Origin of the sequence: Acinetobacter sp. V89_4 (assembly GCF_029967875.1) — a bacterium.
Classification (GTDB): domain Bacteria; phylum Pseudomonadota; class Gammaproteobacteria; order Pseudomonadales; family Moraxellaceae; genus Acinetobacter; species Acinetobacter oleivorans.
Genome location: NZ_JASCAI010000028.1, coordinates 288358 through 346028, shown reverse-complemented (window position 1 = coordinate 346028; position 57671 = coordinate 288358). Strand labels below are relative to the sequence as shown.

General features: G+C 35.9%; 56 protein-coding genes and 1 pseudogene (2 of these 57 only partly in view). 19 read left to right on the top strand and 38 right to left on the bottom strand.

All coding sequences use genetic code 11. The features are described 5' to 3' along the window. The 10 genes and pseudogenes from QLG01_RS13330 to QLG01_RS13285 all read right to left on the bottom strand — a co-directional run. A protein-coding gene (locus tag QLG01_RS13330; protein ID WP_023274231.1) for a hypothetical protein crosses the window boundary here: on the bottom strand, nucleotides 1-520 show its 5' portion. The gene continues 32 nt to the left of window position 1, outside the view; 520 of the gene's 552 nt are visible here — the first part of the coding sequence; its start codon is at nucleotides 518-520; its stop codon lies beyond the left edge, outside the window. Nucleotides 521-696: 176 nt separating this feature from the next. Beyond that, nucleotides 697-846, bottom strand: a pseudogene (locus QLG01_RS13325) (helix-turn-helix domain-containing protein); the annotation flags it as partial. A 54-nt stretch (nucleotides 847-900) separates the two neighbouring features. Then, nucleotides 901-1023 (bottom strand): hypothetical protein, encoded by a 123-nt coding sequence (locus tag QLG01_RS13320; protein ID WP_013197824.1) that lies wholly within the window; start codon nucleotides 1021-1023, stop codon nucleotides 901-903. A 167-nt stretch (nucleotides 1024-1190) separates the two neighbouring features. Further along, nucleotides 1191-2585 (bottom strand): methylenetetrahydrofolate reductase C-terminal domain-containing protein, encoded by a 1395-nt coding sequence (locus QLG01_RS13315; protein ID WP_282496667.1) that lies wholly within the window; start codon nucleotides 2583-2585, stop codon nucleotides 1191-1193. A gap of 72 nt (nucleotides 2586-2657) precedes the next feature. After that, the gene (locus QLG01_RS13310) at nucleotides 2658-3425 is read right to left on the bottom strand and encodes an NUDIX domain-containing protein (RefSeq protein WP_282496666.1); all 768 of its coding nucleotides are present in this window, start codon (nucleotides 3423-3425) and stop codon (nucleotides 2658-2660) included. 60 nt (nucleotides 3426-3485) lie between these two features. Further along, nucleotides 3486-4979 (bottom strand): nicotinate phosphoribosyltransferase, encoded by a 1494-nt coding sequence (locus tag QLG01_RS13305; protein ID WP_282496665.1) that lies wholly within the window; start codon nucleotides 4977-4979, stop codon nucleotides 3486-3488. A gap of 11 nt (nucleotides 4980-4990) precedes the next feature. Next, a complete protein-coding gene (locus QLG01_RS13300) occupies nucleotides 4991-5875 on the bottom strand; it encodes a phosphoribosyltransferase family protein (RefSeq protein ID WP_282496664.1) in 885 nt (294 codons plus the stop codon). A 257-nt stretch (nucleotides 5876-6132) separates the two neighbouring features. Further along, nucleotides 6133-7008, bottom strand: a complete 876-nt coding sequence (locus QLG01_RS13295; protein WP_282496663.1) for a LysR family transcriptional regulator — start codon at nucleotides 7006-7008, stop codon at nucleotides 6133-6135. A 104-nt stretch (nucleotides 7009-7112) separates the two neighbouring features. Beyond that, nucleotides 7113-8363 carry a cation:dicarboxylase symporter family transporter gene (locus QLG01_RS13290; RefSeq protein WP_005040497.1) on the bottom strand — a complete coding sequence of 417 codons (1251 nt, stop codon included), beginning with the start codon at nucleotides 8361-8363 and terminating at the stop codon, nucleotides 7113-7115. Nucleotides 8364-8429: 66 nt separating this feature from the next. Continuing rightward, complete coding sequence (locus tag QLG01_RS13285; RefSeq protein ID WP_003650523.1) at nucleotides 8430-8855, bottom strand: VOC family protein; 426 nt, start codon at nucleotides 8853-8855, stop codon at nucleotides 8430-8432. 402 nt (nucleotides 8856-9257) lie between these two features. Here QLG01_RS13285 and QLG01_RS13280 point away from each other — a divergent pair, with 402 nt between their 5' ends. Continuing rightward, the gene (locus tag QLG01_RS13280) at nucleotides 9258-9881 is read left to right on the top strand and encodes a LysE family translocator (protein ID WP_045431886.1); all 624 of its coding nucleotides are present in this window, start codon (nucleotides 9258-9260) and stop codon (nucleotides 9879-9881) included. A gap of 60 nt (nucleotides 9882-9941) precedes the next feature. Here QLG01_RS13280 and QLG01_RS13275 read toward each other — a convergent pair whose 3' ends face one another. From QLG01_RS13275 to QLG01_RS13250, 6 genes are all read right to left on the bottom strand, one after another. Beyond that, complete coding sequence (locus tag QLG01_RS13275; protein ID WP_282496662.1) at nucleotides 9942-10517, bottom strand: flavin reductase family protein; 576 nt, start codon at nucleotides 10515-10517, stop codon at nucleotides 9942-9944. Between the two features lie 14 nt (nucleotides 10518-10531). Next, nucleotides 10532-11677 carry an NADH-dependent flavin oxidoreductase gene (locus QLG01_RS13270; RefSeq protein WP_005040493.1) on the bottom strand — a complete coding sequence of 382 codons (1146 nt, stop codon included), beginning with the start codon at nucleotides 11675-11677 and terminating at the stop codon, nucleotides 10532-10534. A 72-nt stretch (nucleotides 11678-11749) separates the two neighbouring features. Then, nucleotides 11750-12397 (bottom strand): NAD(P)H-binding protein, encoded by a 648-nt coding sequence (locus tag QLG01_RS13265; protein WP_282496661.1) that lies wholly within the window; start codon nucleotides 12395-12397, stop codon nucleotides 11750-11752. 119 nt (nucleotides 12398-12516) lie between these two features. Beyond that, a complete protein-coding gene (locus QLG01_RS13260; protein ID WP_151767785.1) occupies nucleotides 12517-13260 on the bottom strand; it encodes an SDR family oxidoreductase in 744 nt (247 codons plus the stop codon). Between the two features lie 15 nt (nucleotides 13261-13275). Next, the gene (locus tag QLG01_RS13255) at nucleotides 13276-13659 is read right to left on the bottom strand and encodes a nuclear transport factor 2 family protein (RefSeq protein ID WP_151767786.1); all 384 of its coding nucleotides are present in this window, start codon (nucleotides 13657-13659) and stop codon (nucleotides 13276-13278) included. A 183-nt stretch (nucleotides 13660-13842) separates the two neighbouring features. Continuing rightward, complete coding sequence (locus tag QLG01_RS13250; protein ID WP_282496660.1) at nucleotides 13843-14859, bottom strand: aldo/keto reductase; 1017 nt, start codon at nucleotides 14857-14859, stop codon at nucleotides 13843-13845. Nucleotides 14860-14946: 87 nt separating this feature from the next. On the opposite strand from QLG01_RS13250, the gene QLG01_RS13245 reads away from it, so the two are divergent. Next, nucleotides 14947-15846: a LysR family transcriptional regulator gene (locus QLG01_RS13245; RefSeq protein WP_282496659.1), complete on the top strand. Its 900-nt coding sequence runs from the start codon at nucleotides 14947-14949 to the stop codon at nucleotides 15844-15846. 296 nt (nucleotides 15847-16142) lie between these two features. Here the strand turns inward: QLG01_RS13245 and QLG01_RS13240 are convergent, their stop codons facing one another. The 7 genes from QLG01_RS13240 to QLG01_RS13210 all read right to left on the bottom strand — a co-directional run bounded on the left by QLG01_RS13240 (nucleotide 16143) and on the right by QLG01_RS13210 (nucleotide 23407). Then, on the bottom strand, nucleotides 16143-16808 hold the full coding sequence (locus QLG01_RS13240) for a hypothetical protein (RefSeq protein ID WP_282496658.1): 666 nt from the start codon (nucleotides 16806-16808) through the stop codon (nucleotides 16143-16145). Next, entirely contained in the window at nucleotides 16805-17266 is a 462-nt protein-coding gene (locus tag QLG01_RS13235) for a hypothetical protein (RefSeq protein WP_282496657.1), read from the bottom strand. Before QLG01_RS13235 ends, QLG01_RS13240 begins: the two co-directional genes overlap by 4 nt. 117 nt (nucleotides 17267-17383) lie before the next feature. Next, nucleotides 17384-17845, bottom strand: coding sequence for a Mov34/MPN/PAD-1 family protein (locus QLG01_RS13230; protein ID WP_282496656.1), 462 nt, complete (start codon nucleotides 17843-17845; stop codon nucleotides 17384-17386). After that, nucleotides 17835-19601 (bottom strand): E2/UBC family protein, encoded by a 1767-nt coding sequence (locus QLG01_RS13225; RefSeq protein WP_282496655.1) that lies wholly within the window; start codon nucleotides 19599-19601, stop codon nucleotides 17835-17837. Before QLG01_RS13225 ends, QLG01_RS13230 begins: the two co-directional genes overlap by 11 nt. Nucleotides 19602-19605: 4 nt before the next feature. Continuing rightward, the gene (locus QLG01_RS13220; protein ID WP_282496654.1) at nucleotides 19606-20904 is read right to left on the bottom strand and encodes a CBASS cGAMP synthase; all 1299 of its coding nucleotides are present in this window, start codon (nucleotides 20902-20904) and stop codon (nucleotides 19606-19608) included. A 5-nt stretch (nucleotides 20905-20909) separates the two neighbouring features. Then, nucleotides 20910-21977 (bottom strand): CBASS cGAMP-activated phospholipase, encoded by a 1068-nt coding sequence (locus tag QLG01_RS13215; protein WP_282496653.1) that lies wholly within the window; start codon nucleotides 21975-21977, stop codon nucleotides 20910-20912. Nucleotides 21978-22522: 545 nt separating this feature from the next. Beyond that, the gene (locus QLG01_RS13210; protein ID WP_282496652.1) at nucleotides 22523-23407 is read right to left on the bottom strand and encodes a hypothetical protein; all 885 of its coding nucleotides are present in this window, start codon (nucleotides 23405-23407) and stop codon (nucleotides 22523-22525) included. A 330-nt stretch (nucleotides 23408-23737) separates the two neighbouring features. Here QLG01_RS13210 and QLG01_RS13205 point away from each other — a divergent pair, with 330 nt between their 5' ends. Next, a complete protein-coding gene (locus QLG01_RS13205) occupies nucleotides 23738-23989 on the top strand; it encodes a hypothetical protein (RefSeq protein WP_282496914.1) in 252 nt (83 codons plus the stop codon). A 133-nt stretch (nucleotides 23990-24122) separates the two neighbouring features. On the opposite strand, the gene QLG01_RS13200 is transcribed toward QLG01_RS13205, so the two are convergent. Further along, nucleotides 24123-24335 (bottom strand): helix-turn-helix transcriptional regulator, encoded by a 213-nt coding sequence (locus tag QLG01_RS13200; protein WP_282496650.1) that lies wholly within the window; start codon nucleotides 24333-24335, stop codon nucleotides 24123-24125. A gap of 224 nt (nucleotides 24336-24559) precedes the next feature. On the opposite strand from QLG01_RS13200, the gene QLG01_RS13195 reads away from it, so the two are divergent. The 8 genes from QLG01_RS13195 to QLG01_RS13160 all read left to right on the top strand — a co-directional run bounded on the left by QLG01_RS13195 (nucleotide 24560) and on the right by QLG01_RS13160 (nucleotide 32686). Next, nucleotides 24560-25042, top strand: a complete 483-nt coding sequence (locus QLG01_RS13195; RefSeq protein ID WP_282496649.1) for a hypothetical protein — start codon at nucleotides 24560-24562, stop codon at nucleotides 25040-25042. 129 nt (nucleotides 25043-25171) lie between these two features. Continuing rightward, entirely contained in the window at nucleotides 25172-25363 is a 192-nt protein-coding gene (locus tag QLG01_RS13190) for a DNA-binding protein (RefSeq protein WP_282496648.1), read from the top strand. A 172-nt stretch (nucleotides 25364-25535) separates the two neighbouring features. Next, the gene (locus QLG01_RS13185) at nucleotides 25536-26210 is read left to right on the top strand and encodes a hypothetical protein (RefSeq protein ID WP_282496647.1); all 675 of its coding nucleotides are present in this window, start codon (nucleotides 25536-25538) and stop codon (nucleotides 26208-26210) included. A gap of 2 nt (nucleotides 26211-26212) precedes the next feature. Then, a complete protein-coding gene (locus QLG01_RS13180) occupies nucleotides 26213-28102 on the top strand; it encodes a DDE-type integrase/transposase/recombinase (RefSeq protein WP_282496646.1) in 1890 nt (629 codons plus the stop codon). Next, nucleotides 28095-29033 (top strand): TniB family NTP-binding protein, encoded by a 939-nt coding sequence (locus QLG01_RS13175; RefSeq protein WP_282496645.1) that lies wholly within the window; start codon nucleotides 28095-28097, stop codon nucleotides 29031-29033. The genes QLG01_RS13180 and QLG01_RS13175 overlap by 8 nt, the downstream gene beginning before the upstream one ends. A 3-nt stretch (nucleotides 29034-29036) precedes the next feature. Next, nucleotides 29037-31043, top strand: a complete 2007-nt coding sequence (locus tag QLG01_RS13170) for a TniQ family protein (protein WP_282496644.1) — start codon at nucleotides 29037-29039, stop codon at nucleotides 31041-31043. Nucleotides 31044-31115: 72 nt separating this feature from the next. Next, nucleotides 31116-32024 (top strand): DUF6685 family protein, encoded by a 909-nt coding sequence (locus QLG01_RS13165; protein WP_282496643.1) that lies wholly within the window; start codon nucleotides 31116-31118, stop codon nucleotides 32022-32024. 2 nt (nucleotides 32025-32026) lie between these two features. Next, on the top strand, nucleotides 32027-32686 hold the full coding sequence (locus tag QLG01_RS13160) for a hypothetical protein (RefSeq protein WP_282496642.1): 660 nt from the start codon (nucleotides 32027-32029) through the stop codon (nucleotides 32684-32686). A 259-nt stretch (nucleotides 32687-32945) separates the two neighbouring features. On the opposite strand, the gene QLG01_RS13155 is transcribed toward QLG01_RS13160, so the two are convergent. Continuing rightward, a complete protein-coding gene (locus QLG01_RS13155) occupies nucleotides 32946-33755 on the bottom strand; it encodes a sulfite exporter TauE/SafE family protein (protein ID WP_282496641.1) in 810 nt (269 codons plus the stop codon). A 98-nt stretch (nucleotides 33756-33853) separates the two neighbouring features. Between QLG01_RS13155 and QLG01_RS13150 the strand changes: the two genes are divergently transcribed. Beyond that, complete coding sequence (locus tag QLG01_RS13150; RefSeq protein WP_182918024.1) at nucleotides 33854-34642, top strand: helix-turn-helix transcriptional regulator; 789 nt, start codon at nucleotides 33854-33856, stop codon at nucleotides 34640-34642. Here the strand turns inward: QLG01_RS13150 and QLG01_RS13145 are convergent. Genes QLG01_RS13145 through QLG01_RS13130 form a run of 4 tightly spaced genes read right to left on the bottom strand, consistent with a single transcriptional unit; the run spans nucleotide 34637 to nucleotide 37921 of the window. After that, complete coding sequence (locus tag QLG01_RS13145; RefSeq protein WP_081399308.1) at nucleotides 34637-35131, bottom strand: GNAT family N-acetyltransferase; 495 nt, start codon at nucleotides 35129-35131, stop codon at nucleotides 34637-34639. The genes QLG01_RS13150 and QLG01_RS13145 overlap by 6 nt on opposite strands. Continuing rightward, a complete protein-coding gene (locus tag QLG01_RS13140) occupies nucleotides 35128-35892 on the bottom strand; it encodes an ABC transporter ATP-binding protein (RefSeq protein WP_151822842.1) in 765 nt (254 codons plus the stop codon). The genes QLG01_RS13145 and QLG01_RS13140 overlap by 4 nt, the downstream gene beginning before the upstream one ends. Beyond that, nucleotides 35889-36899: an iron ABC transporter permease gene (locus QLG01_RS13135; RefSeq protein ID WP_282496640.1), complete on the bottom strand. Its 1011-nt coding sequence runs from the start codon at nucleotides 36897-36899 to the stop codon at nucleotides 35889-35891. Before QLG01_RS13135 ends, QLG01_RS13140 begins: the two co-directional genes overlap by 4 nt. 2 nt (nucleotides 36900-36901) lie before the next feature. Next, on the bottom strand, nucleotides 36902-37921 hold the full coding sequence (locus QLG01_RS13130) for an ABC transporter substrate-binding protein (protein WP_282496639.1): 1020 nt from the start codon (nucleotides 37919-37921) through the stop codon (nucleotides 36902-36904). A gap of 649 nt (nucleotides 37922-38570) precedes the next feature. Between QLG01_RS13130 and QLG01_RS13125 the strand changes: the two genes are divergently transcribed. From QLG01_RS13125 to QLG01_RS13115, 3 genes are all read left to right on the top strand, one after another. After that, on the top strand, nucleotides 38571-40118 hold the full coding sequence (locus QLG01_RS13125; RefSeq protein WP_151828139.1) for a tyrosinase family protein: 1548 nt from the start codon (nucleotides 38571-38573) through the stop codon (nucleotides 40116-40118). Nucleotides 40119-40160: 42 nt separating this feature from the next. Next, nucleotides 40161-42125: a multicopper oxidase family protein gene (locus tag QLG01_RS13120; protein ID WP_282496638.1), complete on the top strand. Its 1965-nt coding sequence runs from the start codon at nucleotides 40161-40163 to the stop codon at nucleotides 42123-42125. Nucleotides 42126-42479: 354 nt separating this feature from the next. Further along, entirely contained in the window at nucleotides 42480-43823 is a 1344-nt protein-coding gene (locus QLG01_RS13115) for a PepSY-associated TM helix domain-containing protein (protein WP_282496637.1), read from the top strand. Between the two features lie 73 nt (nucleotides 43824-43896). Here the strand turns inward: QLG01_RS13115 and QLG01_RS13110 are convergent, their stop codons facing one another. Beyond that, complete coding sequence (locus QLG01_RS13110) at nucleotides 43897-44949, bottom strand: NAD(P)-dependent alcohol dehydrogenase (RefSeq protein WP_282496636.1); 1053 nt, start codon at nucleotides 44947-44949, stop codon at nucleotides 43897-43899. Between the two features lie 289 nt (nucleotides 44950-45238). On the opposite strand from QLG01_RS13110, the gene QLG01_RS13105 reads away from it, so the two are divergent. Next, the gene (locus QLG01_RS13105; protein WP_282496635.1) at nucleotides 45239-46129 is read left to right on the top strand and encodes an AraC family transcriptional regulator; all 891 of its coding nucleotides are present in this window, start codon (nucleotides 45239-45241) and stop codon (nucleotides 46127-46129) included. Nucleotides 46130-46222: 93 nt separating this feature from the next. On the opposite strand, the gene QLG01_RS13100 is transcribed toward QLG01_RS13105, so the two are convergent. Then, on the bottom strand, nucleotides 46223-46846 hold the full coding sequence (locus tag QLG01_RS13100) for a TetR/AcrR family transcriptional regulator (protein WP_282496634.1): 624 nt from the start codon (nucleotides 46844-46846) through the stop codon (nucleotides 46223-46225). A gap of 166 nt (nucleotides 46847-47012) precedes the next feature. On the opposite strand from QLG01_RS13100, the gene QLG01_RS13095 reads away from it, so the two are divergent. Both QLG01_RS13095 and QLG01_RS13090 read left to right on the top strand, forming a co-directional pair. Next, a complete protein-coding gene (locus QLG01_RS13095) occupies nucleotides 47013-48590 on the top strand; it encodes an MFS transporter (protein WP_282496633.1) in 1578 nt (525 codons plus the stop codon). After that, complete coding sequence (locus tag QLG01_RS13090; protein WP_282496632.1) at nucleotides 48587-49672, top strand: HlyD family secretion protein; 1086 nt, start codon at nucleotides 48587-48589, stop codon at nucleotides 49670-49672. Before QLG01_RS13095 ends, QLG01_RS13090 begins: the two co-directional genes overlap by 4 nt. Nucleotides 49673-49750: 78 nt before the next feature. On the opposite strand, the gene QLG01_RS13085 is transcribed toward QLG01_RS13090, so the two are convergent. From QLG01_RS13085 to QLG01_RS13060, 6 genes are all read right to left on the bottom strand, one after another. Then, entirely contained in the window at nucleotides 49751-51007 is a 1257-nt protein-coding gene (locus tag QLG01_RS13085; protein WP_282496631.1) for an OprD family outer membrane porin, read from the bottom strand. Nucleotides 51008-51085: 78 nt separating this feature from the next. After that, the gene (locus tag QLG01_RS13080; protein ID WP_282496630.1) at nucleotides 51086-52429 is read right to left on the bottom strand and encodes an aromatic acid/H+ symport family MFS transporter; all 1344 of its coding nucleotides are present in this window, start codon (nucleotides 52427-52429) and stop codon (nucleotides 51086-51088) included. 111 nt (nucleotides 52430-52540) lie between these two features. Further along, a complete protein-coding gene (locus tag QLG01_RS13075; RefSeq protein WP_167563540.1) occupies nucleotides 52541-53242 on the bottom strand; it encodes a fumarylacetoacetate hydrolase family protein in 702 nt (233 codons plus the stop codon). 31 nt (nucleotides 53243-53273) lie between these two features. Beyond that, complete coding sequence (maiA, locus tag QLG01_RS13070) at nucleotides 53274-53912, bottom strand: maleylacetoacetate isomerase (protein ID WP_013197796.1); 639 nt, start codon at nucleotides 53910-53912, stop codon at nucleotides 53274-53276. Further along, complete coding sequence (locus tag QLG01_RS13065) at nucleotides 53909-55129, bottom strand: 3-hydroxybenzoate 6-monooxygenase (RefSeq protein ID WP_282496629.1); 1221 nt, start codon at nucleotides 55127-55129, stop codon at nucleotides 53909-53911. Before QLG01_RS13065 ends, maiA begins: the two co-directional genes overlap by 4 nt. Before the next feature lie 27 nt (nucleotides 55130-55156). Further along, entirely contained in the window at nucleotides 55157-56194 is a 1038-nt protein-coding gene (locus QLG01_RS13060; protein WP_282496628.1) for a cupin domain-containing protein, read from the bottom strand. A 154-nt stretch (nucleotides 56195-56348) separates the two neighbouring features. On the opposite strand from QLG01_RS13060, the gene QLG01_RS13055 reads away from it, so the two are divergent. Further along, nucleotides 56349-57242: a LysR family transcriptional regulator gene (locus tag QLG01_RS13055; protein WP_192835590.1), complete on the top strand. Its 894-nt coding sequence runs from the start codon at nucleotides 56349-56351 to the stop codon at nucleotides 57240-57242. 102 nt (nucleotides 57243-57344) lie between these two features. Here QLG01_RS13055 and QLG01_RS13050 read toward each other — a convergent pair whose 3' ends face one another. Beyond that, nucleotides 57345-57671 carry the final stretch of an amino acid permease gene (locus tag QLG01_RS13050; RefSeq protein WP_005305585.1) on the bottom strand. 1065 nt of this gene lie beyond the right edge of the window, so 327 of the gene's 1392 nt are visible here — the last part of the coding sequence; its start codon lies off the right edge, out of view; the stop codon is at nucleotides 57345-57347.

Below are 57671 nucleotides of genomic sequence, written 5' to 3'. Positions count from 1 at the left end.
TATTAAGGCAATAATGTCCACCTCTAGGCCCAACACAATATGTACCAGAAGTACAATAACAAGAATTATTAGTAGTTTGACTATAGGTTCTTGAAGTATGAGTAGTAGAGGTACTTCTAGTTTTAGTATTGCTATACCTTTTAGGCTCACGTTGTTGAATTGAGTAAATAGATTCCCTGTTATTAAAACTACTTTTAGCGTTTCTAAAAATAATTGGAGGAGTATAACAACCAGAAAAACTACATAAATACTTAGTATCAATCCACTGTTGTGTATGAGAATTTGGATTTATTAATGCCCATTCGTCTTGATATCTGAACACATAAACTTCGCTCCCCCCTTTCAACTTAAAGATTTCATTACCATTAGGTATATCTTTAACTGAAGCAGAATCTACACTAATCCAATTCTTAACTGGATTAAACCGTTCAACTTTTTGCTGTGAATAGTCGATGTTTGGTAATGCCACACATCCAGTTAAACCTAAAGCAGTAACTAACCCTATTAAATAATTTTTCATTTTATTAACTTCTAAGAAAGAATATTTTCCTAATGAAGTAAACAATAAGCTAGCTTATAAATACAATATATACTTTCAGCTAATTCAAATAAATAAACAAGGAGTTAAAAACCTGTTTCTAAAAGCTGCCCCCCGCAATAAGCCTTTGAATCCAAATTACTTGGATATGGTTCCCGTTATTTGACCTGAGCTGGATTGCTAAGTTTTACAGCTATACATGCTGCGAGTTGATCGTAACTTTCACCTTTGACTGCAAACTGGCTTGCTAAATCAGGATGTTGTGAGAGTTTTTGTGCGAAGGTATGAATCTGTTTGTCACTCAAATGGTGCAGTGCGCTTTTTAAAAACTAAAACCCACTCATTGAGTGGGCTTTTTATTACTAACCGTTTTGCCTGAGGTGGTCTTGGAACTCTTGGTCGTGTATTTTGTCGTAATTAACAGGGTCGTAAACGCATCCAGTTAAAACAACAATTACAGCAAGTACAGCAACCAACTTTTTCATTGAGACAACTTTCCTTTTAACGCAAAAGATTTGCTTTAAGTATACTCCTCAGTAATCATCTTGATTGGACATAATTAAGCCAAACAATTGTTATTTTTAAATTATCGCCGTGCTTTAGCCTATCATTTGATTTTTTAACAAATTCAAATCACAGGTTAGTACAAAACTTAAGCCTCAGTCGCTAAATACCAATTTTTCCAAGAACTGGTTCCTCTGGTTTCAATTGGTACAGTTGGAATCAGTTTTTCTTTTAATATTTCAGTTTGTTCAACAGCTTTAGCAAGTCTTGCTTTGACTGAATGAATGCATTCACGGTCACCAAATTCGCAGCGATCTAAAGTTGTACCGCCACAAGGCCCGTTGGCTAAACCTTTTGGACACGTTTCAGGACAAATATATAAAGTATCGCTTAGGCGACACTGACCACAGCTTTCACAACCGACTAGGCTATGTTTACTCAGCACTTCTGTTTTAATTAATACTTTGGCGACTAAAGAGTTTTCCCAAAATGACGCTTTAAAAATAAACCGTCCAACGCCTTTAGCAATTTTTGATCCAAACATTGCTTCATGCATAACATGCAGTTGGCGATATTTAATCATTTGTTTAGACGTTGGCTGACGCGAAAACCGAGCAATTTCAGGTGAAAACTCTTTGCCTGTCGTAACTTGCCAAAGTGAATTCCAAAGCTCTTCTAAGGCTTTAAGCTCCAAATGTCTGTATTGCTCAATGTAGCTTTCAAGCAACATTTGCTCTTCTGGCTTATGGCACGCAGATAAGTGGATTCCTGCAAACCCTAATTGTTTACATATCAAAATCTGTAAAGCACAGCGTAAATAAACGCGGTCTGTATGCCCTGCTTGTTTTTCATCTGCCAAGACTTTTAACATGTGCGGAGTAATCACAATACCCGCGACTTTATGCTTCACCATAAAATTGGCACGGCCTAAAGTCAGTGGCATGACACAAGCCAGTATTTGCTGCGAATAAACATGCTTTGTTAAAAATGATTTGGCTTGCTTTAAGGCTTCAATGTCATAACCTAATTGGGTAATGATAAAGTCGGCGCCTGCTTTAATCTTCTTATGCAGTTTTAAGTACTGGGCATCACGCTCAGCTTCAACATATTTAAATGGGTTAAAAGCAATTCCAATACGAAACCCACCGTGTTGCTTGGCAGCCATTACGGCGTTTACCGACTCTAAGTAGCGACTACGAGGCTGCCCATCTCGACCATTATGGTGTTCTTTGAGTTTATCGCCTGTAAGCAATAACAAGTTGTGAATATTGGCTGCTTGAGCTTGTTCTAAAAAGCGCTCAAAGTCTTGTATGTCTCGGGCCTTACCTGAAAAGTGTAAAACTTTATCGATTGAGTCAGGGTAACTTTTGCTGGCTTCAAGCGGCGCGATATCATGATCTGAATGTACGCGATCTGCCAATGTCATTGCAGCCGGATATCCTGCAAACTCATGTTTCACAGGATAAATTTCATGCAGTGAAGTGAGATATTCCACCAACACAAAAAACTGGTTTTGCTGGAAGCAGGGAGAAACGTGTGACATAGGCAAAGTGCTGATCAAAACATGACATCAATCATAAGCGCGGCATTATAAATCAAAGTGCATCAAGATGCGCTAGTCAGAAAGCTCATTGTTTTGCTTATCTTCACCCTCTTTGTTTCTAGGTAATTCGAGTGAGCGAGGAAATATAAAATCGAAAGAATCGAGTGCATAGCGGTAAAGCTGAGCTGGTCGTTTGCCTACAATTTTACTTTGATTGGTTTCTTCAACTACACCAGCTTCTATCATGCGGCGTCTAAAGGCTTTTTTTTCTAAGGATTGCCCAAGAATAATTTCATAAATGCTTTGTAGCTCGGTCAGCGTAAACAACTCAGGCATGAGACTAGCTGGCAAAGCGGTATAGCGAGTTTTACTGGTTAAACGCTCTAAAGCTAAACTGAGCAATTCATTATGATCAAACGCCAATGCTAAATCTTTTGCTTTTGCTACAGGCACCCATTCGCTGTACTCAGCCAACGCTTGGTGTTGATAGGCATTAAAATCGATTAATGCAAAATACAAAATGGTTACTGCCCAGCCACGTGGGTCACGTTTAGCATTACCGACAGAGGCGACTTGTTCCAAGTAAGGTGAAGCAATCCCTGTTTTTTCGACCAGCTTACGATAGGCTGTGGCCATCAGGTCTTGATCATGCTTTAAATCGGCAAAACCACCCGGTAAAGCCCATTGGTCTTTAGCTGGAAAGTTTGGTCGCTTAATGAGTAATACCTGCAACTGACCATTAAAAACCGAGAAAATAGCCATATCGACCGTGAGTAAAGGTGCGTCATAATCTCGGCGATCATAACTGGCAAGGAATTCTTCTTCAGTTTGAATAGTCACGTTCAGCCTCTCAATAAAAATGATGAGCCGATACCCACGTAACGACTCATCTAAACTCAGTTATGCGATGGATAAACGCTCACGAATTTGATCCAAAGTACACTCATATTGAAGTTTACCATTTTCAAAGACGGTTTTTAGTGCTCCGCCTTGTTCTTGTTCGGCTGTTTGCTCATCAAACAAGGTAAAGCCATTTTCACTTTCTTCAATGCGTAATAGACCTTTCGCCGATTTTTTTACACCTGAGTCAGTAATTGGGTCTTTGAACAACTCACGCCCTACACCATTCACCTGCCCCCAAGTTGCTTTCACAGCAAACCCAAAGGTATCGCGAGTTAAGTAGTTATAGGTAAAACTGCCAATCCCAAACACCAAATTGTTTGAAGCAAAACCTTTGGCTTCTAGCCCTTCTAAAATACGCTGTGCACGGTCTAGAGTAATCGAGTCACCATAAATTAAACCAACACGTTCATTGAGTACTTTATAGCCTTGGTCAGTCGTTGTACCGCCAAACACTTCCCATAAACATTCTACCGCGCCTTTATATGCTGGGCTTCCAGCTCCTGCATCTGGGTCGCCGCAAATAATTTTAACAGGGTCGCCGGAGTCTGGACGGAAAACCAATTTGGCCAAACCTAAAGCATTGGGTTGTCTTGCCAAAATTTCAGGTTTTAAAGCCACTGTAAACTCGGTAATCACTCGCCAAAAGTCCCAAGTGTCAGATACAACACTAACCACACCAGACGGATAAAGCTCACAGATTAAACGCTTAAAGGTTTCTAGCTCACTGTTTTCTGTACCCATACACATCACACTGTGTTCGGTTGCTGGCACAGAAACCCCAATCACACCTGTGGCATTGTAATATTCTTCTGCGTAGTCGATTGAAGCGACCGAGTCTGTTCCAATAAAACTAGTTAAGTGACCCACACCCGATTGTGCAGCATCATAAATTCCACTCATGCCACGGCTACTAAAATCGTGTCCTTGCACAGGCACAAAATCAAGTGGTACACCAGTTTTTACGGCATATTGAGTTAATAAGCGTTTGTACTCATAGGCAATTGTGGCCGTAGTACAACTTTTCCAAAGCTCAGCACTTAAAACCGTTTCAATATAGTTAGTTAACCAAAAGAAACGCGGGTCGGTATTAATTACGGTAAGCACGGGTACACGCATATTAACGCGGCTACCTTCTGGCAATGCTTTAATGCGTAATGGTAAATAGCCCAAATCGTGTAACGCTTCAATGTGATCAACAGGTACAGCACCTTCACCTAATGAACTATCCATACGGCGTTTATAAGCAGCCACCACTTTATCTTTAGCTTGCTTGAAAAAGCCTTCATTCCACGTATCGATTAAAAAGTGTTTAATAAAACCTTGAAGCCCAAAGAACACAACTTTATCGTCAAAGTCAGGTAACATTTTAGCAAGTCGAGATGAACGCGGCGTAAAGTTCGCGTACACGTACTCTGTGCCTGCTGGATACTGACGTCTGTGATCAGCTTTATAAAAATCGATAGCGTTTAATGGATTCAATTTAATAGTCATCTTTATTCTCTTTATTTTGCTGCAAAAGCAATTACTGAAATTTTGTCTGATGGTTGTTGTGGAAAGCTGTCCGAGGTAAACAGTTGGTCAAGCAACCCATCAAAAACCTCTATTCCTTTACTGAAAATACCGTGGGTCACATATAGAACGACCTTATGGCAATTGAGGCGACGGAGTTCTTTGGCAATACCAATAAAGGTTGCACCGCCGTCGCAAATGTCATCGGTAATGACCGCTGTGAGGCCTGATAAATCAGTTGCATGTACATGTGTACCTAAAATTTTGCCAGTCACTGGGTCACGTTTTTTATCACACTGAACAATAGTGAGGGATTGTTTACGCTCAAGATTAAAAGCATCTGCAACCATTTGTGTGCGTTCTTTTGCGCCTTTGTCTGGGCAAACCAGCACTGTTTTTTCATCTTTTAATAATGTGCTCAGCGCTTCACTCTTTGCGATGATGTCGACTGAACTAACATTTACAACTTCGTTAAAAGAAGTATTTGCAGCGAGTAATGCTGTGGTTACTTCACTATGGCAGTCCCAAACAGTGATTTTGCCTTGTTTGCCCGCTTTTTTGTCGGCATTGATGTTGAGTAGCTTTGTCATCACATCAAGCGAGAACGCTTGGCCTGCTGCACAAATACGATCCTGTCGTGCGTATGGAAAATACGGAATTTCTAAGTCAACGGTTAAACCCTGATTCAGCAATATATTTTCAAGTAACAAATAGTCCATCACATCGTGACTTGAGGTCATTTTGGCACGGACCAATACGTAGCCAGATAGTGAACTTAACGTTGTCTCATCAATTTGAACATGACGCTCGCCACCAGAAAACTGCGTGAATTTCACTGGAATTTCATTTCTTGCCGCATCTAAAAGCTGGATAGCCATATCATCCTCTTTTTGTCTGATGACCTTCGATAAATATATAGTGGCATAAGGCCACCATATATTTCAAGTCTATTTTTCAAACTTTTTTCAAAGCCCGCTGAATGACATTTGATGTGAGATTTTTGACACATATTTCGAGATTGTTACAATCTATATCTATTAAGTTTACGCAATAAAAAATCCGACTTAATGTCGGATGTTTGTCTTTTCCTATCAATAGCACATATCCTTTGTTGTTGAGAAATGAATGTACTTAATTACTTTTCACGAATAGCCACACCTTCGACTATTTTTGAAACAATACTTGATATAATTGAATTTTCAGTATTTTTTTTATGAATAATAATAATTTCTCGATAAAGATCTGGTTGTTTTAAATCAATTATATTGATATTTTTTTCTTTCAATTTATCCATTCCAATATCTGGAATTAAAGCTACGCCTAAGTTTTTTTCTACCATTCTAATAATTGCTTCAATTTCATCTACTTCAATAATGTCATTTGTTTTGATTTGATTTCTATTTAAATAGTTTGCTACAACCTTCCCCCCAAATGAGGAATAGTCATAACGTATAAACGGATTATTTTTTAAAATTTCAACAGGGTGTTTTTCGTGAATATCAATTGGGGTAATAAGAAGAATAGGCTCTTTTTTTAAAGTATAGTGACAATAATCATCGGAAACTTCAAAATTAGGCTTAATGATAATCGCTAGATCTATCTCATTTTTTCCAAGCTGATGGAACAAATTGAATGAGACTCCTGGTATGAGTTTAATTTTTGCTTTAGGAAAGTATTTAAATAGTTCTTCAAGTATTTCTGGCAAAATATTGGATTGAATTGAAGCAATTGCCCCTATCCTAATCTCACCAGTGAAATCTGCCATACATTCAGGTTGTTTCATCTTCTCGACAAGATCAAAAACTTGTTCAGCTAACGCAAGTACACGTAAACCCTCACTATTAAATTGAACAGTTTTTCCGTTTCTTTCAAAAAGCTTAATCCCCAAATAAGATTCTAAAGATTTGATTTGTGCACTGACAGCTGCTTGTGTAAGCCCTACATTATGGCCTGTAGCACTAAATGAACCATATTTTTTGATTGCTATAAGGGTTTTGAGCTCATGAAACATACTATCTGTATTCCATTAAATGATAAAACCAATCCTTGCAGAAATTATACACTTCTTAAATTTATATAGATAAGTATCTCTTAGTGCGATACTTATCTTTGGTTTTAATTTTCAGGTACAGTATTAAAAGACTCTAATCGCTTCGTCTTCCACTTTGCTACAACTAGTGGTGCAATAGCATTTCCAAGAACATTTAATGTTGTAGTACCACTTTCAATAATTCTAAAAATACCAGCAATTAACGCAACACCTTCTAATGGTAAACCAGCTGTTGCTAAGGTCGCAGATAAAATCAAAATTGCAAAACCAGGAACTCCTGCTGCCCCTTTAGATGTTAAGACCATAGTCACGACCAATAATGCTTGTTGAGAGATAGTCAAATCTATTCCATATAATTGAGCGACGAAAATTGTAGCCACACCTAGGAAAATTGATGCTCCATCTAAATTAAATGCATATCCCATAGGTACTACAAAACTTACAATACGGCGTGGAACACCATAGTTTTCGAGTTTCTGCATTAATTGCGGCATGACAGCAGCAGACGCACCAGTTGAGAAAGCTAGAATGAGTTCATCTTTAAAATATTTAATAAGGTGAAATAAGTTTTCTCTTATATACAAACACACAGCACCTAGAACAAAAATAGCAAATAAAGCTAAAGCTAGATAAACGACTCCAATTAATTTCAGTAATGGCAATAAAGAACTGAAGCCAAAAGTCGCAACTGTCGCGCCGATCATCCCAAACACACCAATCGGTGCATAAGCCATGACTAAACTTACAAGCTTAAACAATGCATCAGATATTCCCTGTAAAACTCTTATTACAGGTTGGCTTTTTTCTTCAGGAATTTTGTTTAATGCTAAACCAAAAAGAATCGCAAAAAATAGAATTGATAGTAGTTTGCCTTCATATAGAGCTACCACAATGTTTTCCGGCACGATATTTTTTATAATCTGTAGAGCGCCTTTGTTCGTATCCGTATGTAGTACTACAGCTGAGTGTGCCATCCCAGATATATCTGTTCCAACCCCAGGTTGAAAAAAATTGGCCAATAATAAACCCCAAACAATCGCAAGGCTTGTTATTGTAAAGAAATAAAGGAGAGAACCAGCACCCATTTTTCCAAAAGACTTATTATCACCTCCTCCTGCGATGCCTAAGATCATGCAACACAATACAATAGGTACAACGACCATTTTCATCATATTAATAAAAATATCGCCTAACGGTTTTAATATTTCAGTGCTTACCCAAACTTGATGAGTTGGATTTACATTAAAATACCACCCGACTAAAATACCTAAAAGAAGACCAATTAATATTTGCCATACCAAAGAAATACTTTTCATAAATCATCCTTGTTTCTACATGTCCTCAAAAAAGGGATACAAATAATATTCGTATCCCTCATTACTTTATTTTGCAAAAAGCTGAGTCATATCTTTAAATGCTTTAAATTCAAGCGCATTACCACACGGATCAAATAAAAACATAGTTCCTTGTTCGCCAACTTTACCTTTGAAACGTACATAAGGTTCAATCACAAACTTTGTACCTAACGACTTTAATCTTTCAGCTAAAGTTTCCCAATCTTCCCAACTTAGAATGATTCCGAAATGCGGAGCAGGTACATCATGACCATCCACAGAATTAGAAACAACTTTTTCTTGATAATCCATTTTAGGATGCTCATGAATAACTAATTGATGTCCGAAGAAATTAAAATCAACCCAGTGATCACTAGATCTTCCTTCTTCTAAACCAAAGACTTCACCATAAAAATTTCTTGCAGCGGGCAAATCATAAACTGGGATAGCTAAATGGAATGGTGCTAAACTCATAGGAACCTCTATTAAATTGACTTTTGTCTTAAATAAAAATTTAAAATAGAAAGGTTTTCCGAGTTAAAAATCTAAAACTTTAGATTCTGTCTTTACTCGTATAATCCTTTATACCTGAATAGGAATTTAAGATAATAAGAATCTTTTTGATCTTATTTACTCACATCCTTTAAACAAATTAATGCTATATAAAAAAAAGCGTATTTAGAAACAAAAATATTTTTTCAAATTAACAAATTATTCCTATATACAACATAAGTCATTGTAATAAAACAAATTAAATAAACACTAATGATTATCAAAATCATATATGCATATAATATTTTTTTATCCATTTAATAAAAAAATATTGTTTATTATATTTTTATTTAAAAACTATAATTTAAAATTTAATGAACCACTATGACCTTATATACTTGGCTCTTGTTTCTATCCACTATTTCTGTCCTATCAGCAATACCAGGCCCTAACATGGTATTCGTATTGAATACGAAAATTAATCAGACATTAAAGGAAACTTTAATATCAACTGCAGGATGTTTACTAGGAGTATTAATATCAATTACAGCATGTTGCCTTACACTCTTATTTTTAAGTAATTTACAAAATATATTTATAAAATTAATTAATGTATTTGGAATTATCTATCTGTTTTTAATTGGAATAAAACATTTAAACCACAACTCGAAAAAATTAAATAATGACAAAATATCCTCATTTAAAACGCATGGTAATTTCTTTATTAACGGTTTTTTTATAGCTATTTGCAATCCTAAAACAATACTTTTTATTATTTCATTTTTCCCTCAATTTATTAATCGTAATTCACCTCTGCTCTCTCAGTATTCAATACTGATTTTTACTTTTGTTATTTGTGAATTTTCTTGGATGCTAATCTACATTTGGGGAGGTGAAAAAATTAAAGTGCTAATAAAAAAACCAAAATTCTTTTATTTATTTAACAAAATAATTGGTGCTTTCTTTATTTTATTTTCAATATCTCTCATATCCCTAAACTTAACATGATTAAAATATTTACTGTATTGGTTCATTGAAAATCCCCAATACAGTAAAATTAAAGCTAGACTAAGGTCCTTCATTTGCCTTAAGTCCTTGGCCTATAACATAAAATTGTCCACCAGCAATATAATGTAAAGTTTTCAATTCTGTCGGTACATCATCAAATTGCCAGTGACCATCTTTAAAGACACGATCATCAGCCCAAGCACTAACAACCTCTCCAATGAAAAGATCATGAGCTTCTTGATTGTGTGGCTCTGGAATTAGTTTACAGAGTAGCCAAGCTACACACCCTTCGACTAAAGGAGTTTGAAAACCATCTTGATAAAATAGTCTTACACCAAATTCATTCAATTTATTTGGGTGGTCTTTTAGACTTTCACTTCCAACATCTACAACCATTTGAACTTGCTGTACAACAGGAACTTGTAAAGCAAACCATCCACTTTGTTCAACTAAAGAACGTGTAAAAGCCATTTTATCTAGAACAACAGTGACTTTCGCTGGAGAAAACTCCAAAGCACAAGCCCATGAAGCAGCCATCACATTTTCAGTACTTTGATGTTTTGCAGACACCAATACAGTTGGTCCATGGTTCAATAAACGATACGCTTTTTCTAAAGGTACAGATTGAATTGCCATATTATGCTCAATATTTAAATATCAACTGTTTTCCACTCAGAATCATCTTTAAGTGGGGGTAAATAGGATAAGCGGCTCATATTTTGTTGCCACAAATTATTAGGAATACGATATCGATCTGCTTTATGAGGATCTATTGCTAAAACAATATCGCTCTCGCGCCCATTCGCAATTAATGTTGCAAGATCAGGATTCATCATCACTGCTTTTCCAACTGCAATAAATTCAGCCCATTTGGTTTGATATGCTTCTAATATCTGATCTGCACTAAATAAACTACCGATACCAATTAAAGGTAATTTACCTGCAATTCTTTCATGCAAAAGCTGCATACGTGTTAAGTGGACATCTGCTCCTCTACGTGCTTTTTTATAAAAATCCCAAAGAGATACATGCAAATATTGAATCGGTTTTTCTACTAATGCATCAACTAGGGCAAATGTATCAGCCATGGTTAAACCTTGTTCGCCTGGTTCTTCTGGTGAAAACCGATAACCAATTATGAAATCATTTAATCCATGTTTCATTTTGATAGCATGTACAGCATCTACAATCGCTAAAGAAAAACGCATACGTTTTTCAATGTTGCCACCCCATTCATCAGTTCGACGGTTTGATTGGGCTGAGTTAAACTGCTGAATTAAATAACCATTGGCACCATGAATTTCGACACCATCGAAACCCGCTTGAATAGCCAAATCAGCAGCATTAGCAAATGCTCGGATTAAATCATTAATTTCAGAATGAGTAAGTTCACGTGATCCAGATTGAATATCCTCAGATGGCGCAACCTTTTCAGCACCATTTAACAATTCATCAATGCTGAGTTTCCCTCCATGATGAATTTGTAAAATTGCTTTTGCACCTTGAGATTTAATTAATTCAGCAACTGCTTTTAAACTAGGTAAGTCTTTATCGCTAATAGCCTCAGGCTGCCCTATAAATGCTTTACCCTCAGGTGAAACTAAAGTTGCAGCACTAATGAATAAACCAAAATTTTCTGCACGTCCTTGAATAAAAGCACGTTCTTCATGGCTTAAACTACCATCATCATTAGAAGCAAAATGTGTCATTGGAGCAACGACTAACCGATTTTTTATCGTTACCCCGTTATTTAAAGTATACGGTTGGAATAAGGGAGAGTATTTAGGATTCATCATATTCATCTTCAATTTAAAAAATCTTTTAACTTAAACTTTGCTTTAACAAGCATTAAACAGAAACGTAAAACTTCACGAGGAGACCTGATTGAGCGCTTCTGTAATTGGAATGTCACCATCAGCCATCGTAATCACCTGACCAATCGTATTTGGAGCACTTAAAATACTTGCAAGTGTCTCTACGACATTATCAATACTGTTACTAAGAGGTTCTGTGACATTAGTCTTAATTCGACCACTACCTAAATTTTCTTGCAATGCACCTGGTTGAAGGATAGTAAAATCCAAATTACTTTGATGAACTAACCAGTGATCTGCGAAAAATTTTGCAATGTTATAATCAGTGATATTCTGTAAGAATGACTCACCCCATCGTTCAGGTTGTAATGCAAAAACTGAGCTCAACAGTATAAATCGACGAATCCCCACAGCTTGCGCAGCCTGCATGACTTTCACTGCACCAAAAGCATCAACTTGAAGAAGATTTTTTCCTCTAGAACCTGCAGTGAAATAAATAACATCTATATTTATAGACTCGAAACCTTGAATGATCTTTTGCAAATCAGCCAGCAAATCTAATTCAAAAAAGTGGATATTAGGATTCGTAAAACTCAAAGAGTCCTTGCGGGCTCCTGCAAAAACTGAATGCCCCATTTTTGCCAATGTATTGACCAAATGAGAACCCACTCTGCCATTTGCACCAACAACAAGAATATTCATAAATACACCTTCGTAATAATTACGATTTAATGAAGTGATTAATATCCAACCCTGAGTAAAAGCATCGCTTCTCCACCTCACATCTTGTAAGAATAGGAAAAGCGAAAGATAGATAGTGATTACCAATTTTGACGCGTTGGAGAAATGATTAAATCATTCACAGTGACATTTTCAGGTTGATTAAGTGCATAGACTACAGCGCGTGCTACATCATCTGGATCTATAGCAATTTTGTTGAGCTCTTGTGCTGCCTTACGGCCTTCAGGATCAGTGACTTTGTCTGCCCAGCCTGTATTAATAACACCAGGACTAACTGTATTAACTCGGATACCATGGTTAACACCCAAATCTTTACGCATTGACTCAGTCATCGCTTGTACAAAAAACTTTGTTGCACAATAGATCCCCGCTGCTGGATCTACTTGATGCCCAGCAACTGAATCCATATTCAAGATTTGTCCAGACTTTTGCTCAAGCATAATTGGTAATACGCCTGCTATTGCATTCAAATAGCCTTTGATATTGGTATCAATCATTTTGTTCCAATCATCAATTGCTAAATCGCTCCAATATGAAAAAAGCATAAGTCCAGCATTGTTAATTAGAATATCAACAGAGCCGTAAGTATCTTTAGCAAATTGAGCAAGCTTTTTAGCGTCATCAAGGTTGGTAACATCTGCTACAAAGCCTGTGATTTGATCACCATGCTTTGTTATTTCATTAACTAGTTCATTAAGACGTTCTTGATTTCTTGCAACCGCTATAACTTTAGCTCCTTCAGCTGCCAACATTTTGGCAGAAGCTTTGCCAATACCTGAAGAGGCTCCAGTAATAATGATTACTTTGCTTTCTAAATAATTCATGCCCCACTCCAAATATTAATTGGTTGAATGGGTATGATAAATTTTACTAACAACAGTCCACTTACCTTCTACTTTCAATAAGTTAAAGAAGTCTGTAAAGCAAAATCCTGAAATATCATTAGTATCAATACGTGCACTTGCAGCAGTTCCAACGATATCAATATTTACGATCACACCTTGCGCATTTGGTGATGGGCTAAAATCACGATCAATAACATCGAATAACCCTTGGATGGGACCACCAATAAGCTTATTGTCAGCATCTACACCAAAGATAGTTGCGTGCTCACTAAAAGCAGGTTTCATAATGCTGCTATCAGCTTGTTTTCCACCTTCATTATATTTATTTAATACTTCAACAATTGCATTGTATTCAGTTACATAAGTTGGTTTAGACATCTTGGATTTCCTACTTCAGTATGATAGTTCAGTCGTACACAACAGCTTTCGGCTTTAGAAAAAAATTTGTGTTCAGCTGTTATGAAAATACTAGTGCAACCATAGAAATAAATATAATTATAGAATTATATAAACTGTATTAATCAAATTAATATCTAATACTATTGCTAGGTAATTTACTGCTCAATCTGAAACTGGCAATGGGACAGAAGTACTGATGATATTTTTGTATTTCAGTTCATTCCAAAATTCGTAGGGAACTTGCTGTGTATAAGAACGAACATTCTGCATGACTTCATTATCACTTTTAGCCCCGAAAACTAATGAAGTAATTGTTGGATGGCTTGCAGTAAATTGCAAAGCTGCAGTAGCAAGAGATACATTATATTTTAGACAAATCTCTTGAATTTTCTGTATCTTAGAGAAGATTTCAATAGGTACTTTTTTATAATTATAGCTAGCTTGTGAAGTATTACCTAAGGCCAGTACACCTGAGTTAAAGATTCCTGCAGCTAAAATTTCTATATTAAATTCGGATAGTTTTTTTAAATCTTCATATGAGTTTTTATGATCTAATAAGGTATATTGACCAGCAATCAATGCACAGTCAATTTTAAACTCTTTGGCTACTTTTAAAACAATTTCAGTTTCGTTCACTCCTAGTCCAACTGCTGAAACATCCCTATTTCTACGCAATTCATCTAAAGCTCTAAAGCCACTTTCACAAAATTGATTCCAAAATAGTTCAGCTTTATCTCCATGCCATTTTTCCCCGAGGTCATGTACCAACAATAAATCGATATGATCTAATCCAGTTCGTTTTAAGCTGTCTTCGAAAGATGACATTATTCCATCATAGGTATAGTCATAATAATAACCAGGATTATTTAAGTACCAGGATGGATTTTTAGAATAAAGGCCTTGTGAGTTTAAAACCCGTCCAACTTTGGTACTGACAAGGACATTATTTCTGATCTCTAACTCACGTAGAATAGTACTTAATGTATATTCAGCACGTCCAAATCCATACATCGGAGCGCTATCAAAGTATCGAACACCCTCATAATATGCGGCATTTATAATTTCTTTTGCTTGATCAAAGCTGATCCTACTGTCATAACCAATCTGAACTGTACCTAATGCAAGTTTACTCATCGGTAATGAGCATTCACCTATAAATTTTGATGGTGTTTTTATCATAGTACTAGCGCTTTTAGATAAGGGCTTTGCATATTAGGAAATGCTTTGTTATAAATATAATTATCAAACTATATACTTACTATAAATATGGTTAATATCAATAATCTCGATTTAAATTTACTTAAAGCACTAGATGCATTGCTAGATGAAAAGAATGTTACACGTGCAGCTGATAAGTTAGCTTTAACACAACCTGCTGTTAGTAGCATGCTTAACCGGCTAAGAGATCGTTTTGATGATCCATTATTTGTTCGGGCATCATATGGTATGGTTCCAACAGATAGAGCTCTTGCTTTAGCTGAACCTTTAAAGAAAATATTAAGTGAAATTGAGCAATTAATACAACCGCCTATCTTTAATCCAGCGGAACTAGAAACAACTTTCAGAATTGCTGCGACTGATAACGGTATGCATTGTGTAGGTGTACCTTTTACATTAGCTTTAAATAAGATTGCGCCAAAAGTCAAAATAGCTCTGATGTCTATTCATGGTCGGAATGTCGAAGCTATGCTGATGAATGGAGAACTTGACCTTATTATAGTGGGTGAACCAACAGTTCCCTTGAACCTTCGTTCACGGACAATCCATAAAGAAAACTATGTTTGTATGATGCGAGAAAATCATCCATTAGCTAATCAAGAGCTTGATATAGATACTTTTTGCTCTCTCAATCATGTATTAGTCTCTTACGATGGAGGTGGTTTCACTGGAGCTACAGATGTTGCATTGGAGAAAATTGGGAAAAAGAGAAATGTTGTAATGTCTATTACAAGCTTTTTATTGTTACCAGAAATTCTTAAAAATAGTGATTGGATTGCTGTTGCTCCACATCATTTATTAGAGAAAGATTCAGGTATTATCTCCAAAAAACCACCGATTGAAGTTGGTGGTTATAATAAATTAATGGCATGGCATGAACGCACACACCATGATTCTATACAACGCTGGTTTAGAGATTTTCTTTTGGAAACCTGCTTGAGAGAATGAATTAACTATTCACTCAGTAAAATAACTATTAAAATAATTACTATTAGATAAATGGCTTTTCCTAAAAAATTGAAAAATACTTTAGGCTAATTCCGTTTACTTTAATGATAAAAATGTGTAAAATTTTTATATGTGTACCTATACTTATAAAGTTCTAAATGACCCGATGTTTATAAAATACTACTAAATAATATTTAATGTAATTTTTTAACTATATTTCATTACTATTATCCTCTGATATAAGATATGATCTTTATTTTATTAAATATAAGTCCCTTATTTACTAATAAATTATGTCAACTCTTAGCCTCACAACTAAAAACTTTATGATGAGAACTGGCCATTTCAAATGAATCAATACTTTTACATTCTCTATCTATTAGATTTAACTCTATTTCACCACGTGTATTTTCATTAGTCCAATATATTCCTACTAATTTATTACCATTATTAATTAAACTCAAATCACCACTACCAAAGGTCATTTTATTTTCACTATTTTTTGTTCTATGTAAGGTATAAGTATATAAAAATTTAATTTTCTCAGCTGTTGGATCATATGATAAAGCTGTGATTATAGATTCAGACTTTTGATTAGAAGTAAATGATTTAATATTTGTGAAGAGAAAAGTCTGTTTGATATAAAAATAAATCTCAATAGGATCAATTTGTTTACCATTTACTTGATAGTTACTTTGAAGCTCTCCCTTCCACAACCCATGTACTATAGGCTTACCAATAATTTTTGATAAGAATTTATATTTAAATATTATTGATGTCAGTAGAATGCCCAAAACAAAAAAAGATATTGTTATTGAAGTTGAAATCATCTGACTAACAGATAAATTATGTTTTTCTAAGAAAAAAGGAAACTTTAAAACAAGAAAACATATAAATCCAATTCCTAAAAAGATATAGATTACTTTTTTTAATTCTTCAAATGTTAAGACTATAAAATTCATAATACATCCCTTGAATAAACTATTTCCCCACCTTTGAAAATTTTTATTTTTTTATTAACACTGATTAAACCAACACAATAGACCCCTTTTATATGAGATGTTAAAAAAGCAGTCATTTCACGCGCTCCACAGGGAAGAACGTTATTTATCTTTTCTTCATTCACACCTGATAATATTGGTGATACATATTGAGAAATATGAGTAACTCTACATAAATTGATATCAAAAAAATGAAAACCATCATGAAAAATTGAGGTTTTTTTTGATATTTCTTGCATTATTTTTATAAAATTTAAAGACTGCATTTCAATTGATAAACTCATTTTATGCAAACTAATGAATGGGAGATCATCAAGATTTTCATAGTATACTATTCCTAAACCAGAAAAACTTTCATTACTATTTAAACAGATTTCTTCTAACGAATGATATATCGAAGATTCCAGTAATAAAGACATGAAATGACCTGTAGATATGCACTGTTGTTTACCACTTACTTAGAAACAACAAAGAGCTCATAAAATATAATGGCTATTATAGCAATTTGGATAATACATCTGTTAATTTTTTTAAATTTATATCTGTTGTAAAACATCAATTTTATGATTTATTTTCTTTCCCACCCACCATTTAGTCCTCCCAACAATAATCAGTATTAAAGGATCTGATGAATATAAATACTTCTTCCAACTATTGTAGTCTACCATTGAAGGAGAAGGTATATTTTCAGGATGAGTATGCCACTCTCCTAGATACTGCCATGTACCCTTAGATTCACGAAATGCTGTATCAACCTTTTCTTGATGATGTTTTCCAATTCGATTAACTGAAAAACGGCTTCGAATATCTGTAAAATTAGGTACTGATACCGTTCTAACGACTAAATGTATTCCTCTGCGCTCACCAATGATCACACCGGCACTTTCAGTACTTGAATCCGCCAACTGGCGATATGAAAGTAAAATTTCGACTACTTCTGATAAAATAACTACTAAGGCACCATCATTAGCCTTAAAAACCAAATCTTTACCTATCATTACAAATACCACAGTTAGATTCCGAATGAACTAATTTAGGCTTTAGTGTTCGACCACCTTCAAATATATGTTCCTTATAATTCCAAATACGTGTTGGTTCTAACGTTGAAAGAGTTGCTTCTTTGATTAAGGCTGCTGTTGTCATACTTACCGCAGCATCATATGGTGTGTAAGTACTGCCACAAGATACTTTCGTTTCCTTCAATTTTGCAAACGGTTCAAAACGAATGTCCTCACCATTACGATAGAAAGAAGGATTGCTCAAAAGACAATTAATACACCCTCCAGAATAATCAATAAATACTTTAGAAGCACGACCATAACCATCGTTAAAACCATGAATTAATATGGGTTTCTTCACGCTATCTATTTTACGAAGCAAATATGCAAGACGTTTAGCAATAGGCCCTCTACCAGTTGCATCAATAATGATGTCATAAACTGAAAGGAATTTTTCTTTTAATATGAATTGCGAGTCATAGCCATGGATATTTGTTTTTAAATGGGTAGATGTAATCAATCTATCTTGTAAAGCAAGTGCCTTATTTTTTCCGAAATCTGATGAATTTAATGTATGTCTACCAAAATTATGAGGGCCATATTCATCAAAATCCCATAAGTCTAATCTACCACCAGCGATTCCAGCACCTGATCTAATCAAAAGCTCAGAGACAAATCCCCCTATTGTTCCGCATCCAATCACTGCAATTCGCTTTGAACTTAAATCACCAATATCAGGGCGTGACTGATTCCTTGAAAGAATCGTATTCTGATCGGCTTTAGTAAACGAAATTCTTTGAAATTTATTGAAAGCATATTTACCAGATAAGACTTCTGAAATTTTGGAGGTTTGAACAACTCGACCACCCTTTTTCCCAGTCTTTTTTGTATTTGCATAAGTGGATAGTTGAACAGCTTGCTTATTTAATTCCAGCACAATACCAAGGGTATCTTGTTTCTCAATTTCGAAAAGAATCAGATAATGTTTAAACTGTTTCTGGACAAAGTATTTCGTCAAAAGTGCTTTGGCATTATGATCAACTGTCGAAAGCCATTTAAATAACTCTCTTGAGTTTTTCGGTGGCCAATTCACACCAGACAAACGATTGGGCCTTACTTTAATCACATATGTATAAAGTTTTTGAGTCTCGATCTCAATCAATTTTCGTTGAGTTAACCACTTTTGATGTTCATTTTCTGTTTTACTGTGATATAGAACAGACTCCTTTGTTTTAGGCTCATGTAACGTCTTATTTAAAGTTAAAGTTGAGAATCTATCATGTAAGTCCCAGAAGCTCGATAATGCATATACATAACTTTCCGGTTTCCAATAGGCACTAAACTCCCCTTCTAGCTCTACTTTTTCTACCTGAACATCATTGATTGATTTAATAGAGTTATTTAAAGTAAATTGGATTTGATTATCTACTGTCTTATAAAGTGCAACAAGATTATTAGGGTTCCAATCCGCTTCTAATGCTTGCACATAACATAAAAACCAACCATGGTTCACGTGTGGGAGCAGCACATCTTCTAAATGTGCTGGTTTATCCAAAATATATGCAAGAGGTAAAGAGGTATAAGGATCATAAGTAAAAATCAGCGCGATCTTGAAAACACCTTCTGTCGTTTCAAAATCTTTAACATAGAATTGCTTACTTTTAGTCAATGCTGAAAAGTGCTTATATGTTTTCAGATGTCGAGATTCAATATATTCATATCCATTTCTCAGCATCATACTGTGTAATTCGCTCACTTATTTACCCACTTTTCATAGTTGGGTTAATTTGAACAGCTGCAACGGCCTTACTTGCTTCTGTCTCAAATGCTGGTGCGGCTGCATGAGGAACAATTAAACTACTATCTGTTACGCGGTCTCCAAAGTTCGCATTAAGAATATTTAGAGCTTCTTGCTTAGTAGCAGTAGTGAAAGCATTTTCTAAATTCATTACCAAAATTTCCATTTTCGCAATGATTTCCCTTTCGCGTTCTTGATGCTCAGCAGATGAGGGAAATAATGGTCTTTCATCAGAAGGATCAGGACTCTCAACACCATTTCTAAAAGTATTTGGCAGTTCTCTAGCAATGGTTAGCATTGTTGAGCCGAAGTCTTGGTGATCTACATATTTACGATTCAAAATACTCACTGTCGCTGCCATTAACGAAATGGATGATGGACCACCACCTGTTTCCCATTGAGCATCACGCCATGCTTTTAGAAAGCGACAGATTTTACGTAAATGTGTACCAGTACGCGAACAATGTTCTTCAAACCAGTCTAAAACAACTTTGGGGTCACTTTTCATCCATTTCTGATCATCAGCCCGGATTGCTAGATTTACACAGTCGGAGTCGAGTTTATATTTTTTCTGATCTGCAACTGAAACACTGTCATATCCATCATAAGTAAAACGAGTGTTAGCAGCCGCTTTAAAAAACTGCTCTTTTTCTAAAAATTTATCTTCTGGAATTGCATACATGGGTACATCAACATGTGCATTCAAATAGGGAATCGTGATACGTCCACAAGTACGTTTCGCTTCAAATGTCCAGTTTGGATTTTCAGCGACCAAAGATTTAAGAGATGTATCAACCAAAAGTAATAGTAAATGATGAGCAATGATGGGTTTTTCATTAAAAAATACCATTGGTAGATATGTACCATCATCAATGTCCATTTCCTGAGGCGGTGTAACATAAGGCTTGTTTAGTGTGTTGTATGTAAAACTACCCTGTGTCCAGAACCGTGGTGTGAGCTTCAAAAATTCTGCTTTGGCATTACTGTCAAGCTGAATGATTAACTCAGCAAATTTGTTCTGATCTTCTAGAGAAAGGTATTTAAAGTTAGTTACAGACATTTCTACACGTAGAGATGCTAATCCAATGTCTTTTTTAGCCTGTTTTACTAATTGTTTTGCTTCTACAAAAATATCTCGTGTACGCTCTCGTACTTTATCTCGAAGTGCTTTTAGAGCATCTTTTTCTCGGTCGCTCAGAAGTAGCTGTCCCATTAGACCATCTGTACGGTTTGAATAATATTGGTGGAAATTCCAGTTCATGCTTTTTAAGCCCCCGATTTAACTAATTTATTGATAAATGGTTCAGCAGTACATTCAAAAAATTGGCGCAACTCTGCTCGTTCTGTGTAGGCTTCTGCACCTAATTTTTTGCCTAATCCAGTCAGTGCATCCAAACTACTTCTACATGCATTATCTAACGTAATATCTGAAGATGCTTCATTTGGAATCGTTGCATCCAACTCAACGTAGTTTTGAGAAATTCCTAAAACTTTAAATTCTCTGATCAACATGAATCTTTGTAAGTGCTGATTAGCTGTCATCGTGCTTAAAACTAGGCGTTCTCCCATGTTCCATAAACCATGGTAGCCTTTGCTACAATTTTTCTCTAAGACCTTGGGACTGATGCAGTAATTCTCACTTAATGTTCCTACATTAAGAATTTTTACATCTTTGGGCTGAGCATTAGGAAAATCCGATTGCATATCGATCAATACTTCACGAATACCGATGAAACTTGGATTGTTTGAAACTAGTCCACCATCAGCAAAATAATGATTTAAATCACTGAAATAATGTGGTTTGAAGTAAGTCGGGGCCGCTGATGTGGCCATCGCAGCATCAATCAACTTTAACTTACCATCCAATGTAAACATGGGGTTATGAGGAGTTTTAAAGAATTTTGGAAATCCTGTTGATAAGTTTACAGACGTAACCATGACACGACGTCGCAAGTCATTGAAACATATGTTTTCAGGTATCATGCTAGTTACGACTTCTCTCAACGGTTCACTATTATAAATAGGGCGAAACAGTGTTAATATTTTCTTCCACTTAAATAGGTGGGCTGGGAAAATCTTTTGAGCATTATTTTTAAAAGTAGCTTGTAATTCTCGCGCACTTTTACCACTAGCTAAACCAAGTGCTAAAATCCCCCCAATCGATGTACCTGTAATTAAATCAAAATATTCACCAATCTTTACATCGGTTCGCCCTTCACGCTCTTCAATAATATTCTCAAGCTCCGCTAAAAGACTGATGGTAAATAAACCACGTACACCACCACCATTTAGACTTAAAATCTTAATATCACGTTTTTTTTCAGTCGCTTCCAAGATATGCTCATTTTTTTATGTTTGTTATTAGATTGTGATTAAATAAAATATTTCAAGCAATAGTAATGTTAAAAAAAGCGACACAATATGTCGCGGTCAAACCCAAAGTACCCAAGTTTTATATATTCAGCAAATTGCCTCATCTTTCTTATTATTCAAATTACTCAGAGCACCATACTTTTTATGATAAAAATCGGAACAATTTTGGAAGTAATTCACAATAAATCTTTATTAATGCTTATATTAATTTCAAGCTACACAGGCCCCACATGCTTATCATAGATTTAGACCTATTTAAATAATCTGTTCAATGAATAGCATTTTGGAAGCCTAGAAGATTCTAGATCTATATAACTCGAACCGCCAAGAATAGAAAACATTACATTAGATCCGAACATCATAATTATGAGTGTTATTTGGTTCTAAATGGTATTAATCATACGAAAAATACCATTTACTCCCAGCGAAAGTATTCAACTTAAAGATTGCTGAACAATACTTTAAAGTACTTTATTAGTCACATTAATAAAGTGATTGAAGAATTTTCAATAGCTACATTTGTACCATCCTTGCTTGTTGTCCCAAATCACTTTGCCTGATTCTAGAGGAGTTTGTTTATATAGAACATTTGGTCCTGATGAAATTTGATTGAAATTATTCAACCAGCCTTTGACATTGATTTTCAGATTGACCTGATCATTTGAAAAGCCTTCTAAACTAGCGATAACCAAGCCATCAACTTGACGATACGTTGCCTGCCCAAGAACGATAGTTCCTGTAAATTCAGACAATCCTGTATTTTTACAAATCGTTTGACCAATATCTTTCGGTTTAGGAGCATTGGTTATGAGATTTCTCTCATACTTATTTTTCAATCGTTGTTGTTCAAGTTTGTATTGTTCAATAGCTTGCTTTTTCTTATTGTCTTCAATATTTTTCTTCGACTGGTAGGCAGATACATTGCTATATACGTCATCATCAGAAATTACAAATGTCTTTAAAGTTACCAAATTTAAAGGCTGATTGATTCCACCTATACGTGATGAGGTAGGCTCAATTGAAACATTCCATGATTTTTTTGATGCACATTTAAATGTACCCATTGCAGAGGCCAGACTTTGCTTATCTAAAGCCGAAATATGTGTACCTTTTAAATAACGAAAATCGCTTTTAGACATTTGAAAAAAACGTCCCTCTTGACTGGTACATAAGTTACTCATATAGGCATGAGGAATTAAAGCATCAGGCACAGCGGGTTGAAATAGATACTCTTTACCGTTGCCATCTTTACCATTGAGAGATTTAGCCAAGATTAAATTATTCGGGGTTTTATAAGCTTTTACATCACTGGGCTTGATTGAATCGGCTGTTACACACCCAATAAAAGATAAACACGAGCTTACAATAATAAATAAATTTATATTTTTCATAAAGATAATTCCAAAACACACAAAACGAAGTATTTTTACTATTATTAAGTGAAGCAAGATTAGCACAAAAGAGGATTATAATCCTCAAAATATATTAATTTGATCTAGAATGTCTTAAATTTGGAGTTGTGTTTCATGTCTAAATTTCCAGATGACTACCGAATGACACGTCAAGAAATAGACGATTTACGTCAAGATACTAAGGATGTGCTGCAATCGCCTGCCTATTTAGTACTGCTAAGTCAAATAAAGCCATTAAATTTATCAAAAGTTAGAATCTTAGGTACATATACTTATATAACTCGTACCCTACTAATTATTACTGTTCCAATTAGAAAGCAAACGAATGAGCGTGATATCGCTAAAGCAGCAGCTTATGTACTTCGAGAAAGCTTTATTAAAGCTGCACGTACTGAGAAAGTACTTTACGTAGAAAATGATACTCTATGGAGTAAGACTCCACTTGGTCAACCAGTTTTCATTAAACAACTATCTGGACGACATCCTAATCTTTCAAAAAAAATTGCTAATCGCAGAACATTTAAAATTAAAAAAAGACAGGTTAACGGTGCAACCAAGTAAATGATTTTAAATCAATACCCCCCAAATTAGCATCCTGACTTAGACACACTCACTTGTGAGCCAAGTTATATAGCTTTGATTATCTAAGCTGGATATGCAGGTTTAATATTCTAGATAATAAGATTATCCCTCATTAATCTCCCGGCAACAAAATTTGAGGTTCAACTTCAAGGATGTGAGCGATTTCATAGAGCTTAAGAACTGTAATATTCACTTCTCCCCGCTCAATGCGACCGAGATAACTACGATCAATATTACAAAGTAATGCTAATTTTTCTTGGGTAATTTTCTGATCAACTCTACAGGTGCGAATCGCCTGTCCAATTTTTTGTGCTAAATCATTCATAAGTTCTATTCCCATAAAGAATAGAACTATTCATTTTTGAGGATTAAGTATCCACGGCTTATAATCCTCATTAACTCTAGAATTATAAGAATATGACCTCTAAACAAGCAATAAACCCAAATTTTTTAGAGATGGCTCACAAGCCATATCATTTTTCTTTAATATGTTTAAGCATAAACAAATGAAAGGGATTATAATCCTCATTTTTTATTGTAAAACTTCAGATGGACGAAATTAAGCATTCACTTAAACAGCAATTTCTTTTGTTGATTGAAAACGAAGTTCTTCTTACATGGTACAAACCAAAGGATCTTTGGATAAGATTTGGAGATCAATCTCAGACAATCAAATGGCAAACCTACTCTCTCATACGAGAATTAGAAAAATTTGGATATATAAGAAAAAAATATGATGAATTAGGTAATTTATATTATTCAGAAACTGATAAATTAAGTACGTTTAGAATTATTCATTGTAAGCAAAAAGCTACAAAAATATTAACAGAAAAACTTCAATCAATTGAATTAGAAAAAACAGAAAAAGTAATGGAAATTCAGATAATTAAAGAACTTAATAAACAACTTCCTGAAATCCATTTTTGTCTTAAAAATTATATTAAAAACAATGAAGATGTTTTAATAAAGTTAGACTATAAAAAGAATATTATATCTAATATTCTAAAAAATATAGAATCATGTATTTATTAATAATAATAAAATATTTAAATAATATTTATTATCTCTATAATAAAAAAAATAATCCGAAATAATAAGTACTTGCAAAAGATTAAAAAACAACTATTTTTAGATTATGTTTAAATTATTCTTATTATTACTATGAAGACAAACCAGCAAATCAAAGATGATTTTGAGCGATCAGGAATAACTATTTCTGACTGGAGCTTAAAACACAACTTTTCTAGAGATCTAGTATATAGAATTCTAAATACCAATCGATTACCACAGCGTGGTGAGAGTAAACGAATCGCTGTAGCCCTTGGGTTGATTCCAGAGGAGAAAGAAAAATGACTTAAAAAAATAAAGCGGATTCATGGAATCCGCTCTACTCGTTTGCAATCAAAAGATTACTAACTATGTGGTGTTTTTAGTATCGCTTGATTGCAATGTCTCGTCAAGTCTTGAGCAGTATAATCAGTACTGCTCAAAGCCTTGTCTCATCCTAAATAATGTGAGAGCAACTATGCAAGTAAGTTATACAGAACATAAAACAGTAGAACTTAATCAAAACCTAGTCCAAAAATTTAAAGAGGCTTTTCAAAAACCGACGCATGTATCATCCAAATATATTGGTGAGCGTAGAATAAAATCTCGAATAAGAGGTGGTCGTGTCTCACTCTTTCCAAGCATTAAAAATTGTGGACTAATCAGTCTAGAGAGCAATTTAGAATTAGCACATGCAATAAGTCTAGAACGCGATGAAGATATACTCGAATACAGAACACAAGCAGTTCAAATATTTCTTACTGAGCAACAATATATTATTCCATATTTTATTGTTCGGACTATGTATGGATTTGAAGTTCATGAAATAAAACCAAACTTAGAAACTCTCTCAGAAATAAAGGTTTCAAGATTCAAATTAGTGGAAAAGATCCTAAAAAATTACAATATCAATTTTAGAACTTTTGATCGCACTACTCTTCTATCGAAAGAAGAGTACATTTTTCTTAATATCAGTTATCAACGAGCAAATTATAAAAAAATAATTAAAAGTGATCTAGAAAATGCAGAGCTAATTATAAAAAAAGGAGTCTTTAACAGTAGGAATGACTTATACACTTTAATGACCTCTAATAATTTAAAAACTACGATTGCTGATTATTTTATTTTCTATAAAAAAATCTTAGGAGTTTAATCATGAAAAATAATTTTAAATTAAATATCGGCGATCGCTTCACTTATTTAAATGAGTGCTATGAAATATGCTATATAGAAAATGGAGTTATTCGATATGCAAACTTCATTAATGGGAATATGCATTTCATAACAGAACATAATTTAATAACTAAAGCTCTAAGTGGAGATATTAAACTAACTATTTTAAGTATTCCCCAGACCTATAAAAATCAAGCTCTAAAAATTGAAGAAATTTCAAAGTATCTCAGTTATATTTTTAGCAATAAAGTTCCATGTACACCCAAAAAACTAGAAAATTCAATTTTAAAAGTAATGAAAGAAAATCCAAATTTGAGAAAAATATCTGCGAGTACTTTAGCAAGATATATTAAAAAGTATCGAGATGATGCTAATTCATTCAATTGCTTTTATAAAGAAATAGGAGGAAATAAAAGTTTAAGATTTCCAATTCAAGTTGAAAAAATTATTAATGAAGTCATTCTAGAATTCATAAAAGAAAGGGAAAATTTTAGTCCAAATGATGCTTATTTAACTATTAAAAATCGAATATTATCCATCAGTATAAACACCAAAATACCATCAAAACGAACCATATATAGACGTTTTGAAAGACTCGACCCATATCTTTCGGTTAGAAATAAAAAAGGTAAAAGAGAGGCAAATAAGATTTTTAAAGCTTCAGGTCAAAGCTTAAATTCCCCAGGATTACTTGCAATAGTTCAAATTGATACGCATGAAATTGATTGTATCATAGTTGACAAAAGTGGAAATGTAATTGGTAGACCACAACTTTGTATCATCATAGATATTTATACTAGAGCAGTTGTAGGGTGGCATTTATGTATGCTACCACCATCTGCAACAAAAACATTATTAGCACTTAAAAACATGTTGATGAGACCACATCACGATCAGATGGGAGGTTTACCTTCAATAATAATTCCTGATAATGGTTGTGAATTTAATAATAATGCTTTAGCTAATTTTTGTAATAATTTTAATATTACAAAATCAGAATCGCAACCCTATTCACCAAATGATAAAGCGCATATTGAAAGCTTTTTTAAAACATTAAATGAAAATATTATCCATAAACTTAAAGGTACCACATATTCATCACCACTACATCGAGGGGATTATAACTCTACCGAGAATGCATGTTATACGTTAGAAGTATTAAGAGACTTACTAAATGAATGGATTGAGAATATCTATCATAAAAGAGTTCACTCTGTTACAAATCAGCGACCAGAAAAAATGTGGATAGAAGCTTCAAAAATATTCCCAGTTTTAACAATTCCTGAATTAGAAATTGAAAGAAAATGTCGAACCGTTTTTCGATATAGAATCAACAAAGGTCAAATAAACTTAAAAGGTCTAAGATATAAATCTCAAGCCCTTGCAACATTAAATTATCGTTTTAAAGAGAAAGTAACCATCTATGTCGATCAACTAGATTTAAGTAGCATCTACATACAAGATCCTTTTAATAACAATAATCTAATTCAGGCCGACTCCATTTATCCTAGCGCAACTAAAGGCTTAACTTTAGCTGAATGGATTGAAGCAAAGGAAATATTACGAGAAAAGTATAGTAGCGATCCTCAAGAAATTGAAAATGAGGAAGTATTATATCTGGCTCGCTTAAACTTCTTACAAAAGATACAAAGTCTTAATAAGAAAAATAAACGTTTTAGACAGGTCAAAAATGACCTAACAAGGATGATTGCAGATCAAGAAAATCGTCTAAATATGATCCCAGTAATTATTGAAAAGGATCAGAATTTTTCATCCTCAAATCATGTAGAAATGATTTCACAGCTTGCTTATAACGATTTAGAAACTGATCCAACCGATTTTTTTTATGAAGAGATTAATTTAGATGAATAATAATCTACATATTGAAACACTTTCTATATTAAAAAATTTTATTTGTCATCATTCTGATTTTTCAAATGCTCTAAATGCGATTGAAGAATGTATGCAGATGAGTCAGATGAACAGTCAACCAATTGGCTGTTTGCTGCTAGGCGATGGTGGGGTTGGTAAATCAACAATATGTAAACTTATTAAAAGTAGGTATAAATTTTATAAATCTTATGAGAACAACATGGAAAAATTGATTGTTCCAGCTTTTTACTTTCCTGTACCAGCCCCTATCACTATTAAAAGTTTAGCAATTCGAATGCTTGAAGAATTAGGCTGTACAGATCATAAAGGTACAAGTGAACAGCTAAATTATCGATTACGCATTCTATTAAAAGAATGTAAAACGCAGCTAATAATGCTTGATGAATTTCATCATATTTACAGTTCAAGTGCTCAAAAAAATAAAACTTCTGAAAATGTTGCAAACTGGATTAAGACCCTAGCAGATGAAACGAAAATATGTATATGTTTAGTCGGCTTACCAAATATTCAAGAAAATTTATTTATTGATAGTCAATTAGCCCGTAGATTTTCTCGCGTTCTAAAACTTAATCCACTAACACTGGACACTCACTCTAAGGAAGGAACCCTTAAGCCTTTTCTTCGACAGACAGCCAAATACATGTCTAAAAACTTTAATATTTCATTTGATCCAGAAATTTCCTCAAATGATCTCTTAAAACGCATATTTTTGGCGACAAGTGGTTATCAAGCATATGTCATGCAGCTTATATATCAGAGTTGCTTAAATACCTTACAGAATAGTCGATCAGTCGTTATATTGAGTGATTTTCATGAAGCTTATGCCTTGAAAAGTATTTTATATAAACCTATGACGAAAAAAGATATTTTTAAAATCCACTCTACACAAATTACTGAAATTCTTATTTAAATCATGAAAAAATTAACGCTTTCTCATACCCCAATTCCATTTCCAGATGAATTCATAGCAAGCTTCTTGTTAAGAGCCTCATATCCAAATGGTTACCAATCCCCCCAAAAAATGTTAAATAGTGCTGGTATTTCAGTTTATAAATTATCATATAATTCAATATATACTGATGAAGTTAAAGTTAGAAAAATTATAGAAAACTTAAACTTTTCTGATGACTTATTGAAACTCGTTATAAGAAAAACTCCTCCGCCACTTCAATATTTTATCTGGAATAACGATAAAAAAATTCAAACCCAATTGTTATCATTTAGTTTAAATAAATTCTGTTCAATTTGCTTAGAAAATAATGGGTACTGGAGAAAAAACTGGTTATTAAATCCTCTTACAATCTGTCCTGAACACAAAATTAATTTAACTGTTAATTGTCCAGAGTGTTATAAAATTTTACCAATAAATCGTAGGTCATTATTCGAATGCCCTACTTGTAAGTTTGATTTAAGGAAAAGTCCTATAAAATCAATTAAACAAGATGATAACGAAACCAATCTTTGGTTCTTAGAGAATTTGGCAATAGATGATAAAGACTTTATAGAGGTTTTTTTTGATATCTGGACAGCTTTATTTGAATATTTTTCCAATTTAGACAAGGGAATTGATTACTCTTATATTTTAAGATTATGTCATGATTATTTTTTTAACAAAGATATCTTTAAGGAAAAATTTATAAAGGAAATAGAAAATAATTTAGTATATGCTCACCCGAGAATCCAATTACTACCTTTTTTTAGAAAAAAATCCAAATTTGGTGCTTTTTTTGAGAAAATACTCTCACCATTTCAAGAATATAATTCGCGCTCTTCTAAACTTATTGATAGAAAATTCAGCAAAAAAGATACAACATATATATTAAATGTCAGTTTTATTGCATTGCATAAGAGACTAAGAATAGGAATTCTTTATCATGATGATCTCATGCAAAATGATAAAGCATATTTCACAACAAAAATCATTGAAGATTGGCTAATCAACGATAAAAATAGTATTAATAAATCTTACACTTACAATAAGCCTCCTGTTTTTCTAGATGATTCAAATGATTTTTTTGGTGTTATTGAAATCAGTCAAATACTGTGTATCAATAAATTTCTGACCCATAAATTTTTAAAAATCCCAAATATTCCTGTCACAAAAAAATTTATCAATCGTCATAAAAAATTTTGCTTAAATAAAAAATTTGTTCTCGATTTTAATGAAAAATATATTTTTTTAGCCCCATTAGCAAAAAAATTAAATGTTTCAGTAGTTACGCTTAAAGACAAACTTGGTAGCTTGAGCATTAACCCTGTTATGCAAAATAGTCTTTATCCTGCTTACTATTGCAGAGATGATGTTGAGCATATCAGCAAATATATTATTGAAAACATAACAGTATACGAACACAATTTTGGACGAAGAAAAGAAGGGACTTGTGCAAAAAGCAAAAAACAAGAATTTCTGAGTCTAAATGAAGCAGCCCTTGTTTTAAATATTTCCTCCGAACAAGTATCTCAACTTATCGATCATAATTGGCTAATTATTGATGATCCAGAAATATGTCCTCCTGTCATACTAAGGCGTAGTTTTGATAAGTTTTTACAAAGGAAAAATGATCCTACTTTTATTGAACTTGATGAGGTACTTAAGGTACTCAACTGCACATTTAATGAACTTCAGAATAATTGGATTAGGACAGGTTTCTTAACCGTTCGGCGTATAGCATATTGGCGTTCTATTCCGCAAAAACAGCTCAAATATGTAACAGAAGTTCAGAAAGAATTCTTTACCGCGTCTGAAGCTAATAATTTTCTAAATATGCATCCAGCTCATATTATGAATTTAGTGACACGAGGCTTAATCAAACCACATTTATTTGGTAATCATAATTATTCTATTAGATTATTCAAAAAAACTGATGTGGAAAAATTACTACAAGCAGGTTATGGTAAGAAGGATATTAAAGAATTCTAAGTAAGTGCCAGTAAATCGTTGACTTGCATTTCTAAAACTAAGAAATTAACTTTATTTTCTAAGATCATAATTATGCATCTCATTGATCAACTGTTTTTTTTCTTATCTTTACGAGGCTTTATCAAGTCTCGTAAAGATTTACATCACTCTCCAATTATTTGGAAAAATAAAAATAACATTAGTTATGATGATGCGTTACGCTTAGATATCTTAAGTGATTTATCTACTAGTAGAGATCCTAGAAACCGTTACCAATCGAACAAAATGAGCTGTAAGGATGTTATTGCCTTACAGCAATCATTAAAAAATTTATTTTTGTTTAAAACTATAAATGTATTTCTGGAAATTCAGGGTATTACCGGTATTTGTGCTAGTCGAAGCGACATCAAGAATCGTATATCAATGGAGGATTTCGTCGAGCAAGATTGTAGAGAATTTTTTGAAATAGATGCAGAACATTTTCAAAAAAATTTAAATCACACAGATATTAATATTATTCATGATCCTAATACTCTTGATCATTTTTTCTTGTGTGGGTGGAATCCCACACTCTACTTAGTGAATGGTAAAGGTGGATCTCATCATTTTGCATCAATGCGGTATATCGCTGCTAAATTAAATATACTATTTTACTTAACAGGCAGCCTTAAGTTGATTTATCTTAATGAGTTAGCTGTATCAAAATTTAATCATCAATACAAAGCTTATCTATTAAGTCCTAATGATCAATCAAAAATACAGAAAATTGTTGATCTCTATAATCTTCCCTGCCTTTTTTTCTTTAATTCAAAATTTTTACCTCAAAATTCTTGCCTATTATTTTTCAAAAAAGTAGATTGGAAATTATTCAGTTTTCAAGAAAAAACCCTTAACACAGTATTGACTAGTTTTAATAATGAACTAGAAACACACTTAACTAATCAACAAAAAAATATTTTATTTCAAAAATTTATAAAAAATCAGACTAATTCAGGAGATTAGTAATGTTCACAAAAATATTTGTACCAATCAACAATCACTATGGATACTTAAAGAAACTTGAATGTTTTAAGCTGGAAACTCAATTTACGCAAAACTATACCTCGCCTCTCCCCCCAGAAATGGAGTCAATTAATCACAAAAGAGCAGTCTGGAACATTAATCTGGGCAATAATAAAATATGTCGTATGCGTAATGAATTCGGATGTATTGATGATAAATTTTATATAGTTCATGTAGATGCATTGAAATTTTACTACTACTGGTTAGTTTCATCTATTTATCTAGATGATCAACATCGCTCAAATCATTGTATTCTAAGAAAGGATATGCCAAATGATTATAAATTCAAACATGCTATTGATGGTTTTTCTATAAGTGAACACAATCCTGTTCCTCTTGCATTTGTTTCCGCACGATTCGAACGCGGTAATCCTTATATTGGTTTTACAAATGGGGTGACACGGACAATGTGGCTGTTAGCGAATGGTGCAAGATCCTTTCCTATTGAAGTTCGTGATAAAGAATCTGCAAAACATCTATATGAATTTGCAGGGATTGGAGAACCCCCGATTACTTATCAAGAATTAAGAAATAAGTTCAATGTTAAAGTACCTTATTACGAAAGTCGTGAATTTTTAGAAAGTTTATATAATGAAACTTAAATAGCTTTTTGAATTGACGTTCTTTAAAAAATCTTAACTTATGTGGCAAGGATTTCTAAAAAGTCTTAACTTATATGACAATTAAGAGTTGAGATCCTATGTCACAGTCTCCTAAAGACAATTGATTTTATTTAAGATTTAAATCTCAAGCTATCTGTCTTTCAACGAAGCCATTTAAGACATAAAAATTTGGCGTTTTAGAGCATTTAGAGATTCAATTTTTAAGAGATATTATTCTTCAATTAATTGAAATAAAAAGTTAATTTAAAAAAAGCATGACTAGTAAAACTATTATTAAAAGTAGCGGATACAACTTTGCCCGCCATAAATCCGGCAGTTTTGAAATAAATTTTTCTGAAAAATATAGCCCAATCCATGTTCCAGCAACCAAGAATAAAGCAGCTTCAAACCAGATTAGACCAATAAATCCACTAGGTGTCCATGTAGATTGCCAACGTGATAATACACAATAGGTTAGCGTTGCAGTTAAAGACAAAGGCAGCGTGAGAATGTTTGCGATAGCCGCGGCCTCTGCCATAGAACTACCCCGGCGCCGTAATAACGGAACTGTCATTACACTGCCACCCACACCTAAAAGCGCTGCAACCCAGCCGATAACTCCGCCTTTAATGAGTTCGCTGTTTTGTCCATAGTTTTGCTTTTGCATTGATGTCACCATAAACCCTGGTCGGTAATAACAATCAATAATGGTTATGAACACATAGCCCATAAATATCCAGCGAAGCCAACTGCCATTAAACAATGAGGCCATTACTGCACCGACAATTCCACCAAGTGCAATACCACCCCATAAAAAGCGGATCTTTTGCCAATCTATATGTCCAGACCAAAAATGTCGAAAGGTTGCAAAACTTGCCGAGCAGAGCATGATAAAAGCTGATGTAGCTACGGCGATTTGCATCGCATGTACCCCCACCATGCTTTCATTACTCGACTTTTGAATAATGACGGTATAAAGCAAAGGTACAGCAACAAAACCGCCTCCAAAACCAAATAACCAAGTGGTTATGCCTGAAAGTAGTCCAAATAAAAATAGCTCATATAGCATGATTATCTTCCTCACGTTTATAGAGGCATGATATAAAATAGCTTTATGGCAAACTAACGTAGAAAAGCCATATTTTTATTAATTTCAGACAAAAATATATGCGTAATATTCCAATTAACGAGGTAGACCATCTACCGCAAGCGGTTCTAACGTTAGGATCAGACTATCCTGCTGATACTTTGTTAGACACGCATAGCCATCGCCGTGCTCAGTTCTTATATGCACCCGAAGGCCTCATGAAAGTTGAAACTGAAGATGGGCAATGGCTCGTGTTACCGTACAGCGGTGTATGGATACCTGCAGGCAAACCACATCGGGTATGGCTATCTAAAGTCAGTACTTATAGTTTGTATATAGAAGTGAATAGTGCACCAAGACAAGCAAACTATTGCGAGGTTATACAAGTCTCGCCTTTGTTACATCAACTGCTCATTCAGGCTAATCAGCTACCTATTGACTACCAACATTCAGGCCGTGACGGCGCTCTTATCGATTTATTGTTATATGAATTAGAAGCTGCACCAGCCCTGCCTCTGTTTATTCCATTGCCTCACAACACATTGTTATCTAAACAGTGTGCTGAGTTTATGCAGCATCCCGATATTCATAGCAGCCCTAAAAATTGGGCACATGACCACAATAAAAGTGAGCGGACTTTTCACCGCTGGTTTAAGTCAGAAACTGGCATGTCCTTTCAGGCTTGGCGTAATCGGGTCTGCATCATCTATGCTTTAAATGCCCTAAAAAAAAATATCTCCATTACTGAAATTGCTTTTAGTTTGGGCTATGAACACTCGGCAGCTTTTACAGCAATGTTCAGTAAAATTATGGGTTATCCGCCTACCCATTTTCAAAAAAGATTTCATGCACATGATAAAGCACTATAAAGATTTACTCATGTGAATGGTGTCATAGGTCTCGATCCACTCACGTTTAATAACATCAAAGCCTTGAAGCCGCCAAAACTCCTCAGCCGCAGGTAAAAATGGATGGGTATGCAAATACAAAGTGGTAATTTCATTCTTCTGTGCATGGCTAAACAACATTTTACATAGCATAGTTGCGATACCATTACGGCGGTATTCAGGCAATACAAACAACTTAACCACTTCCACTGTCTTAGATGGCAAATTTAAATCAAAACGATGGTCATACGCCCGATATGCAATAGTGCCAATAATACGGTTTTTATCTTTTACCGTAATAAAGCAACCTAATGGATCATTAACATAATATTGCCCAAAATTTTTTAAATCTTTGGGGACTTGCCCATGATAGATTTCTGGAAATAATAAATGTCTCGTATAAAGAGCAAACTCTACAGCAGATGCATAGTCTGATTTGTCTGCTAGATGATAGTGAAAAGTCATATTTATAGCCAAGAATGATCAGGGATAACAATGGTTTTGTCTTGAATCATGGCTTCATGGAACTCAACATCATAGACACTTTTTAAAAACTTCGGATCGGTTATTCGTGTTTTTGACTCAGGCTTAACCACCTCATGTTGGCGCATAAAAAACAAATGATCTGCAAATAAAAAAGCCAAGTTGGGATCATGCATAATTGCAATCACCGTAAAATTTTGCCGCGACAACTGACGCAATTTTTTCATTAAATAAGACTGATAATAAACATCGAGATGATTGGTTGGTTCATCAAGCAAAATGACTTTCGGTGCTTGTACTAAAATACGGGCAATCATGACCAATTGTCTTTCGCCACCCGATAGCTCGGTATAAGGACGGTCACGCAAATGCTCGATGTCTAAATCAAGCAAAGCTTGGTCTACACGTTCCCAGTCTGATTTTGAAGGACGAAATCGACTAAAAGCGGCACGTCCCGTAATCACCACATCTTTAACCAAAAATGGAAATACGGTTTTATGAAACTGCGGTAAAAAGCCGAGTAAGGCTGCCCGATCTTTCCCGTTAAAGTCCGATAGTGGTTTTCCAGAATAACGAATCAACCCATCTTTTACAGGTTCTAGGCCCGCCATCAATTTAAAAAGTGTAGATTTACCACAACCATTACGCCCTAAAATCACTGAAAACTGATTTTCAGGAAATTCCAGATGAATATTTTTAAGGACCTGTTTGTGCCCATAGGCATAATTTAACTGATCAATTTGAATCATGCCCAATGAGTCCTCTGTGTTTTCATTAATAATAAGAAAAATGGTGCGCCAAGTAACATGGTAAAAATACCAATCGGTATTTCAAACGTTAGTAAAACCCGAGAAAAGTTATCAATCAACAGGAGAAAACTACCGCCCAAAATCATATTGGCAGGAATACTGTAGCGATGATCTGGCCCAACCAACATTCTCACAATATGTGGCATAAACAGCCCATATAAACTAATAATGCCAGCCGCTGCTACAGAAGTTGACGTACATACAGTCACCAGCGCAATTAAAAGAAGCTGTTCCCACCTTGGGTTAACACCAACCGCCTGTGCTTCTTCGGCACCGAGTGCCATTAGGTTTAGGCGCCAACGCATCGCAAATAATCCAGCAAGACCAATACAGATTGGTAGCACGGCGTATTGAACCTTTTGCCAAGACGCTTGATGTAAGTTGCCCATGGTCCACTGCACAATGGCTTGTAATTTAAATGGATCACTTAAGTATTGAATGACTGTAAGTCCTGCCAAAAACAGCCCCGAAACAATCATGCCCGATAAAATTACCATGACTAAAGATGTCTGGCTTTCATGTTTTTGATGGGCAAATAAATACGTTAAACCAACAGCGCACACGCCAAAAATAAAGGCGGATAGGTTTGGTGAAAGCCAACTTAAAGAAAGTGCTAAAGCTGCACCGAACGCCGCACCAGATGAAATACCGAGTACATACGAGTCAACTAAAGGATTACGAAACAATGCCTGTAAACCATTTCCCGCAGTTGCTAACGCAGCACCCACCATAAAGGTCAGTAGAATTCTGGGTAATCTGACATTTACGAGAATGTTTTGCATCAGTCTAAATTGCTCAGCATCAAAATATGGTGTACCAAACACCGCTTGCACACCCCACCACAAATAATCCCATGCACTCAATGTCTGCGTTGGCCCTATGAGCAACGAGATAAAAATCATCACGAACGGTAACGGGTAAAACCAATAATATTTCAGCTTTTGCATATTCATTGCACCAATGCTTTGGCAAGGTGCTCACCATACAACTTAGTTAAAATACGCTGTTGTAAAGCACTTACTGGTAAATCAGACTGTTCCGGATAAATACTATGATTCAAATAAATCGCCGTAATAATGATTTTGATGGTATGGGGGTTATATATAAATGCAGGACTCAAATTAAATACCTTACGGTTTTGTACAGCGCTTAAACCTTGTAATTCTTTTCGTTCATAAATCAGTTTTGGGTTTGTATTCCAAAGCACAATATTGTCGGGGTTCCATTCAATGAGGGTCTCGGGATTTACATTGGGCTGGTTAGCATCGGTCTGAACAATGTTGTAAGCACCTGCCAGCTCAATAAAATCATTGGTAATCGACTGACGTCCAGAGGTAGAAAAAATACGCCCTCCTGACCATGCATAGTAAATCGATTTTTTATTTGGCTGACGTGCCGTTTTTGCTGCAACTTCTGCCACAATTTCATCAGAGAAATTTAAAATTTCTTGAGCACGCTTTTGGGCACCGTTCAAAACGGCAATTTCTGATAACTCTTCTTTTACTTGCTGATAAGTGCTGGACTCCATGACATATACAGCAATGCCAAACTGCCGTAACAGTTCAATCGTTTGGGTTTGCCCGCTCCCCAAAATCACCAAATCGGGTTTTAACAACACAAGACTTTCAATATTAGTTGCATTTGCCCCTTGTGAAGGCGTCGCAAGCTGTTTATTGGCAATACGCTTATCTATTTTTGAATAGGCATTAAATAATAAAGGCTGGATGTATACTTCGGCTGGTATGCCAATCACTTTATGACCTTGCCCTAGCATATATAAGCCATCTAAACCCGACTCAAATAGAGAAACTATTCTTTGGGCTGGTTTGGCTACACAAACTTTTGTATTTGTACTATCAAAAACACATATCGAATGGGCTACCAAGTTTTCTTTAGTTTTTCTACTTTGTTCAGATGAAGAGCATCCACATAGAATGAGTAAAGTAAGTATTGAAACCAATGACTTCATTACAGCATCCAACGCACAAATACAGTGCAAAATAAAAAGACGTGTCTATTTGGTGCATTTTTCATATGAAAAAGACACCATAAGAGAGCAAGACGGTTTGAATCATCATTTATAAGTTAGTAAATCAAATGTTGTATTAAAGATAAGAGTAATTAAGCAATAAAAATGCCAAAATTACAAAATAAACTTAATAATCATGCAATTGTAATTTATGTTTTAAAACTCAAAATATAGATAGCCCTATACAAAACCTTTAGAGCATGCATGCTAACATTCAAATAAAATAAATTTTTAATATTTAATTTCAATCAAAAATTTTCACATCTAACATTTTATTTAATAATGAGACTTTAAACACATAAATTTTAAAAAACAAAACACATTAAGTAAAAATATAATTATTTTTATTTTAAAAATCTTTTAATTATTAATAAAAACACATTAAAAACAATATACTAAATAATTAAGTTTTTCTAAAAAATTACAGATTTTAAAGTTAAATTTTTTCATTATTAATATCAAACATAAACCTTTAATAAAAACTTCTTTATATGCTAGATTAGATTAAGAATTACCCAACCTAAGGGTAAATTCATACATTACAAATAATCAAATATAAGAATATTAAACATGACAAGGATTTAAAATCATGAAGAGAAATTATTATATTTTAGGAACTCTATTGTGTGGTATGAGCTTAACGACTCATGCTGACTCACTACGAATGAGTGCCACGGAGTTTGCAAAAGATCCAGCCAAAGTAAGCGCATTACAAAAGGGTCTGGAAAAAATGCGAGCAAATAATAATGCTCCCCCTTTATCACCGGAGTTTCGTACAAGCTTTAATTACTGGGCCAATACACATGGCTATTTTGGTACAGGTACACATGCAACAGACAAAGATTATTATGTTAATCAATACCGTATGCCACAATGTTTAGAGATATATAGTAAAGCAGTATGTGACAGTTACTATAAGCATATTCAAAACTCACCAGTTCCAAATGATGGCTTTACCGATGAAGTTTGGGGTACATGCCAACATGGCAATTTAAATTTCTTACCTTGGCACCGTATGATGCTTTATTTTTATGAGCGAACAGTACGTAAATATGTTGGGCAAGATTACTCTCTTCCTTATTGGGATTATTACCAAGAAAAAGCTGCTAATGGTAAAGGCTTAGCACTCCCTCAATTGGTTCGTGGTAAACAGGCTGGTACTTTATATGATCAGTACCGTACACCGGGTTTAAATGCAAATATCAGCGCCATAGATCCAGACAATGCCAGCGCTGCTCAAGCATTTAAATGGGATAACTTCACAGACTTCTCTAACCAATTACAGTCTCAACCCCATGGTGTCATGCACTGTGCAGTCGGTAAAAACTGTGTACTACCAGATATGGGATTTGTACCTATTGCAGGCTTAGACCCCGTATTTTATATGCACCATGCAAATATCGACCGCTTATGGCAATGTTGGTTAAATAAAAAAGCAAATGGGCAACCAATTACACTTGAATGGGCTAAGAAAAATTTAGGTATGCCAGATAGTTGGTATGACACCCGTTATACTTTTGCAGATGAAAACGGCAACAAAGTCACCATGACCATTGCTGATGTATTTACCCCCGGTAAAATCCCAGTGCGATATACCAATGAAAATGCTTGTAAAGTTGAAGCTACTGTCATGAGTAGTAAAGGTGCTGAAAAAGCAAACCTATTTAAAATGAATCATAAACCAGTTAGCAGTAATAAAAGCATTAAGCTTATGGGTGTAACTCAAAAAGTAGCTTTAGCCCCTCAAACTGCAAGTTTCCTAGAGAACTCAAGTCAACTTACTCAAACAAAGCTCTCATCAGGACAAACATATTTAATATTAGATAATGTTCAAATGATTGGTAATCCAAATCTAACCTATAAGATTTATCTATCTCCAAAAAATAAACCTGACCAAAAAATTTATGTTGCCACAATTAACTACTTCGGTGTGTTAGATCATGATCACGGCGGACACCCAGGCCATATTGGTCAATTGGTCTATCAAGTCAGTGATCAAGTTAAGCAATTAGGCATGGCGGCTGAAGACTTAGAAGTTCAGTTTGTTGCTACTGATTTAACGCTTGATCAGGTGAAAGAAAAAGTAAGCTCTCAAGGCTTGAGTATTTCTCAAGTTCGCTTAGAAACTTCAAAATAATAATTAAGGGAGAGGCCTGATTTTTTCAGGCCTATATTCATTATGAAAATAGCTCATTTAATATTATGCACGCCTCTAACTTTAGTAAGTTGGTGTGTATCAGCAAATGATTCTTCTGAACGTATATTAGAAGACCCACCCGATATGACTGTTGCGCGTAAACATATTGCATTACTTGCTGCCCCCAACCCGAAAGTTTCATCAACAAATACGCCGCAAATGCAATCTTCTAATGAAGCATTATTTACATGGGAGGTTAAAAAAACGAGGAATAAACTATGGAACCCAGCGACAAATCGTTATGACGAAGTTGTTTTACGTAGTTATCAAGGTACAGATACACAGCCCAATACACCTTATATTGCTCCAACGATTGAAGTATTTCCGGGAGAAACTGTACGAGCAAATTTAGATAACCAACTTGATATAGATCCGATTACTCACAAAAAATTTCCTAAAGACCCAAGTTGTACTGGCGATCATTTTGATGTGAATAAACCCCATTGTTTTGATGGCACTAACATGCACACTCACGGTTTATGGATTAACCCAGCAGGAAATAGTGATAACGTTTTAATTTCGATTAATCCGGGTGTTAATTTCCAATATGAATACAACATTCCACCCGATCATCCAGCCGGAACATTTTGGTATCACCCACATCGACATGGTTCAACCGCTATTCAAGTTGCAAGTGGTATGGCCGGTGCTTTAATTATTCGTGGATATCGTCAGCCTACCCCAAATAAGACAGGTGATTTAGATTTACTCACTTATGGTTTTAAAGAAAGAACGCTAGTTTTTCAGCAAATCCAATATGCTTGCTATGATGCTAACGGAAATATCGAAACCGATAATAATGGCAACTATATTTGCCAAAACAATCAAATTGGTGAAATTAGAGATTATCAGGGGTTTGGCCCGGGTGATTGGGGGAAATCAGGCCGATATACGAGTATTAATGGCGAAATACAACCTTTCATTACTCAAGCGGTTGCAGGACAAGTTGAGCGTTGGCGAATGGTACATGCAGGTGTCCGTGACAGTATCAACTTAAGCGTTCGTCAAATGCAAAATATTCCTTCCAAACTCGATTTGACCCCAATGGGTGAAAAGAAATTATTAAGTGAGAGCTGTACAGGGCCTATTGTAAACCAACACCTGATTGCAGCAGATGGTCTAACCTTTAAACAGGTTATGGATAAAACAGTTACCGTTTTTCAACCGGGTTATCGTTATGATGCATTAATGCAATTCCCGCAAGAAGGCCGTTATTGTTTAATTGATGAAGCGGCGTCAGCTTCGGCTAACGTAGACCGTACATTTTCGCAAAGACGCTTACTAGGTATCATTCAAGTTAATAAAGCCACTTCAACACCTCAGTCTTTAACAACGGCGTTAAGCAATAATGCAGCACGCAATATTGCCCCAGATATGCGTCCTGCTGTGCTTCAAGATTTACAACAAAATCTGAAATTCAGTCACTTTGTTCCTCATCAGGACTTACCCGCTACACCGTATAAACAATTTTTAGAATTTAATATTGATACAAATGCTGATCCAGTTCAGTTTCAGGTGAATGGAAAACCATATCAACCAGATCGAATTGACCGTACACTCGAATTAGGCAAAACCGATGAATGGATACTCACCTCTAAATTAGCCAGTCACCCTTTTCATATTCATGTAAACCCATTTCAAGTCGTGGCAGTGTATGACCCTAACGGTAAAGATGTCAGTGATATTAACGCCGTGGATGACTATGACAAAACAGCTGCCCCTGACCCACAATATCGCGGTCTAAAAGGGACATGGAAAGATACTATCTGGGTTAAAAACGTACAAGGAGCCAGTTATAAAGTCATTGTTAGAACCAAGTATGAACGCTACCTCGGTGACTTTGTATTGCACTGCCATATTTTAGATCATGAAGATCAAGGCATGATGCAAAATATTCGAATTAGTCTTTCTGATGGAAATGGTGGTATTTCCCAAGGCCATCATTAATTTGGAACTGTATACAATTTTATTCTAATAAAACCGCTTATCCTAAAATAAGCGGTTTTTAACATATTAATTCTGATATTTGGATATCTTCTGTTCTTGTAGAAGAATGTACGATAAAAAATCCAGATTATTTAAATAATAAGTTGTTTCATTATTAAATATGTCATGTAAATAAGATCTTAAGGCGTAAGTAAAAAATATATAATTTACCAAGTAATAAAAACCATTTAATTATCAAACCAAACAATATGCCTAAGAGCTACTCAAATAATTTAATACTGGTTACAGCTCAATCAGCATCAAGATAAATAAGTCGTTATAATCCGCCCACCACCTGACAAACATTCTTTTCTGATGCTGACCCAATCATCCTTCTGGCGTAGTCTTTACCGTTTAATTCATATTTATGCTGGTATTTTTATTGCGCCATTTATCTTGTTCGCAGCAATCACTGGTTTACTCTATGCCATTACGCCTCAAATAGAGCAAGCGATTTATAAAGATGTTCTATATGTTGAGCCACTGAAGCAACCGCCACATATGCTGAGCCAGCAAATTGAAGCCGCAAAGCAAGTAATGCCTAAGTCTGCACAGGTGATTGAAGTTAGACCAGCCCCAAGTGCTGACCAAACAACTCGTGTAATTTTCTCAGATCCTATACATGATTTTACGAGTGAAGCCGTTTTTATTGATCCTTTTACACTTAAAGCCAAAGGCCATCTAGCGGTTTATGGTACCAGTGGGGTTCTGCCATTTCGAACTACACTCGACCAGTTACATAGCAATTTATTACTAGGAAAATGGGGTCGCTTTTATAGTGAACTTGCTGCAAGCTGGTTAGCCATTTTGACTTTAACTGGACTTTATAATTGGTGGAAACGTCGCCAAAATCTTAAAATCAGACAGACACAAAAAAATAGATTACTGAAATGGCATAGCACGTTGGGTTTAGCGTTATTCCCTCTCTTATTAATCATCGCCATTACGGGTCTTACATGGTCCGAGTGGGCTGGAGATAATATTCGGATTGCTCGTCAATGGCTTAACTGGCAAACCCCAACATTGGCAACTTCTCTTCAAGAAGATAATTTACCTACTGTAATGCACCATGAGCATCACGACATGCCTCATAGTGAAAACCTGAATTTAAATATTATTTCAAGTGAGTACGATAGCGCTCTTTCAATAGCCAGAGCACATGGTATTGATGCAGCACAAATACAAATCAAACCACCGATCAGTGGAAATCAAGCTTGGACGATAGCCGAGATTCAGCGCAAATGGCCAACTCAAGCAGACAGTATCGCAATTGATATGGAACAACATAAAGTCATCGATCAACTTGCTTTTAAAGACTATTCACTGGTGGCAAAGCTCACTCGTTGGGGAGTTGATGCGCATATTGGTGTTTTATTTGGCTGGATAAATCAATTAGTACTGGCACTTTATGCTTTGCTACTGTGCATTATGATTATTTATGCATATAGGGCTGCATTTAAAAACTCGAATTTAAAACTCATGACGAGTCACTTTGTTGGTCAAAGCTTATTAGTTTGGAACCGTGCAACTGGCTCACAAAAAATAGGGTTAATATTGGTGGGTCTCGTGTTAGGGCTAAGCTTACCTGTTTTTGGTTTCAGTATTTTATTTACGCTATTTATCTTTGCTATGCGTAAATACATTCCTTCTAAATCATAACACTCACATTGGTATTAAACCTTTGAGCTGTGCACACTACGCATAGTATGCACAGCCGAAAATGACTACAAAATTAATCTTCAGACAGTGTTTTCATATCAATCACAAAACGATACTTCACGTCGCTCTTTAGCATACGTTCAAAAGCTTCATTAATGTTTTGCATATCAATCATCTCTACTTCAGACACAATATTATGCTCACCACAAAAATCGAGTAGCTCCTGTGTTTCCTTAATTCCACCAATCACTGAACCTGCAATTGATTTTCTTCCTAAAATCATAGGTACTGAATTTGCGCTGATTTCACCTAAATAACCAACTAACACAATCGTTCCATTTAAAGCTAACGTTGGAATATAAGGCTTCAAGTCATGGTTATAAGGCACCGTATCAATAATCAAATCAAATTGATTTAACACTGATTTCATTTGAGCTTCATCTGTTGATAACACAACATGATGCGCTCCGAGTTGTTTTGCATCCTGTTCTTTATTTGCTGAGCGGGTGAATAATGTCACTTCAGCACCTAGAGCATTGGCAAGTTTAATCGCCATGTGCCCTAAACCACCTAAACCAACTACAGCAACTTTACTACCCTTTCCAACATTCCAATGACGCAGCGGTGACCAAGTCGTAATACCAGCACACAGTAGTGGTGGTACAGCTCGAGCATCCAGATTTTCAGGTACTTTTAATACAAAATCTTGGCTACACGTAATGCTTTGTGAATATCCACCATAAGTTGGTCGTTGATCATGGCGATCTACACTGCCATAAGTCTGGATGTTACCTTCCTCACAATATTGCTCTAGCCCTGAATGACAAGCAGAACAAGTACTGCATGAATCGACCATACAGCCAATACCCACTAAATCACCGACCTTATATTTTGTGACTTTAGGACCAATTGAGGTGACGCGCCCTACAATTTCATGGCCCGGAACTATCGGATAAGCACTAAATCCCCAATCATTTTTAGCTTGATGTAGGTCGGAATGGCAAACACCACAATATTCAATTTGAATGACAACATCATCTTCACGTGGGGTTCTACGTTCAAACTTAAACGGAACTAAAGGAGTTTCTGATGACAGCGCGGCATAACCTAAAACTTCAATTGTCATATTTTTTCTCTCATGTTTAATGTTTAAATAAAGACGATTTCTTCGCTGGACATTCATTGATGGCTATAGATTTTGAAAATCCATAAATAGGTTTTTGGAACGTTCTGGTTCACTAAGTTCCAACTCATCGACTTTGTGCCATGTTGATCAGTATAAAAATGAAAATCGTAAGCTGTTGTTCTATTCCTCTCACAGATTTGCCTAATCCTCCGAATTGTTGCACTTCTCACTATTTTTCTTATTTGAAATGCCTACAATAAAAATACAGAGGGTAATCGGTGGAATCTGAATGGCAAATAGGTCTTCTCTAGACAGTAATCAAGAATTAGCTCAACTTGTCGATCAATGGACCCGAGAAAAAGGTACATTCGAAACACCTATTATGGGACTGACTTTATATCGTGCAGAAACATTGACCCAACCAAGTAGCAGCATGATGGATGCAAGTCTATGTATGATTGCTCAAGGTAAAAAACAGGTGATTCTTAGCGAAGAAACCTATACCTATGACTCTAACCATTTCCTTTTTACTGCAATTGACCTGCCTGTCATTGCTCAAGTTCTTGAAGCTTCAGTTGAGCGACCTTATCTTTCAATAGTGCTACGGCTAGACCCGTATGTACTCGCCCAAATCATGCTTGAAGCCCATATTCCTTTTAAAGACGTAAATACTGAGAAAAAAGGAATGGCTGTTGGAGTAGTCAATTCAGAGTTGAATGATGCTTTTATACGGTTAATAAAACTACTAGATACACCACAAGACATCCCCATTTTGTCTCCCCTGATTATTAAGGAAATTTTTTATCGTTTATTGATGAGTCCACAAGGCGATCGACTTAAACGTATTGTCGCGGCCGGAACTACAGGTCATCGAATTGTGAAAGCGATTGAATGGCTGAAAACAAATTTTGCAAAATCTTTTAGCGTTGAAGAACTGGCAAGCACAATGGGTATGAGTGCTTCTAGTTTTCATCAACATTTTAGGGATATCACTTCAATGAGTCCCTTACAGTATCAAAAGAGAATGAAGTTAACCGAAGCACGGCGCTTATTAATGACCGAAGAATATGATATTTCAACGACCAGTATTCAAGTCGGATATGAAAGTTTGTCGCAATTTTCCCGAGAATATAAACGTTTTTTTGGGGTTTCTCCGTCAGTAGATATTAAGAATATATAAAAAAAAGCCCTTAATATTTAGGGCTTTTTTTATAGCAGCTTATTACTGAGGAATAATATTCACAGCACTTGGACCTTTTGTCCTTGAACGATATTAAATACTTTTTTTAATATTTATATTTTTCATAAATAGATCAACAGCATATTCAACCCAAGTACTAATTTCACTATCAGAAATTGTATAGTTGGGATGTGTCAGACATTTTAGATGGGCATCACTTCGTAATAATGCCAAGAATATATTTGCTGCTATATCAGCAGAAGAATTTAACTCAATCTCTTTATTCTTTTGAGATTTTTCAAGATAACCCGCAATAATATTTGCAAGCTTTTGCGGACCTACTTCAAAGAATTTTTCAGATAACTCTGGAAATCTAACTGCTTCTGCAATACAAACTCTAAAAAATGCCAATCCTGAATGCGACAATATGAAACACAGATAGGTTTTCCCCATCTCGGTTAAAGCCGAGCGTAAATTTTCAGCTTTTGTCTCGACTAAAATGATTTGCTCTTGCATGTTCCTGCATTGACGTTCAATGACGGCAGCAAACATCGCTTCTTTATTTTTGTAGCACCCATACATCGTTGCTTTTGAAACACCCGCTTCCTTTTGAATCATGTCTGTCGTTGTTCCACTAAAACCGTGAATCAAAAAAAACTTGGTTGCTGCATCCAGAATTTTTTGATCTTTTTCATTAGCTTTAGTTGAAACTGACATATTGACCTTATAAAAATTTTAGCGATTTCATTCTAAGTGTAACTCATCGAAAAGTTCAAAATCGAGAATTGACGGAAATTTAATTAAAGAGTAGAGTACCGATCGGTACAGTGCAGTAAATATCTGCTCCATGCAATGAATGGATGTTTAAGATTTAAGGTAAAAGATGAATACAAAACCACTCATCGGTTTAGCAGGTGCAATATTTGCTGCAATGACTGTTGAATTTAATAACCGAATCACCAGCATTACCTTAGTCGACATTCGTGGCGCGATGGGAATTAGTGTTGACTCTGGCTATTGGGTCAACAGTATTTACGCAAGTGCCATGATTATTGGCATGATTCTGTCTACCAGTTGGGCAGTCATTTTTTCTATGCGCAGAGTTCTGCTTTTTGCTATAGGACTTTGCCTCTTTTCTAGCGTTTTAATTCCTTTTAGTCCAAATATCGAAATATTTTATTTATTGCGTGGCTTACAAGGGCTCGCCAACGGCTTAACTATTCCTTTGCTCATGGCCTGCGCACTTAGATTTTTAGGACCTGACATTCGGCTATGGGGTCTCGCCTGCTACGCATTAACAGCAACATTCTTTCCTAACCTAAGTGCTGCACTCTCTGCGTTTTATTTAGATGTAGTTGGCTGGAAAATGATATTTTTCCAAACCATTCCTTTTTGTGCGCTAAGTGCTGCACTGGTTTATTTTGGTATTCCTCAAGATCCATTGAATTATTCAAGAATAAAAACTTACGATTGGACGGGTGCCATTTTAGCGATTATTAGCTTAGCCAGCCTGAGCACCATGTTGTTGCATGGCAATCACTTAGACTGGTTCCATTCCCAATTAATTTGTGTATTAGCCTTAATTAGTGCAATTACTTTACCTTGGTTTTTCATACATGAATGGCGTTATCCGTCACCACTCATTAAACCGCAAATGCTCGAAATCAGAAATTTTGCTTATGCTGTTTTCGCACTCTTTTGCTTTGTCATTATTGGTATGTCGACCAGCACATTACCACTCAATTACTTAAGTGCAGTGCATGGCTATAAACCCACTCAGACCATGTGGATTGGCTTACAAATTGCGGCATTGCAATTTATCTATATTCCTATTGTTGTGAAGCTTTTAAATCAAGCTTGGGTGGATAGCCGATACGTACACGGGTTTGGTTTACTTCTAGTCATTGCGGGTTGCCTAGGTGCAAGTCAACTTGATACTACATGGAATCAAGATCAATTTTATTTTTGGCATGCAATCTCATGTTTGGGACAAACCTGTGTCGTGCTCTCGCTCTTAATGATGGGAACAAACAGCGTTCACCCAACCATGGCAATTTATGCATCACCAATGATTAATACTCCGCGTGCGATTAGCGGTGTACTGGGTGTATGTATTTTGGATTGGATCAATCGAGTGCGCGGTGAATACCATTCAACACGGCTGATTGAAAACACCGCCCAACATGTTTTCCAAAATATTCAAGGTCCTGTCATTAATCCACTTACTCCCCCTGTGCTTAACGCAAATGGTGCAGATCGTGTTTCAGGTGGTTTATCTGCCCTAAATTCTGCGATTCAAGCGCAACAATCTGTTTTAGTTATTAGCGATCAATATCTCATCTTAGCTGGCCTTACCGCTATTTTGTTCATTGTGATGTTGATTTTGCCAGTTCGAACTTATCCGCCACGTATCGCTCTCATTAAGTTAATGAATAGTCATAACTCAGGAAAATCTTTATGAGTACTCTCGAAGCCCAAGATACTATCCACACCGAACCACCTAAGTTAACAAAGGTGCAATATCTCAAAAAGCATTGGGTTATGGTTATTGCGTTCATTATTGTCTTAGCATCTATTTTGTGGGTTTTAAAACTTATATTTTTACCGTCTTCGGTTATTGAAACAGATGATGCGCGTATAGATGTAGAGTACTCAACCATTGCCCCTAAAGTATCTGGCAATATTGAAGAAATTTATATTAAAGATCATCAGACCGTAAAAAAAGGCCAACTTTTAGCAAGGATTGATGCACGCGATTATCAAGCTGCTTTGGCCGAAGCTGAATCTAATTATGCAAAAGCACAAGCTGACGTGAGTGAAGCGATGCTCGCAGTTGATAGACAACCCACTGTTATTCGAGAAACTGAAGCACAGCTGAGAAAAGTAGAAGCTGGAATCAAACTCACAAAAGATAATACGGCGCGTTATGAGCAACTACAGGAACTTGGAGCGGAGTCTAGATTAATTACACAGCAATCTAAGACGACTTTGACTGAACAATATGCTGACTTAGACAGCAGTAAAGAAAAAGTGATTGATGCACAGTATCAGCTCAACCAATACAAGATTCAGGTACAAGCCAAACAAGCTGCTCTTAAACAAGCACAAGCAGCACTTGATAAAGCAAAACTGAATTTGAGTTATACAGAAGTTCGTGCACCTATTGATGGCATGATTGGTCAAAAGTCAGCTAACGTAGGTAACTTTGTGAGCGCTGGTAATCCACTCATGGTGGTTGTGCCTTTAGACCAAGTCTATGTAGAAGCCAACTTCCGTGAAATTGAGTTAAAACAAATAAAAATTGGACAACCTGTTAATGTCTATGTAGATGCTTATAATGTTGAGCTAAAAGGTGTGGTAGACAGCTTCTCTCCATCTACTAGCGCATTTTTCTCTCCGATCTCTGCGACCAATGCAACTGGTAACTTTACCAAGATTGTTCAGCGTCTACCTTTACGGATCAAGCTCGTTGAAAATCAAAAAGACGTTAAATTATTACGTCCTGGTTTATCTGTTTTAGTCTCTATTGATACGAATAAATAGATAGTCTAGATTTCAAATTATGAGAGAAAAAAGAGACCATTTACGGTCTCTTTTTTAATGATGAGTTTTAAAAAGTCTTTAAAACTTTTTGGTGTAATTTACAAACAACCGGCCTTCACCAAAATCATTGCCATGTTTTACGTTGTAATCAATCCGAATATATTGCAGGGCCACGCCTTTTAAGAACGGCTGTTGAAACGCATAATTTAAAATCACATTCGACTCGGTTTCATGGTTTTTCTCACCATTGGGTGCTTTAAAATCATGTCCGTAAACATATTTCACCATCGCATTTAGGCCTGGCACATAGTCTTTAAAGTCATAGCCGTACATCACATGATAAGACTTTTCGTCTTCTTTAAAGAAACCTGTTGCATTCCAGTTAATGAAATAGGTCTCTGGTAAGAAACCATCTGGTAATGGATAAGCCGATTCACCCATAATTTGCTGGTAACCCAAACCAAAGGTATGATTTTTTACTTTAAGTGTTTCTAACACTCCAATGTTTTGCGCATCAATATCAAAAGTATTGCCGTCATCTTTTGCATTGAAATATTTAAACTTAGACGTAAGAGCGAAATTAGGTTGTTTCCAATTATGCTCAAGACCAACATAGTGCTTGTTGTAGAGGTCTTCTAAATTACCAAAGTAATATTCGCCCTTGAGTGAAGGTGTAAATTGATAGCGCAGGTCAATATAATTTAAGCCATCAGATTCTTTAGTGATTCCATTTGCCGTGAACGAAAACTTTTTAAAGTCTTCTTCATTTCGTGGTGAGACTTTTTCCACTCGGCCAATTTCAGCATAGAGCTGATCTGAAAGTTGCGACTTAAGATTGGTTCCCCAATATGAAGCAAGTAATTGTCGGCTAGCATCGACAGCCGTTACAGGTAGGTCTAACCAGAGTTCACCAACACTTAAAAGGGTTTTGTCATATCCTAGTTTTAAAGTGGCGCCGTATTTTAAAAAGTCTGACGCTTGAGATTGTGTTTCCTTATTAAAAGGCAAAACCGTGTCTGCGACGTGTTTATCTGAACTTAAGCGCACAGCATATTGAACAGAAGCATCTACACCAATCGTAATGGGTTTGTCTGCAATTTGCAGTGGGGTGTCATGCATTTTCGATTTATAAAATAATGATGCTGCCTGAGACCAGCTGCCCGTATCTTTGAGGGCATCATTATCAAAATTACGGTTGATATAGGCATTTTTTAAAGTGAATTTCCATTCATCTTCGCTTTGTTGAGTGGTATCTGCTGCCCACAACAACGAATGACCACTACAGATAAATAAAAGAGTAGAAAACTTTAGATATGGTGTTTTTAAATATTTCATGAAACAAATCATCCTTTAATTATTGTCTGCGCCATCCTTTGGTGCAGACATATATTTATTCGGTGCGATAGCCTTATCTCAATTCGAAGCGACTAAAACTTGAGACCGATTTTTCTTTAAACGTTTAATGAGTAACAACGAAACCGCGGCACAAAATGCAGGTATCGCTAAAATACTTAAAATTTCAAAACTGGAGAGATTTAACGACATTAACCAGCCGCCCATAATCGATCCCACAATCGAACCTGAGCGCCCTACTGCATTGGCCCAACTTACCCCTGTTGCACGGCAATGTGTTGGATAAAAACTAGATGCAAAAGCATTTGCTCCCACTTGCGAACCACTAATTCCTGCACCTACCCCAAACATGGCGAACATCAATAAAACCGTATTTGCCTGCTCAATTCCAAACCCTAAACAAATCAGGAAAAAACCACCAAAAACATAAGCCGTACTTAAAATTTTGGTTGCATCCATCTTATCCATCAGTAGGCCTAAGACAATGGCACCAATAGTTCCACCTATTTGGAAAATTGAAGTCAGCCATGACGCGTTGGATAAATTAAAGCCTTCATTGGTCAATAAAGTAGGCATCCAACTTGAAATCATATAAATAATGAGAAGGCTCATAAAAAAGGTAAACCAAATCAAAAAAGTGCCCAAAGCAAAGCCTTTATTAAACAAATCTTTCAAACTTGATTTTTCGACTTCATTGACTGTTGGAACCAATGTAGGAGTGCTATTTAAATGCGGTGCGATACGGTGAATAATCTTTTCAATTTTCTCGGTGCCCTTCTTTTTAAGCACTAAAAATCGAATAGATTCAGGTAATAAAAAATATAAGAAAGGTACTGTTGCTAAGGGTAATACTCCCCCAATGAGCAAAATACCGTGCCAGCCAATATGAGGAAGTAGCTGAGCCGAAAAAATACCACCAAGAGCGGAACCTACAGTAAAACCACAGAACATCATGGTCACTAAATTAGAGCGACGAGATGTAGGCGCATATTCAGAGGTCAAAGTAATTGCATTAGGTAAAGCCCCACCTAAGCCCAAACCAGTGAGAAATCTCCAAATAATCAGAGTTTGTAAATCTGCTGAAAAAGAGGCAAAAACACTGGCAATTCCAAACATAATGACTGAACCAATCAAAATCGGTTTACGGCCTAATTTATCGGATAACGGCCCAAAAATGAGTGCGCCGGCCATCAGTCCAAATAAGCCAGCACCAAATAAAGGTGCCAAATCTGTTGCTTGCAACCCCCATTCTGCCTTTAAAGCAGGTGCAATAAATCCAACTGCTGCGGTATCGAAACCATCAATCGCAACAATCAAAAAACACAACCACATAATTAATTTTTGCAAAGACGATAGCGGTATTTCATCAATGAAACTTTGTACGTCTATAGAATTTTGAGACATGAGAGCTCCTTTCGCCAATACATTGGCGTATATGCAATCCTTAGCAAAGGTGCCCAACTGTATTTTTTATTTAGGTTGAGCACCTATTTCAATAAATCAGATCAATTTGATTTATTTGACATTCACCGTAATTCCAGTCAGTCCAGTAATGTCTGCACGCATAACATCACCTTTCACTACAGCACCCACGCCTTCTGGAGTTCCTGTAAAAATCAAATCACCTGCTTTTAATTCAAATAACGTAGATAAATTGGCAATCGTTTCGGCCACAGACCAAATTAGGTGACTGACATCGCTGTGCTGTTCAGTTTTACCATTTACCGTTAAATGAATATCGGCATTATTGATTTCACCCGTTTGAGTAATCGGATGAATTGGGCCAACTGGTGCAGAAAAATCAAAAGCTTTACCGATTTCCCATGGACGACCTTTTTCACGCATTGCCATCTGTAAGTCACGACGGGTCATATCTAAACCGACGGCATAGCCGTAGATATAGTTCACTGCATCCTCAACCGATACATTTTTGGCATCTTTACCAATTGCAACAACCAACTCAATTTCATAATGAAAATTTGAAGTTTCAGATGGATATGGAATATCAACCGCATCTGTATTTACCGGAACAACCGATTCAAGGTCATTTGGCTTACAAAAGAAAAATGGTGGTTCACGGTCCGGGTCAAAACCCATTTCACGTGCATGAGCAGCATAATTACGGCCGACACAATACACACGGCGTACTGGAAATTTATGCTCTGAGCCGTGAATAAATAGACCCGCAGTGGTCATTGGTTCAAAAATAAATGACATGTTAAATTCCTTCTATTAAGTTAATCACGACTCAAAATGCATCGGCCTGCTGTTCAGGTGCTGCTTTTTGAAATGCTTCTAAGGTCATGCAATGTTGGTAAATTTCATTAATGTTTGGATAAGCCGATAAATCGACTTTAAAACGCTCGGCAGAAACGACTTGTGGAACTAAATAGGCATCTGCAATAGTAGGTTGATTGCCATAGCAAAACTTTTCGCGACTCTGGTCTTGTTCCAAAATATGCTCTAAAGCTGCAAATCCATCCTGAATCCACTTGGCACACCATGCATTGATTTGTGCCTCATCCAGCCCTAAGTTCTGGCGTAAATATTCAAGAACACGTTTGTTATTTAAGGGGTGAACATCGCATCCAACTAATGCAGCAATAGCACGGACTTTTTCACGACCCAATGCATCTGTAGGCAATAAAGCTGGTTCGGGATATTGTTCTTCTAGCCATTCGATAATGGCTGGACTTTGCAACAAGTTTCCTGATTCAGTTTCAATTACTGGTACAAACCCTTGCGGATTTAAAGCTTTAAAAGCAGCTTGATGGTGTTCATTTTTAGCGAGCGAGATATAAGTTGCTTCGTAAGCCAAACCCTTTAGGTTCAACACAATGCGAGTTCGATGCGATGTACCGCTACGGAAAAAGCTATAGAGTTTCATGCTACATTTCCTTGATAATTTTTCACTGCATCAAGGCAGTTATTGACATTCCAGCCATATAACCATTCCATTGCATCATAAAAACGTTCAGTAGGACGTCCACGCCACAAATCGTTTCGAACCAAGCGTTGTACACCTTTAGCATGGTAAATTTTGCCCATTTCACGTGAAGACAAAACAATACGTGCTGTACGTGCCACACGTGCTTTTTGATAAATATCAAAAGCTTTTAAAATGTCATGGTTGGTAACACGTAACGCTTCACCTAAAGTTACGGCGTCTTCCATCGCCATACATGCACCTTGCGCCATATATTGCGTGGTTGGATGTGCTGCATCGCCAAGTAATGTCACACGGCCAAAAGTCCATGTTTCAATCGGCTCACGGTCTGCGGTTGCCCAGCGGCGCCAGCTTTTAGGTAACTCAATCAATTGACGAGCTTTCGGGCAAATTCCTTGAAAATAAGACAGCACTTCTTCTTTAGAACCATCGGTTACGCCCCACTGTTCTTGCTCACGGCTATGGAACGTCACCACAACGTTATATTCCTTTCCGCCGCGTAGTGGATAATGCACAAGGTGACAATTTGGCCCGACCCAAATACTAGCTGCATTCCATTTCAAGTCTTCAGGAAACTCACTTTCAGGTACAACAGCACGGTAAACCACATGACCTGTAACCAATGCTGGGTCACCCACGTAGGTATCACGCACAACAGATTTAACTCCATCAGCACCGATAAGTGCCTGACCATGATATTGTTTCCCGTTTTGATCGGTAATCGTTACGCCAGCATCATCTTGGTCAACTTTTTGAATATGACAATTAGTGATAATTTCCAAGTTGCCGTATTGTTTAGCGCCTTCGACCAATGAACCATGAATATCGGCACGGTGAATCACTGCATATGGGTTACCAAAACGTTCACGGAATTTTTCATCGGTTGGAATTTTGCCGACCTGATATTCATCAATCGCATCGTGCATAACCATATAGTCGGTATAGACCGCTTTACTGCGAGCAATTTCACCAATTCCTAGCGCATCAAAGGCATGAAAAGCATTCGGCCCTAGTTGGATACCTGCACCGATCTCACCAATTTCAGGCGCTTGTTCAAAAACCTGTACCTTAAAGCCTTGTTTTGCCAAAGCGAGTGCAGCTGCAAACCCGCCAATGCCACCACCAGCAATTAATATCGGTTGTTGAGTATTTGACATGATTTATATCCTTATAAAATATTCTATTTACTGGCGCTCACGCACAGAGTACAAACCCAGTTTCCGTTGTAAGGGCGCTTCATCTGCAATAAACAAATAGCATGGTTGATCAGAGGTATTGATTAAATCAATATGAGAAAAACATGGCGCACATGCCGTATCAGCATTATTTAAATTGAAATCTTTCTGATCAATTTTGACTTGGAGCTGACCATCAATCACATGAAAAATTTGGGCAGTAGAGCGCGGTTGGAGCTGTAAAGTTTCATTTGGTCTGAGCATTAAAGCGGAATAACCAATAATATTTTGGCAGTCATCACCAGTTTCAGGATTAATGTAAGTCACCTGAATTGGAGCTTGATGGTTTTTATCATCTGCAAGCGCATGCAAAACTTTTTTGGTTTCTTTCCAAGAGTAGCGCATGATCGGATACGAGGCATTTTCACGGGTAAAATGTGCAGTTGGTACAATGCCCGTTCCATAATGATGAGCATTTCCAGCACTGGTCACTTTTTGGATTTCACCCGGTTGTACATAAGAAGCTTCCATGTAATAAACCAAAGGTAAATCCAACACATCTAACCAGATCACAGGCTCATCGCCATCATGTCCATGTTCATGCCAAAGCCCTGATGGCGTAAGGATTAAATCCCCATGCTCCATCATGCATTTTTGACCTTCAACCGTCGTATAAGCCCCTTCACCTTCAACAATCAGGCGCACTGCATTTGGGGTATGTCGATGTGATGGCGCCCATTCTTTTGGCAACAAAAGCTGCATGCCAAGATACATGACTGAACTGGCTTTCATATTTTCCAGACCATGTCCGGGATTGGCTAAAACCAATACACGGCGTTCAGCTTTTTCAATTGGTGTTAACTCACCTGCTTCGAGCAATAAAGGTTTAATATTCTGAAAATACCAAGCGGTTGCTACGGTCTGCGGCATCGGTTTATGCGGAGGTAATACATTGCGTAAACTTGGCCATAAAGGGACTAAATTTGATTCTTCAAGTTGACCAAGATAACGTTTTGGCAAGTCATCTAACGTTGCTAACTGTTCCATTTCAGATCCTCTATTTAAGGCCAATTTGTACAAGAATGCTTTGTACTTTTACAGCCTATTCTTCCTTGATTATCAATGTAACAATCGAAAATTGTTGAATCCATGCACAAAAAACAATAGTCTGTATTGATAAAATCAATACAAGGAAATTAAAGTGTTTGATCTTGATACTCGACTTTTACAAATTTTCTTTGAAATTTATAAACATAGTAGTGTGTCTAAAGCTGCCGAACAGCTTGAAATTGGACAACCGACTTTAAGTATTGCGTTAAATAAATTACGTGAGCATTTTCAGGACCCACTTTTTGTACGTATTGAAAATAAGATGCAACCTACTGAGTTATCTAAACAAATATATCCGCTGGTTGTAGAAATTCTGAACCGACTGAAACTGGTTCAAAACTACAATATTGAATTTGATCCACAGACTTCAAATTATCAATTTAAAATCAGCATGACTGATATTAGCCATCTGGTTTTATTACCTAAACTGATCAATTATTTACGTGCACATGCACCTAATATTCGCTTAGAAATTGTCCCTATTGATGCCAATACACCAGTCATGATGTCAAATGGAGACATTGATTTAGCCATTGGTTTTTTGCCTCAACTCGAAGCAGGTTTTTATCAGCAAACGCTTTTCCAGCAACGTTACATTTGTATTGCCAGTAAAGAACACCCGAGGCTTACAGGTGCAACGCTTTCAGACCAAGAATTTCGCCAAGAACTACATGTCGATATTTTTGCAACGGGTGGGCACTACGTGCTGGAGCATGAGTTACAAAAACTGGGAGTAAACCGGAATATTCTGGTTCGTTTGCCAAGCTATTTAGGGGTTGGCTTGGTTGTTCAAGACACAGATGCGATTGCGACCATTCCTCATTATTTAAGTCAGGTGCTTTTAGTCAGAGGTGGTCTAAAAGTTTTAGAACCGCCTTATCATTTTCCGACTTATAGCGTAAAGCAGCACTGGCATGCACGAGTTCATCAAACACCAAGCAACCAATGGTTAAGAAGAGTATGTTTTGAACTTTTTTCTGAATAGAATATTTAAATAGACACCATTAAAAATCTAATAAAAACAAAAAGACTTTGCATAGATGAATAAAATTTCACTACACAAAGTCTTTATAAACTCTTTTTTTAATTAATCTAAATTCATGGCAACCGATCTGGTTGCTTTACGCTTTCGCGTGACAAACAACCCGCAAATGACCACCAATAAAGTTACACCTAATGATAAAGTAGTTTCATAACTATAGGTTGGTGATAAGAACATATAACCTAAAACCGTCATAATCACTAAAATCACAAACCACGTTAACCAAGGGAACAGCCACATTTTAAAAGATATAGCTGCACCCTCTTTTTCCAATTTATGTCTTAAACGTAGTTGTGAAAATGCAATTACAAGATAAACCAATAAAGCAATTGAGCCTGTGGTGGATAGCAAGAATCCAAAGACTTGGCCTGG

What these genes read in the sequence shown, in the direction of transcription:
- QLG01_RS13320 (WP_013197824.1), bottom strand. Translation starts at nt 1,023, where the DNA reads ATGAAAAAGTTGGTTGCTGTACTTGCTGTAATTGTTGTTTTAACTGGA.
- QLG01_RS13315 (WP_282496667.1), bottom strand. Translation starts at nt 2,585, where the DNA reads ATGTCACACGTTTCTCCCTGCTTCCAGCAAAACCAGTTTTTTGTGTTG.
- QLG01_RS13305 (WP_282496665.1), bottom strand. Translation starts at nt 4,979, where the DNA reads ATGACTATTAAATTGAATCCATTAAACGCTATCGATTTTTATAAAGCT.
- QLG01_RS13300 (WP_282496664.1), bottom strand. Translation starts at nt 5,875, where the DNA reads ATGGCTATCCAGCTTTTAGATGCGGCAAGAAATGAAATTCCAGTGAAA.
- QLG01_RS13295 (WP_282496663.1), bottom strand. Translation starts at nt 7,008, where the DNA reads ATGTTTCATGAGCTCAAAACCCTTATAGCAATCAAAAAATATGGTTCA.
- QLG01_RS13290 (WP_005040497.1), bottom strand. Translation starts at nt 8,363, where the DNA reads ATGAAAAGTATTTCTTTGGTATGGCAAATATTAATTGGTCTTCTTTTA.
- QLG01_RS13285 (WP_003650523.1), bottom strand. Translation starts at nt 8,855, where the DNA reads ATGAGTTTAGCACCATTCCATTTAGCTATCCCAGTTTATGATTTGCCC.
- QLG01_RS13280 (WP_045431886.1), top strand. Translation starts at nt 9,258, where the DNA reads ATGACCTTATATACTTGGCTCTTGTTTCTATCCACTATTTCTGTCCTA.
- QLG01_RS13275 (WP_282496662.1), bottom strand. Translation starts at nt 10,517, where the DNA reads ATGGCAATTCAATCTGTACCTTTAGAAAAAGCGTATCGTTTATTGAAC.
- QLG01_RS13270 (WP_005040493.1), bottom strand. Translation starts at nt 11,677, where the DNA reads ATGATGAATCCTAAATACTCTCCCTTATTCCAACCGTATACTTTAAAT.
- QLG01_RS13265 (WP_282496661.1), bottom strand. Translation starts at nt 12,397, where the DNA reads ATGAATATTCTTGTTGTTGGTGCAAATGGCAGAGTGGGTTCTCATTTG.
- QLG01_RS13260 (WP_151767785.1), bottom strand. Translation starts at nt 13,260, where the DNA reads ATGAATTATTTAGAAAGCAAAGTAATCATTATTACTGGAGCCTCTTCA.
- QLG01_RS13255 (WP_151767786.1), bottom strand. Translation starts at nt 13,659, where the DNA reads ATGTCTAAACCAACTTATGTAACTGAATACAATGCAATTGTTGAAGTA.
- QLG01_RS13250 (WP_282496660.1), bottom strand. Translation starts at nt 14,859, where the DNA reads ATGATAAAAACACCATCAAAATTTATAGGTGAATGCTCATTACCGATG.
- QLG01_RS13245 (WP_282496659.1), top strand. Translation starts at nt 14,947, where the DNA reads ATGGTTAATATCAATAATCTCGATTTAAATTTACTTAAAGCACTAGAT.
- QLG01_RS13240 (WP_282496658.1), bottom strand. Translation starts at nt 16,808, where the DNA reads ATGAATTTTATAGTCTTAACATTTGAAGAATTAAAAAAAGTAATCTAT.
- QLG01_RS13235 (WP_282496657.1), bottom strand. Translation starts at nt 17,266, where the DNA reads ATGTCTTTATTACTGGAATCTTCGATATATCATTCGTTAGAAGAAATC.
- QLG01_RS13230 (WP_282496656.1), bottom strand. Translation starts at nt 17,845, where the DNA reads ATGATAGGTAAAGATTTGGTTTTTAAGGCTAATGATGGTGCCTTAGTA.
- QLG01_RS13220 (WP_282496654.1), bottom strand. Translation starts at nt 20,904, where the DNA reads ATGAACTGGAATTTCCACCAATATTATTCAAACCGTACAGATGGTCTA.
- QLG01_RS13210 (WP_282496652.1), bottom strand. Translation starts at nt 23,407, where the DNA reads ATGAAAAATATAAATTTATTTATTATTGTAAGCTCGTGTTTATCTTTT.
- QLG01_RS13200 (WP_282496650.1), bottom strand. Translation starts at nt 24,335, where the DNA reads ATGAATGATTTAGCACAAAAAATTGGACAGGCGATTCGCACCTGTAGA.
- QLG01_RS13195 (WP_282496649.1), top strand. Translation starts at nt 24,560, where the DNA reads ATGGACGAAATTAAGCATTCACTTAAACAGCAATTTCTTTTGTTGATT.
- QLG01_RS13190 (WP_282496648.1), top strand. Translation starts at nt 25,172, where the DNA reads ATGAAGACAAACCAGCAAATCAAAGATGATTTTGAGCGATCAGGAATA.
- QLG01_RS13185 (WP_282496647.1), top strand. Translation starts at nt 25,536, where the DNA reads ATGCAAGTAAGTTATACAGAACATAAAACAGTAGAACTTAATCAAAAC.
- QLG01_RS13180 (WP_282496646.1), top strand. Translation starts at nt 26,213, where the DNA reads ATGAAAAATAATTTTAAATTAAATATCGGCGATCGCTTCACTTATTTA.
- QLG01_RS13175 (WP_282496645.1), top strand. Translation starts at nt 28,095, where the DNA reads ATGAATAATAATCTACATATTGAAACACTTTCTATATTAAAAAATTTT.
- QLG01_RS13170 (WP_282496644.1), top strand. Translation starts at nt 29,037, where the DNA reads ATGAAAAAATTAACGCTTTCTCATACCCCAATTCCATTTCCAGATGAA.
- QLG01_RS13165 (WP_282496643.1), top strand. Translation starts at nt 31,116, where the DNA reads ATGCATCTCATTGATCAACTGTTTTTTTTCTTATCTTTACGAGGCTTT.
- QLG01_RS13160 (WP_282496642.1), top strand. Translation starts at nt 32,027, where the DNA reads ATGTTCACAAAAATATTTGTACCAATCAACAATCACTATGGATACTTA.
- QLG01_RS13155 (WP_282496641.1), bottom strand. Translation starts at nt 33,755, where the DNA reads ATGCTATATGAGCTATTTTTATTTGGACTACTTTCAGGCATAACCACT.
- QLG01_RS13150 (WP_182918024.1), top strand. Translation starts at nt 33,854, where the DNA reads ATGCGTAATATTCCAATTAACGAGGTAGACCATCTACCGCAAGCGGTT.
- QLG01_RS13140 (WP_151822842.1), bottom strand. Translation starts at nt 35,892, where the DNA reads ATGATTCAAATTGATCAGTTAAATTATGCCTATGGGCACAAACAGGTC.
- QLG01_RS13135 (WP_282496640.1), bottom strand. Translation starts at nt 36,899, where the DNA reads ATGCAAAAGCTGAAATATTATTGGTTTTACCCGTTACCGTTCGTGATG.
- QLG01_RS13130 (WP_282496639.1), bottom strand. Translation starts at nt 37,921, where the DNA reads ATGAAGTCATTGGTTTCAATACTTACTTTACTCATTCTATGTGGATGC.
- QLG01_RS13125 (WP_151828139.1), top strand. Translation starts at nt 38,571, where the DNA reads ATGAAGAGAAATTATTATATTTTAGGAACTCTATTGTGTGGTATGAGC.
- QLG01_RS13120 (WP_282496638.1), top strand. Translation starts at nt 40,161, where the DNA reads ATGAAAATAGCTCATTTAATATTATGCACGCCTCTAACTTTAGTAAGT.
- QLG01_RS13115 (WP_282496637.1), top strand. Translation starts at nt 42,480, where the DNA reads ATGCTGACCCAATCATCCTTCTGGCGTAGTCTTTACCGTTTAATTCAT.
- QLG01_RS13110 (WP_282496636.1), bottom strand. Translation starts at nt 44,949, where the DNA reads ATGACAATTGAAGTTTTAGGTTATGCCGCGCTGTCATCAGAAACTCCT.
- QLG01_RS13105 (WP_282496635.1), top strand. Translation starts at nt 45,239, where the DNA reads ATGGCAAATAGGTCTTCTCTAGACAGTAATCAAGAATTAGCTCAACTT.
- QLG01_RS13100 (WP_282496634.1), bottom strand. Translation starts at nt 46,846, where the DNA reads ATGTCAGTTTCAACTAAAGCTAATGAAAAAGATCAAAAAATTCTGGAT.
- QLG01_RS13095 (WP_282496633.1), top strand. Translation starts at nt 47,013, where the DNA reads ATGAATACAAAACCACTCATCGGTTTAGCAGGTGCAATATTTGCTGCA.
- QLG01_RS13090 (WP_282496632.1), top strand. Translation starts at nt 48,587, where the DNA reads ATGAGTACTCTCGAAGCCCAAGATACTATCCACACCGAACCACCTAAG.
- QLG01_RS13085 (WP_282496631.1), bottom strand. Translation starts at nt 51,007, where the DNA reads ATGAAATATTTAAAAACACCATATCTAAAGTTTTCTACTCTTTTATTT.
- QLG01_RS13080 (WP_282496630.1), bottom strand. Translation starts at nt 52,429, where the DNA reads ATGTCTCAAAATTCTATAGACGTACAAAGTTTCATTGATGAAATACCG.
- QLG01_RS13075 (WP_167563540.1), bottom strand. Translation starts at nt 53,242, where the DNA reads ATGTCATTTATTTTTGAACCAATGACCACTGCGGGTCTATTTATTCAC.
- maiA (WP_013197796.1), bottom strand. Translation starts at nt 53,912, where the DNA reads ATGAAACTCTATAGCTTTTTCCGTAGCGGTACATCGCATCGAACTCGC.
- QLG01_RS13065 (WP_282496629.1), bottom strand. Translation starts at nt 55,129, where the DNA reads ATGTCAAATACTCAACAACCGATATTAATTGCTGGTGGTGGCATTGGC.
- QLG01_RS13060 (WP_282496628.1), bottom strand. Translation starts at nt 56,194, where the DNA reads ATGGAACAGTTAGCAACGTTAGATGACTTGCCAAAACGTTATCTTGGT.